The following is a 47698-nucleotide window of genomic DNA, read 5'->3' on the forward strand; positions in this document are numbered from 1 at the left end:
TGCAATCGCCGCCATAGCGGTCTGGGATGCAGCTACCGCTGCCATGTTGGCATAGTCTGCCGGCTTCAGACCGGCAGCGCCGACAGCATACTTTGCAGTTGCCATGTCGGATGCTGCGATTGCGTCCTTCGCTACCTGCGACTTCTCGATAGCCGCCATAGCGGTCGAGGACGAAACAACTGCGTTAAGCGCAGTGCTGTTCCCGATGATTGCCGTCATAGCGGTCGAGGACGACGCTACGGCCGTCATGTCGGCATAGCTGTCCGGGTTGAGGCCAGAAAGGACTGCCACGGCCTTGCCCATGACTGCGCTGGTCGCTCCCGTGAGGGTCGCCCAGGCTGTTTCATTGGCCTTGACGGCATCAACTGCAACCGCGCTCCCGTAGACAGCAGCCACGGCAACATAGGACGCAGCCACAGCCGCCATAGCGGTCTGGGACGATGCAATCGCCGCCATAGCGGTCTGGGACGATGCAATCGCCGCCATAGCGGTCTGAGATGCCGCTACTGCGGACATGGCAGCCGACGACGACGCAATCGCCGTCATGTCGGCATAGTCCGCCGGATTCAAACCGGCCAGCTTCGCCGCGGCCTTGCCCATAACTGCGCTGGACGCTCCCGTAAGGGTAGCCCAGGCTGTTTCATTTGCCTTGACAGTTTCAACCGCAACCGCGCTCTCGTAGACTGCGGCCACAGCCACATAGGACGAAGCTACCGCGTTCATCGCTACATGAGAAGTCACCACCGTATTGAACGCTGCGGTGTTTGCAATGACCGCCGTCATAGCAGTTTCGCTTGCAGCTACCGCGTTCATCGCAGCCTGAGAGGTTGCAACCACATTGAGCGCCGTCGCGTTGCTGACTACAGCCGCCATTGCAGTCTCACTTGCAGCCACGGCAGTCATCGCGGTTTCGCTTGCGGCAACAGCCGCAATGTCCGTGTAGGCAGCACAGCTCTGTCCTGCCAGAGTTGCGATCCATTTCCCGGCGCTTACCGTGCCGGCACCTGCGGCACGGGCCATAACCGGATCGTGCAGGATTTCCAGACAGCGAGCGCTGTCCGCATACATCGCGTCCTGGCTTTCCGCTCCCGCCTCGTAAATACTGCCCAGAAACGTCTGTACCGCATTTTCGATATACGGCGAGGCCGCAAGCAGCGCATACAGCTCCTGTGCGTTCTTGTCCGGTGTTTCCGGCTCGTAGCCGAGCACGACAGCAACGCCGCCTGCATTGCTCACAAACGCCTGTGCCTGTGCCCTGCTGGCAAGGATAGTGCGCAGGCGGTGTACGCCTTTTCGGTAGTTATCCTTAAACTCATGCGAGTAATAACTAAAATCCTGCTGAATCTTCTTGATCATTACTCGTCACCTCCAAACTCAATAGCGATATAATCCATTTCGATCTTCTTGTCCGTTGTAACTGTGCCGTATGTCGGCAGCGTGATTACCGGCAGCGTCACGCCAGAAACATAGGTGACCTTGCTGTGACTGGGCGAAGTGCCCGTATCTGAGCCGATATAGCCGGTAGCCGTTGTCACCGTGCCCTTCGTCGCACTGCCGCCCTGCAAACTCGGCTGACGCAGGCAATAGAGGAATCCTTCCGCAGTCACGCTCTTAATTTCGCAAAAGCCGTCAAATTCCTTCGGCGTCACCGTCAGGACCGGCACGCCCTCGAACGGATGGCGGAACTTGAACGTGTTCCAGCCCGCACCGGCATTGATAAAGCGGCCGGTCTCCATTGTGTAATCGTCCAGCTCATTGGTGCTGCGTGCCGGCTCTGCGGCCTCGATCATATCAAGCACATCCTGCGCCAGCCTGTCCGCCGTCACGGCCTGCAGCGCCAGCTTGATGGTGGTCACGCCGTAGTCCGGGATAACGCCCGCCGTTACATCGTCGATCTGTCTGCGGATTTCCTCGAGCGCGGCCTGTACCGTCCCGCTCGTCACGCCCTTGAACGGCGTAATGCCGACCCTGCCCGCGCCCTCGGCGGATTTTACAGCATTGATATACCGCACAAGGTTAGCCTGCAGCTGCTCGAGCGCCGCCTGCACGGTGTTTGCGTTCACGCCGTCAAACGGCGTCATGCCGACGTTTTTCGCGCCGTTCTCCTTTACCTCTCTGCGGTAGTCCTCAAGGTTCTTCTGGATACTCTGCAGCTGCTCCTGCACCGTGCCGCCGGTCACGTTGGTAAATGCATCGGCGCCGATCTGTCCGGCGCTGTTTGCGGCCTGCAGGCTCTCGATCAGCTTGTTAAGCCTCTCGATAATAAGCAGCGGCAGCAGATCGAAAACCTTCTTGTTTTCCTCGGCCGAGCCGGTCAGCGCGTCCGGCTGGCTCTGCACGCCGGTCTCTGCCGCTTTTTCGGCTGAAATTTTGCTTTCATCAAACGTCATGTCCTCACCTCACTGTCTCTTTGCGTACTTTGCAATAAAGTAACGGATGACCACTTCGTGTACGCCGAAGCCCTCGTCCACCGTGTCGGACTGCAGAATGACCTGAATCGCCTTCCAGCCCTTTCGTTTGAAAAGAAACGGGATAATAGAGTTGACCACCGTTCCGAACGGAAACCGTTCAAAGCTGATATAATGAAAATTCAGCCGATCCGCTGTCACGCGCTTCATGAGCGTTCCGTGGTCGGTTTCGAGTCTTACCCAAATTTCAACCGCACTGCGCGTGTACGCCTTGAGGTGTACGCCGCTGCCGCGCTTGGGCATGGTTTTCAGTATCATCGGCGTGTTCATCGTATCGAGCTTGGTAGCCCACTCGGTGTGGATGGCCGCGCCGTCATCCGAGAACGCGTTCATCATAATGTCATTGTTCTCGTCTACCAGATCGTCATTAAACCGGCAAACTCTGCCGTCCTCGGTGCCGAAATACAGCGCCTGTTCGTGTGAACAGAGCACCTTTGCGGGCACGTTCGTCCAGAAGTACCATTCATAGCCGTTGTCGCTTTTGTCCTGATTGCCGTCTGCCACATACGCACAGCCGTCTATCACAAGCACATACCAGCCGCGCCAGCAGGCGGCTACAGCGTCCGCAAGTCTGCGCTCCTTGCACAGCTTGGGGTTGACACGCCTCGACCGGCAGAATAACTGCCGCACCTGCATGTTGTTGTAATACGTCGTAGTCGGCGCATATACGCCGCGCGGACTGAGATACAGAGGATCATCATTCAGGTTTGCCGAGGAATACTTTGCAATCGCACCGTAACCCGGCACGCCCTCTTTCAGCGGAAAGGTTGCCACATCGTTCAGCATTGCGCCCGAGTGGTGCCAGATCGTGCCCTCCTGCCGGTTGTCCTTCTTGATGAGCAGTAATTCACCCTGTGCCTTGAGATAGCACATAATGGGGAAATCGCTCGAACCCACGACAGAATAGTTAATGTCGGGGAAATATGTCGGGTCGGACAGGCCGGAAAACCATTCCATAGCCGCGTGCTCCTTGTTGCCGGAAATAAAAACGCGGTTGCTGCTGCCATCCATGCCGTAAATCGCAAAGATGGTGCAGCCGAGCACCTTCTTCCGGTCCTCGGTGGTCTTGGCAAACTTCACTTCAAAATTGGAGATACCGGCGTTCTCCGGCGCGCTCGGTGCTGTCTCAAACGTCACCGTGCCCTTCTCCGCATCGTAGCTTTTCACAGTAATTGCACTGCCGTTTAGATAGGCCGCCGTCGGCGTGCAGTCCTTGTCAATGCCGGTCACGTCCAGCTGATAGGTCGTGCTCGAGCCGTCTCCGATAAAGCGGTTCTTACGCCACTTGCACAGCATATTAACGTTTTCGTAGGTCTCGCCGCCGCCTGCCGCCTTGCGCTGATAGCTAGTCAGGGGACAGTAGGCGTTATCGTCTGTCGCGTGTACGGCGGTTTTGCCGTCATAAACAACGTAGTGCTCGCCGGTCAGGATGAACAGCTTGCCGTGCATGTAAAAGCCCTGGCTGCGGCCGCCACTGTTCAGCTTGTCCAGCAGCTCCTTGCGGCTGTCCTTTACTTCCTTGTAGTCTGCATCGAGCTTTACGGCATACAGCTTGCTGCCCGCATGGACGATGAGCGTCAGATTTTCCTCGTCATTGTCGTTCTCATAGGGAAAAATACCGGCGACAGGAACAGCCTTGCCGTCCGCATCGGTAAACCGTAGCAGCGTGCGCCATCCATAGCGCCGCTCGGGGAAACCTCCCTCGTCTGCGATCACGTTCACCGCACGCGGCGAGCGTCCATCGTCGATCTGGGTCTCATCCGTGGAGTAGTCCAAACCCTTAAAGCGCTTATAATGCTTGGTGCCTTCCTCGGATTCCGTGAAATCCGGCACCGTAACCTTACGCGGCATAGCTTACTCCTCCCCGTAATCCGGCACAGCGGGCGCAGCGTCCTCGAGCGCCGAAACAAACTCATTCCGGAACATCACGCTTTCCGCCTTACGGTTCTCATCGTCGAACAGCAGTGCCGCAGCCAGTCCCCACGGCAGCGCAACGCGCGTGATCCGGTCGTCCCAGTCGAGCGCCGTGCTGTCTATCGTCGTGATCTCCGGCGCGCTTGTCAGCTCCTCGTCACCGCGCTGTGCGCGGATGGCATTCTCATACGGAAGCGCCTCCACAAGCAGGCTGTCCAGCAGCGGCGGCGAATAGCTGTCATAATCGACATCCGTGCCGGGTGCTTCAATAATTTTCGCCAGTGCCAGCGTGTAAATGCGTTTAATAGTCGTCGCCACGCTCTCACCTCCTAACAAACAGAGGGCGGGCAGCCGCCCGCCCTCCTGGGTCTTTACTTATCCGTAGCCTCCGCTACATCCGAAGTCAGCTTGCCGCCCTTGCCGAACGCAACGACCTTGATAGTCTCGCCCGCCTTGGTGGCAACCGTGCCGCCGGATGCGACCAGCATGCGGTTTGCGGAGAAGCGCGGGTCCGAGCCGTCCAGCGTGTACCAGATTTCGTCCGCATCTGCCGCCGTAACGGTCGCACTGTGCGAAGCGATCGCTACGGTGCACGCCTGCTGGCTTGCGGCCTTGGCCACAACGACAACCGAATCCGCACGGCTGGAAAGCACAAACAGATCGTAAATCTGACGGCCCTCAACCAGAGAACCGGAAACGCCGGGGGGATCGGTGTGGATTTTGGTATCGTCAATGGTATACGGGAACGCAAGCGCCTGCTCGTGAATCGCAAGCATATAAACGTCGGTCGGGAACAGTCGGTCGGGAACCTTTACAACAGTAAAGCCCGCAACCTGACCGACGACGCCTGTGGGCAGCTGCTTGCCCGCCAGATTGTCCAGCTTGACCCACTCGTCCGAGAGGATGATCTTCTTGTAGTCACTCAATCGGACAAAAAGGATACGGCCATCATCCGGTACATAGTGATCGTCCATATAGGCGGCAGCATCATAGACGGTGGAGATAATGTCGCTCTTGGTCGGTGCAGCAGAAACGCCCTGAATATGGCCGAATCGTGCAATGCGGCTGAAGCCGTACTTGTCGCCGGTCGGCACGCACTTCTCGGAGATCTGCTGGCGCAGGTACTGGCCGGCCTTGTTGCTGATAGCCTGCTGAGAGCCGTCGCCCTTGTCTACAATGGCGGTAAACGCCTTGTCCTGGGTGATGGTGTACTCGTTTACGATGTCCTGTACATCGTTCGGCACGCCGTAGCGGTCCTTGCCCTCTCGCTTGTAGTCGTTCAGCTCGCTGGTGAGGATCTGGTAAACCTTGCAGGTTTTCTTGCCGATCATGTCAACGTGCGCCTTGCAGTGCGGGCGCAGGAACGAGGTATGGGTATACAGCTTTTCTACAGCTTTTGAATACTGTTCAGTAAGATAAATAGGCATATTGTAAAATCACTCCTTTTACAGTCCCAGTAAGCCGCGCAGGAACGGGTCGCTCGTGTCGCCCTCATTGCCCTGCACACTTCCCGGGCTTGTCATTTTGTTCTGGTTGTTCTTCTTTTCGATCTGTACAGCCTGTGCATTCTGCTCAGCCTGATAGCGCCAGTGCGCGGCAACGGGCGTCATAGCTTCCTGCTGCACCAATTCAAGCACGCGTTTTGGCACTTCCTCGAAACTTTTCACGCCAGAGAGTGAAACATATTCTTCCCACGCGCGTGCATCGGCTTCTTCTCGTGCCTGTTCAACAGTCTGATCAATGCGCTGCTGCATGGCGGAAAGCTCCGCCCGCTGCTGTTCGGCGGCCTGTGCCGCGGCTGCACGCTGGGAAGCCATGCGGCCCTCGGCTATCGCCTTGAGCGCCGCATCCGGCGTTTCCGGAAACTCCGCGCGGCACTTCTCGATTTCAGCCGAGAGCAGCTGCTCATTGCGTGCGCCCTCCAGCTGTTCCAGATACTGCTGCCGGTTCATGCCAGCGGCCTCAGCGTACTGATCCAGTACACGCATTTCCCGCTCAGCCTTGCGGTCATAATTCATGCCCTTCTGGAGCAGTTCGACCGGGTTCGCGCCGAGCGCACCGGTCAGCGCCTGCACTGCGTCTGCCGGCAGCAGGATCTGCTGTCCGTTGTAGACGAGCGGCACGGTCTGCACCGGCTGTTCCACCGTCTCCGGCGGTACTTCGCCGCCCTCCGGCGGCTGATTCTCCGGTTCTTCCTGCTGCTCTTCGGCGCGCTGGTTTTCCGCGCCGTCCTGCACGGTCTCCTCTGCGCCCTCGGCGGCGGTCTGCTGGTTTTCCAGATCGTCATTGCCTTCAAGCGCCGCAAGGAAATCGTCGCCGTTAAAACCGTCCATGTGATTGCTGGTCTTCCAATTCATTTAGACAATCCTCCTATATGCAAAAGGCTTTCGTCTCATTGCCGTGTGTTTATCGTGTGTTCCTGCACTCCGGCGGACGCAGCACCATTCCGCTGGTACTGCACCCGCTTGTATCCTTGCACGCACGGGGAATGCGTAACCCGGACGCGGGATAATATGGCGAGAATCCCACGCCCGCCGCAGTGCAGGAAAATATCGTGTTCCGGCGCTCGGACGGACGCCCTCGACCCGAACGAGGGTGCCCGCCATCAGAAAGAAATAAGGGGAATCAATGGGGCGGGTGAGGTCAGCTCCCGCCCGTCCGAACGCCGGAACAGAAAAATCAATAATCAGGTTCGAGAATCGGAACGCCGTACTGCACAGCACATTCGCGCTCAATCATGCAGCCGCGTGCGTCCTTCCAACCCTTGGCGAAATAAACGAGATCCGCATCTGCCATAAGCCGGATAGACTCAGCCAGGAACCAAAGTGGCTTTGCGTCGTGCGGTGCATCCTTAAAAAAGGAGTCGATGATTTCGACAGGCTCACCGATATATTCAGTCGCTTCGCGGATAGCACGCTCACGTTCGCGTTCAATCTCATCGTTGGTCTTGTCCTTCATCGGCTGAGAAATAAATAACTTTTTCATGCCGTACCTCCCTCAAAACCGGAACGGTCTGTCCGTTCCCTTCTTGGTGAACTTCGCCTTCTGCGCGTCCAGTTCCTCCTGCATCGCCGCAAACATGCTTTGAACCTGCTTGTCGGTGTACTCATAGTCACCGGTCGCAAAATTGCCGATCAGACTGATAGCCTTGCACGCACGCGAAACGCGCGGCTCTGCCAACCTTACAAAGCGCTCCGCCTTGCTCTCATTGTTGTTATCCATTCATTAAACCTCCCTGCTGTAATGCCTGCTGCATGCTGGCCTGCTGCTGCACTCTCTTTGCAGCCTCGACCAGTCCTTCCTGATCCTTAACCGAGCCTTCCGGCATGCGGCTGAGGAACTCAACCATATTCGGCATAACGCCTGCCGTCTGCAGATTGTTAAGCGTAGATACCTGCAGAATCCTCGACCAGTAGCTTGCCTCACCAATGTGAATATTGAGATCCAGCGCCTCCACCGGCAGGCTTGAGAAGTCATACATCTCCACAAGCGTCTGCTCCTGCGTCTCGCCGGTCTCGTCTGTCATCTCGTCAGTGATCTTGACCTGACGCATGCCGTAATAGGCATGCATCATGTCGATGAGGACCCGTTCATAGTCCTCAACAAACTGATAATATGCGATCTTGGTCAGCGCGAGCGGCGCGGCGTTCGCGGTCTGCACCGCAACGATTGCACTGCTGTTCTCCGGATTCTTGACGTTGCCGAGCGCGGCATCATTCGCACCGGCAACATTTTTCAGTGCGTCCGTCATGCTGGACGTAATGCCGGTTGCCTCTGTGGGAATGGGCATCGAGCCCGCAACGCCGGTCAAAGCGTCCTTCACATCGCCTGTCACGCCGATAGACGTCGCGTCCGGGTCCCATCCCTTGGGGAACTTATTGCGGTTGTAAACCAGTTTGGGCATGGCGTTGTTCCGCAGCATGAGCGCAAGCGCCGTCCACTGCTTATTGATCTCAATCTGCGTGTTGATGAGCGGTTTGATCTCCATCACGCCGTGATAGCAGTTCTTCCGCGGCTTCCAGCTCATGTACGCGACGGGATAGAGTGTCATTTCCGTCGCCACATCCTGCTCGATCATCACGCGCCCGCAGGAGCGGCAGTAGTGCACGCGGCCGTCTTCGGATTTCCAAAACCGCACAAGCTCATTGCCGAGACTGTCGCTATTGTTCTGCTCATCATCGCCCTTGTACAGTCCGTCGGACTCGCCCTCTATACTCTCCCGCTCGGCACAGCCGAGCCGCTTCGCGTCCTTGCGGATTTCAGAGACCGGTCTGCGGCGCACAATAATAAGGTACGGCTGCTCCTGCACGTTCGCATTAGATGGATTTCCGAACAGAATATTCGTGTTCATCACCTGTTCGGCGCAGATTTCTCCCTGCACACCGCCCAAACCGGACTGCTTGCAGGCGTCAAAGTAAAAATACAGCGCCGCGTCACCATCTACGCAGGCGTCACGCAGGACCATGTGGTGCTTACTTTTCAGTTTTGTTCGCTCAACCACACGATCAATGCTCTGCTCAAGGATTTTCGCCGCATACTCGGCCTGCTCATCCGGAAGGAACGGCTCAACCTCCTGATCCACATCGTTCGAGACGATCTGCGCCACCTTGTAATGTACGATAGGGTCGAGAACGTTCATCGTGATCGGCCGCAGGTTCTTGCTTTTCAGTCCTTCCCACTGCTTGCCCTCGACGAAGTTCTCGCACTGCTTGACGTTCTCGTACAGCCCGATACCGGTGTTGTACTGCACACCTTTTTCGTATTCGGCCTGTATCCTGTCAGCCGTGAGCGTGATTTTCTGCTCATTCATCGCTCAAATCCTCCTGCCCGTGGGCGGTGCCGTCATAGCGGAGCAAATTGTTGAACTCACGCATAATGCGGCCCTCGGCACTCAGCCTGTAAGCCTGTTCCTTGAGGAATTCCTCTTTCCAGTGCTCTGCGGTCTCCCGCTCGGTGATGAGCGCCTCGTTCAGCTTGCGGCGCTCCTGCTTGAGGCCGTCTACCTCGTTGCGGGCGCTCCACATCGCGCTGATTGCCGCGTCGTGTGCATCCTTGGTGGAATCGAGTTCTTCCTGCAGCTCCTTCGCAGCTTTGCGTCCGGTCTGCAGCTCCTGCCGCAACCGGCAGGCCGTGTCCTCACTCTCCCGCAGGGCGGTCTCCACCTTGGTAATGCGGTCCGCAAGCTGCGTGCGCGCCGCCTCCTCAGTGTGCAGGCGTTCCTCCATCGTCCGCGCAGTCAGCTGAAAGGATTCCGCTTCCACAGTTTTTTGCCGCAAATCCTCGCCCAAGCGCTTGGCGTTTCGGGTCTGCACAGCAGCCAGAAAAGCACACATCGCCGCAACGGCGCTAATAGCTAAATACATTTCCCATTTCCTCCTCAGTAGTCAGTTCGTTGTACTCTCTGGGTTCGCTTGCCGCGATCGGACGGCCGGCCACAAAGTACCGCAGCATGTCAGCCGGGTGGGTGTACTCGTGCGGATCGTTTGCCACATCATCCGGGTGCTTCTCATCGTGCAGCAGCATCGGCAGGCTCTTGATGGTCTGCGTGCAGTTGGAGCAGATCATCAAACTCGGCTTGCCCGTGTCCCGTCGTACTTTCAGATATTCTTTCAGATCGAGCCATCCGAGCACGCGGTCGTTTTTCGCCTTTTCCAGATACACACCGCATTCTGCAAAGCGGTCTGCCGCGCTGCGTCCGGTGTCCTGCCGCCGGTTCCAGAGGTCAGGCGGTGCAAAGGTGATCGCATCGCGTTCCAACTCGTCCGAGCGCTCCAGGATGGCGTTAGCCGCGTCAGATAATATAAGTCCATCGTGTCCTTCTCCCAAATCCTTGCCCTCGCAGAATTCCTTGTACAGATACGCAGTGCCGTTCTCATCCACGGCAAACCAGCCGACGGCCAGCATATCAAAGCCGTAGTCGAGCGCCTTGTACCGCGTCCAGTGCTCCGGAATTGGGAACGCCTCGCAGACGTGCGTCTCGCGCCGGAACTCGGGGAAATACTGTCCCTCGAATACGTCCCAATCGCCGTACAGCATCGCCCGCTTGCGGTCCTCGGGCAGATTTTCGAGCGACTGCACATAGTTAGGTGAGTTTTTGACAAGCCACGGATTGTCATAGACCGTGGCCTGAATGAACTTGTAGTCCTCTGCTCGTTCCTGCTTGACATAATCTCGATCGATAAACAACCGCTTAAACCAGGCATGCCCAACGCCGCCGGGGTTGCAAGTCAGGTACATTCTCGGCGGGAAGAACTCCCGCATCTGACCGGATGAGCGGTTGCTCTCGGTCATTGTTGTAAAAACGTTCTCAGGAAAAAGCGTGCACTCCTCCAGAAAAATAACGTCATAAGCCTGTCCTTGGTACTGGAGTAAGTCGCTGTCGTTCCGGCAGTAACCAAACTTGAGCCGTGAGCCGTTTGGAAACTCAAACGCCTTGTCCGCGCTCTTGTACTCCGCAATGCCTTTAAGCTCCCGCATAGCCGGAATAATGTGGTTTTCCCGCAACTCCGGGTACGTCCGGCGCATAAACAGAATCTGAATGCCGTCATACCTCAAACACAGCATATTGGCCTTGAGTCGTGCGACAAAGCTCTTGCCGCCACCTCGTGAGCCGCCATAAGCCGTGTAATGAGACCGGCTTTTCATAAACTCAACCTGTTTCGGATAGGGTTTTGGAATCACAAAGCTGTTCATTCTGCCAGTTCCTCCGCACCATCCACAAACGTGATCTGCACACCGGTGCCGTCCTTCTCGCCGAGGTGCTGCTCCAGCGTTTCCTGTCTTGCCGCAACATCCTTCATGGTTCCGGCCAGCTCGCGCAGGCCGACGCCGGTGTAATCGCTTACAACGTTTCTTAGACTTGCCACCTCGGCCTCGCTCAGCGCAATCACGCCGTCCTTGGCCGCTTTTTCAAGCACTGCCAGTCCGTCATTGATGGTCCGGGTGTCCTTTGCGGCGGCCTGGGCCTTGCGGTCGAGCGCGCGCAGAACCTTGTCCCCGATCTTCTCGCACCGGGCAATCTGCTTGCGGCGTATCTCCCGCCGTGCAGCCACACCGTCCTCGTCACTCTCGTTCTGGGTGTGCACCCAGTCGGCAAGCGTCGATTTGGGAATGCGCATCCGGCACGCAGCGTTTGTGATCGAAACGCCGCTCGCCACGAGCGCAAGCGCCTCGTCTTTAATTTTTTGATCGTACTTGCTCCCGCGCTGCTGCATCCAATCACCTCCCGCGCGTGTCTTGTTTTCTGGATTTAAGTATAATCGGGAATTTCGGACAAAACGGACAACTTTGTTCTGACAGCAAAAAAGCGCCCAGACGAGCCTCACAGCCCGCCCAAGCGCTTGTGTTTTCAGTCATTCTGTTTTGCAATGAATTCCCGCTCGTACTCCTTCAGCAGCCGATCCAGTGTCGGCCTGCTGATCCCGTTTTCCCGTGCGATCGTTGCCTTGCTCTTGTGCCGTGTTACCCAGTTGTGATATGCACCAGCAATATCTGCAATCTCCGTCTTTTTCCTGCCCTTGTACTTGCCCTCGCGCTTTGCAATCTCGATTCCCTCCCGCTGACGTTCCAGCATGTTTTCCCGCTCAAACTGATTGATGATTGCAATAAAGCCGATCATCGCACGCCCCATAGGGGTCATGGTGTCAAAGCCCTCCTTGTTGCTTTTCAGATGGATGCCGCGTTCCTGTAAATCCTTGGTCAACGTCATCAGGTCAGCAACGCTTCGGCTGATACGGGAAAAGTCGTGGATGTAGATTGTATCGCCCTCTCGGGCATAGTCCAGCATTTCCCGCAGCTTCGGGCGGTTCATATCCTTGCCGCTCACCTTCTCGATAAACCACTTGTCAATGTCATACTGCTTCAAGGCTTCCACCTGCCGCGCCTCGTTCTGTTCCTCAGTCGATACGCGCACATACGCTAATTTTGCTCCGTTTGCCATGTTATCCACTCCTTGTTGATGTTTTGTAAAGTTGTATTCTTGACTTTGCTTTACAACTGTAAAACAAAGCGGAAAACCATGTTATTTTTACGTTTTTCGGTGCTCCTGCACACCTGCCCATTTGGGCATGTTCTATTTTTACACCGCAGGGCACAGCAAAGCGGACGGGTGACACATCGTCAGTCCATCCGCATATATCGTTCGACCAACTTCCTCGGACCGCTCTCATCTGCATACCCCATCCGCCGGGCGCACTCGCTCCAGCTTTTGCCGTCCAGATACCGTAGCCGCAGGGCGCGCCGGGTCATGGAGTCTGAAACGTTGTCGATCCACTGCCGCACCGTGTCGCGCTCATCCTGGCACTCGGCCTCAATGGCCTGCAGCCGATCCCGTGCCGCGTCCAGTGCATCCCGACCAAACAGACAGCCAACGCCGTAAGTCTCCTCGATCCGCTTGTGGTGCCGCGCCTCCCGTGCAAACCGTTCTCTTTCTTCTTCCAGTTCACAGACCAGACTTTCAATCTGCCGCAATCTGTCTTTTGTCACCAGATACACCTCCTGCCGCATCGGCCTCCCGCCTTGCGCTCGTCACTGTTACGCGCTTCCGCGCGCTCCGTCCTTTGAGAGAGTACAAACAGTAATGTGATTACACTCTGTATTCATTTGTCCGAACCTCTCCGATAAACCGCAGGGGAATTGTTAGACCCCCTACAAGGCTGTCAGGCGGACCCGGCCGCCGATATCTTAAACTTTTCTTTGCCGTCTCCTGCGCAGCCGTTCCCACGGATCGGGAGCAGCCTTGCGCCGCTGTGCCGCCCACCACGCGCTAAACGCCGCCTGGTTGTAAATGCGGCCGACCATAACCTCATAGCGGCCGAACTCGTTCGCATTCTGTACATGCTCGATGATTTTCACGCCGGGCGGCACTTCGGCCTCCTCCTCCTCGCCCAGTCTGAGCCGCACCGGCTCGGCGGGCGGCGTGAGATTGCGGCTTGTGGAGTATCGTCGCGCACCTTTGCCCTTGTGACAATCCTCCTTGAGCAGATAGATGGCGGTGTCCTCGAAAAAGTCCGCGCCCTCGCGCAGCGTCCGCACATCGGCCAGACCGGAAGCCCAGCAATCACGCACCACCTCGGCCAGCTGCACGCCGTGCGCGCCGCTGAGGATCAGGTGGTGATGCAGCCGCACCGGCTCACCGTCCATGTCATGTTCTTCCGTTACCGCTATGTATTTGTAGGTGAGGCCAATCTTGGCATACGCCTTTTTCATCTTCGCATGGAATTTCTCCAAAGCCCGCGCTCTGGACGCCTCCGGCGCATACGTCAAGCAAACAAACAGATCCCGACCGCTCACAAAATTCGCGTTGATCAGTTGCATCAGCCGCCACTTGCGCTGTCGCCGGTTGATCTCCTGCTTGGCCTTCTCGGTTGTCCGCCGTCTGCCCGCCCTCTGCCTGGGCGACATGCCCGGCATCGTGCCCATGGAATAAAGGCACATCTGATAGAGCGCACCATTGCACTCCTGTTTTTGATAAATCATAAATCACCTCTTGCGGCCGACTCCTGCATCTGCGCCGCAACATATTGCACAAAAATATTATATGTTTTTCGTCACTTGACTTTGCGCAAACTCTATATATCTATTGACTTTGCGCAAACTCTATGCTATAATAAAGACAGTTAAAGAGATCAACAAAAAACCTGAAAGGGGTTATCAATATGGCAATCGCTAACGCAACCTGCAAATGTGCAACCTGTGGCAAGGAATTTGTTATCCGTGCCAATAAGCGCAATACCGAGATCGCCCGCAATTTCGAGCAGTGGGCCGTCGCCAATATCACCGAGTGTGACGAGTGCCGCCACAAGCGCGAAACTGCAGCAGCCGCAGCAGCTACCGCTTACATGCCGGAGCTGACCGGTTCCCCAAAGCAGATCAGCTGGGCAATCAGCATCCGCGCTGATTTTGTTCACCAGATCGAGCATTCAACCGATCTCGACAAGACATGGAAAGCCGCATTTGATGTTATCGCAGCACACAAAACCGAGGCAAAGTGGTGGATCGAGCACCGCGGCATGAGCGCAAACCTTCTTTGCACCTCTACCGTTAAGGATGAGCCGGAACTGCTTGAGGAGATCAAAGCATCTGTTGAGTCCAAGCCGCAGCCCGCAGAGGCGCCGGCCGAAGAACCCGAGCCGCAGCACACTGCAGCAGAAATCCATGAATACCTGTTAAACCGCTATCCGCAAACTCACGACGATCACCTTGAATTTATCGTGCATATCGACCGCGCAGGCCGATTGACCAATGTTCCGTCATTGGAAACCTCATATTTCACTGCAGCCTTGCCTTACGAGGCGCTCGGCCTCAACCCGGACTGCCGGCCGGATCAGCTTACCGCAGCAATAACAGCTGACCCAAAACACGAGTTCGAGCGTATTTGCAATCTTATCGCTAACAATATCAGCCACGCCAGCCGAAAGGAGTAACACCATGAAAAAGATCATCAACAACCGCGTTTACGACACATCCACCGCAAAACGCTGCTCCGATCCTGTCGATATCGGCAGCATCGAAGAATACGATTTCTACGCCTTGACCCTGTACCAAAAGCGTAACGGCGAATTCTTCCTGTTCCGCGACGTATTCCGCGGTCCGCTGGACGATGGCATTGTTCCGCTGTCCTACGAGGACGCGCGGCAGTGGGCTGAAAGCAACGTTTCCGCCAACAAATACGAGGAGCTTTTCGGCACCGTATCCGAGGATGACAGCCGCGCAGCTATCAATCTTTCGCTTCCCTGCTCGCTCATCGAGCAGGCCCGCCGTATCGCGGCCGCACAGAATATCAGCCTCAGCGCCTATGTCGAGACGCTGCTCACAAATGCACTCAAGGAGGACTGAAAAATGAAAACAGAGCTTTACCGCAGCTTTGAAGGAAAGCTGGACGTCGGCAACGAAGAAGGCTATATCATCTATAATATCGGCGGCGGCCGCCTGCAGATCGAACGTTACAACGTATGGACACACGGCCCGCAGGAGCCGTTCCGCATTCCGTCAAAACTCCTGCCGCCGGAGGACTACGGAAACGAAGCAAAGATCGCCGAACTTTGCGTAGACGCATGGTATGGACGCCGTGCCGGTACTGAGATTTACTTCCGTAATCGCTGGTATTCTGATGAAGCGATCGAGAAGATCCAAGCGCTGCACGAAGATAACGTCTGGCAGAAATACGTCTGATATGTCAAAGCCATACTACAAATTGTGGGCGGCCAGCATCACCTTTGAGGGCCGCACCTACCACCTCGGCCGCTACGCAAGCATCGCGGAGGCAGTCGCCGCCCGCGAAAAAAAGGAAAAAGAGCTGTTTGACCCTATCCTCATATCCCACGGCCGAAAAACAAAGGAGGAGCCTTAATGATTGCGGAAAATCAAACACCTCTGCCTCTTGTCCGCGAATGGACGAACCTGATCCCGAACCTGTGGGAGGATTTCGCCGAGCTGGCGAAACGTGTCCCCCAAGTCGAGCCGGAATTGGCCGATGATGCCGAATTGGCCGCCGCGCTGAGCATCGTCCAAAAGCGGTCCGCACCGAATGTACCTGCATTTGCAAAAGTAAATGCAGCCTACGAGCTGCACGCGCTGGCGATCTGGCGGACACACAAGATCGTGTATGCCTACGACAGCGCCCTCGCGGCCGAGCTGATCGAGCAGGCCGATGCATGGAGCGATGCGGACGAGCTTCCGGTCGAGGCGCTGCTGCACCCGCCCTACAAGCTGCCGTTCATCTCCTCGCCGGGCATGATAAGCGAGGATTTTATCGGATTTTTTCCGTATATCACGCGCGACGTCGATACCAGAGAGGCGATTTTGTGCCTGACATGGGTATTCACCGCGCGGGATTCGGTGACGCAGATGCTCAAGCTGTCGGGCAAAACCATCGGCGACTGCATCCGTCGGACCATCCGCCGAGCAAATGCAGCCAAGCACGATAAGGATGCACGGCTCAATTTTGACCGCAAGAGTATCATGCGCGGTCTGAATTTGTACCTGTATATCTGCTCACAAAACGCAGATATAAGCGCTGCGCCGGAGCCCAGCTACCGGCCGCGCACAGCGGGCGCGCCAATCCGTGATAAGTTCCGCGAGATTCAGTCCTATCCAACAGGGCTTGTAATCGGCTCCGCACTCCGGCGAGCGCGGACTGAATCGAAACACCAAGCCGCCGCACATACACGGCAAGCAGGAGGCCATGTCCGCGTACATACCCGGCGCGGGCACTGGCACCACTACTGGTGCGGACCGAAGTCCGAGCCTGACAAACGGCGGCTCGTCCTAAAATGGACACACCCGATCTTAGTCGGGAGTAAATCCGATCCGGATGTCACGACAATCCATCCCGTCAAGTAACCCCAAAGCCAGCCCTCACGGGCTGGCTTTACTCTTCATCCTCCAGACCTTCCGCGCCTCCGCGACAAAGAACTTGCGATAGTCGCACTCATACGCGCCAAAGCCAAAGGCGACCACCGCCGCCGTCATGCAGGTAAGGAGTTCCGCCGCCGTCAGCCCGTTGCTGACGGCGTTTTTGATAAAATCCCGCATCTCCTCGCCCTCGCGCACGATCTCCTCGGCGCTGTCCACCGGCCGGATGAGCATCCCCTTGTACCGCCAGCACATCCAGCCGAGCAGCCGCCGCCGGGTGCGGAATTTCTCGTTTTTCCCGCGGTTCGCCAGCCGCCGTTCGCGTTCGCTCAGGCGCGCGTGCGCCTCATGCAGATCGTCCGGCAGCCGGTCGCCGTATATGCCCAGCCGCCGGAGCTGATCCAGATAGTCGCGGTGCTCTATCAGCATCGTGCTGAGCGCTCTTTCCGCGCGCCGGGACTGCCGCTCGATGTACTTGCGCCACTGCCGGATTTCGATTTCGCATTCCTGCACGATGTCGGACCAATCAACCGAAAACGCTAGCGCACTTGCAAATGCCGCGCTGGCCTTGTCCGGCCGAGCCGCACCGGCAGATTTCAAGGTGCGATACTCAAACGCCGCCGCCAGCCCAAGGTTTTCCCGCCGGAACAGCCGGATGTCGGCCTTGTCCAGCCCGCGGAACAGCTTGTCCGGCGTTTTCGCCCGCAGATTAACGAGCATCCTAAACCGATGTCCCCAACCGTGCTCGCGCTCCCGCAGCCAGTGTCCGAGTCCCATCTTCCACAGGTATTCCGCCGCCGGATACTTGCAGTACAGCGCCAGATAATTCGGCAGATCCTGCAAAGCCGCGTAGGCATGCTCAAGCTGACTGTATTGCAGACACGTTCCGCGCAGCTCCTGCTCACTCGGCAGCGCCCAGACGTTCGCCCGGCGGTTTCCGGCGAAGGTCGTCCAGCCCACGAAATTGCAGTTTGTCAGCAGCTTCCAGCCGTCACCGAAGCATAACGACTGTTTCCAGATCCACTTGCGCGCGCCGCCCTCGAAGAACACATACCGGGCGTACTCATTTGCCGCGTACTTGCAATCGAGAAAATCCGGATTCATCCGCACCTGCAAGCTGGTCATCCAGACCTCACCGCGCTGTCCGCGCTGAAAAAAGTGGAACGCGAACGAGCAGCCCGCCAGTGCCTTGCGCCTGTCGTTTGCCGGCCAGCGCGAAGCATGGATATACCTGCCGCAGCGCGGGCATATCCTCCATTTGCTGGCCGGTCCGGCGGAATGCGGCTCGGTAAACCGCTCCCGGCAGGCCGTGCAGAAGCATTCATACCGCTTGGTGTAGCTGTCCGGCCCAAAGTAATCCTGCTCATCCCCGGCGTAAAACCGGAAAAAAAGAAATTCCTCGTGCTGCACATTCTCGGCGATCAGCTGCTGCAGCTCCCAGCCGTCGATCGGCGGAATGTCGTTGACCTCAAACACGATTCCCGCCTCCTTACAGCAGATTCATAAGATCCAGTTCTTCCGGTTCAGCCGTAAGCGCTTGGGGTTCCGTCTCCATCGGCTCTGCCGCAGGCTGAACGCCATCCAACGGCACCTTATAGAAGTCCGCAACAACCTGAATAACCGGATTCTCCGGGTCAAAGCGATTGCACACACAACACCACGAGTAGTTCTTCTGGTGCTTTTTCGCATACTCATAAAGCGCGCTGAAGCACTTGTCGAAGCTCATCTCCGGATTATCGAGGTCAGCCGCGATCACCTCGGCGGCGTGCACGTCCGCCTGGGCGATCATCAGTACAACTTCGCCCATCTGGCGGGCGTTGCCCTCGGCGGCCTGCACCGCCTCACGGATTTTCTGCAGGCTCATTTAGTACCCCTCCCTCGCAAACTTATTTTGCACGGCATGATCGCTCTTGCCGAGCGCCGCGCCGATCTCCTTGTACAGATAGCCGCGCTTGCGCATAGCTACCGCCTTCTGAAATTCCTCATACGTCCAGTGAACCGACTTATGCAGCTTCTTCTTCCGGCAGCCCAGCTCCTCCAGTACGTTTGAGATCGTATCGCAAGCACGTCCGGTCTCCCTTGAAATAGCGCGAATAGGCATGCCTGCTTGATACATTTTCACAAGCTGCTGTTTTTCCTCGTCCGTCACGCGCGGCTGCCACCGACCCTCCTGCTTGATTTCCTCCGGCACATAAATGGCTGTCGGCACCTCGCTGCACAGCCCGCGCGCATCGTCCTGCGGCGTAAATACGCATTCGCGCGTGTAGTATGTGCAGTGGTCGAACAGACTGTAATGCTCGGTTTCCCGCAGCTCAAACCGGCCCTGCGGGTGTCTCCAGATAACCCGCGTCTTTTCTTTTTTTCGCATATTGTTCCTCCTGGCGCGCCTTGAAAATGGCGCTTTCAATTTCTTTCTTTTTTTCCCATACGTCCGGCAGCTCGGCAAACGGCTGACAGATCGGGTACGCCCTTCCCTCGTCACCGTAGGTGCCGACAAGGTGATACTCCACCTCGCCGAACAGGGTGCGCTGAACCTCAACGCGCACCCTGTCGATCCGCACCCGCGGCAGCTCGGTCAGCTGAGAATACGGTTTGATCTCCAATCCGCTAAATCTCTGCATGGCCGCCCTCCTGTTTTTTAGCCTCCTGCCGAGCCTGCCACCGTTCGAGCAGTAGCGCCTCGAACTCGGCCGTTCCTTGCGCAGGCTCCGGTCGCGCTGCGACCCTTTTGGCTTTCTCAGCCTTCCGCTTTGCTTTTTCGACGGCCTTCACATACCGCATACAGCGTTCCACCCGGTCATGCGGCATCTGGAACTTCTGCCGGTTTTTCTTCCAGTCAGCCATCAGCGAATCTGCCTCATCAGGTCGGCGCGGTATGCAATGTGCGCCGCTTTGTCCATGGAGACGCGAGCCGCTCTGCGGGCCTTATCCTCCTGCACGGCCTTCCGGCGCTTTTCACGCTGCAGATCGGCATAGCAGATTGCCATGCAAACCAGCATCGCCGTTCCGAGCACCGCCGCCTGCATTCGGCTGCAGGCACCCGCGATCTGCATGTACATCACGCCGCCGAACACCGCCGCCGACAGGCTCATCATAAACTTACTTGCCTTCATCTTTCTTCCTCCGTTCCTGATTCATCAGTAATTCCCACGCCGTTTTCTGCAGGCGCTCAATGCGCCGCTGCATTTCCTCCGGCGGAACGTCACGGTAGCAGTCGTCGTCTATGCAAACCGTACCGTTCGGATAATGATATTCAGCCACGATTGCCACCGTAACCACCCCTTTCTAAAGCCTATGCTTACACCGGCTTGTCTGTTGCCGTCCGCGCCGCTTCTGCCTCTAAATCGAACTTTTGTGCTTTCTCAAGCTCAATGCGGGCAGCGATCCGCAGGCTCTCCGGCGCTTCCGGGTCAGCCATGATCTGCTCTGCCGTCATGGCGAGATATTCATTGTAAGGTTTCATGCAGGTTTCACCTCGATCTTTTCCGCAATATCAATAAATCCCTCTGCAACGTCCAGCGCCTCCTGCCTGCCGTCGCAGAAAAACTGCCGCCATCGGTTCTCACCGACCAGGCGCTTCTCCAAAACCCAAACTTCATACTTCATGGTGTGCTCCTTGTATTTCCGTCCCTCCCGCGCTATACTGAAAAGCAAAAGGAGGTGTTTTCATGGATTTTCGTTCAAAACAGGTGGATTGCCCTCTGTATCATTGCGCTCAGACGGTGTACACATATCTGTTGCCTTTTCCCGATGGCTCTCTGCGGTATGTGTGCAACGGCTGTGAGCAATGTGCGGATTGTGCTGCATGCAATGCTTGTATAAAGGCCACGCAGGACGCGTATGCAAATCAAGAATCATAGCCGCCTCATTCTCGCTGAGCGTTACCACACCCGTCTGATAGACGTGCGCGAGCATTCTGTCGCAGGCTTCCGCGATCTGTTCCCGCAGCATTTCATCAATACCCAGTGTATAAAATCCTCTTAGCAGAAGATTTTCAATGTGGAACAACAACGCCGCGTCCCATTCGCGGACAAGCGGCTTTGAAAGCAGCTGTTCGCGTCTCTCGGCTTGCATAACCTTGCGAACCTGCTTCCGGATTCGTTCCGGTGTAGACCACCCGCCGGAATACGGCGCCAAGCTGTAAGAAGTCCCGTCCCGCGGGGCTTCTTTGTTTTTCTCGGTGTCCATCTTCTCATTCCTTTCAGTAATGTTTTTATTGACTACGGTTAAGGAATATGTAACAATAGAATTGTATCCTTGCACGTCTCAAGAGGTGGAGCCCTAAAGAATATGGCGAAATTCTATGAAAGGAGATCGCGCATGGATTACAAAATCTATGACAGGCTGCAGGCTGAGCTCGGCTGTATCGGTGATGAATTTTCTCGAAACTGTTCCGCAATTCTTGAAAAGTCGGCCGCAGACGAGCAGAGCAAGCAGCTTGTCGAGGAAATCTGTGCCGCTAACACCAGTGCGCTGAACGAACTCGCAAAGTCTATTTCAGATGCACTCATCGCAGCAGCAAGATAACCGTTTCGCAAAGGCCATCAGCTTCCGCTGGTGGTCTTTGTTTTTTTCGTACAGAAGAAATCGAAAGGCACGCTCAGTGCTTCGCAGATTGCCTCATAGTCCTCCACCGATATACGGTTTCTACCGTGTAATAAGTTGTAGAGCTTCTGTTTAGTCCAACCGCACTTGTCAGCGATAAAAGTCTGCTTAATGCCATTCTGTTCAATGTAGTCGGAAATCTTTTCGTAAAAAGCCATCTAACGTCCCTCACCCCTTCCCTTCCGCCTGCTCGGCGTCCAGACCTCTGCGAATCATCACACGCAAAATCTCAGAGAACGAGCATTTGCAATATTTTTCACTCTTCCGCAATTCGTAAACTGCATTTTCCAGTTCCGGCGGAAGGCTGATTGTCTTTCTCGGCATCTCAGTCATTTGTACCTCTCCTTTCAAGTGGTGAACCTGTGATTTATGATGCTATTATAGTTCACCACCTCGGAACTGTCAATAGGAATTTTGAAAAAACTTGACACCGGTTCACCACTGCTGTATGATAAGACCAACGGAGGTGACATACAATGCCAACAGATAAACCACGGTTTACAATCACCGTAGACCCTGCTCTAATGCAGGAAATCGAAGATTATCGGTACAACCATCGTATCAAAAACCAAACACAAGCTGTCATATCTCTCATGCAGCGCGGCTTGCAGGAAATCATGGAAACAGAGTTCAGCCAACCGCAGCAACCGGTCGAGCAATATTCCGCCGACGAACAACAGCTCATCGACGACTACCGCTCCCTGAACGAGCAGGGACAGGAATATATCCGTCAGACCATGTATATGGCAAAACAAACGCATAAAAAAATGCCTGACCTTTCCGATCTGGAAAAGCAGGCATGAATAAAGGGCAAATATATGAAATATCTTACCAAACGGATAATTTGCGCCGCTGGTTGTCTCTTAATGCTCACGTCTGTTGCCTCGGCCCATCCGGGGCAAACAGATGCAGACGGCGGCCACTGGGATAATGATACTGGCGAATATCACTACCACCACGGATATCCGGCCCATCAGCATACAAACGGAATCTGTCCATATGATTATGATGACCAAACCGGTAGGAATTCCGGTACAAGTGGTTCATCGGCAACAGACACTATTTCGCAAGATACAACTTCCGACCAAGTAGACGATGTAGATTGGCGTGATCCCAGTTGGGAATGGGTTCCCGATTCATACAAATCCTCGCAAAATTTTTCAAATTCCGGCAGCTGTCCACAAGCAGGTCACATTATACCTCGCCAATATTATTATGATGCAGACGGTAGAATGTACACACCATATCAGGATCAGGCGGTTCCGCACGCTGATGGTGAAACCGATAACAGCTATTTCATGCAAGCCGGTTCTTACAATGATCCAGAGAACAAACCAAGGTTCGACTATTTCACTCTGGACGAAATTGTATATATGTTTGGTTTGCAGGAACAAAGTCTGCAATTCCAACAAGGTGCCTACTTCGGATTAAACGAAGCTACTGTATGGTCAGATTTTAACGACACCGACAGCGCCGAAGATCATAGCAGTGATTATGACGATGGGTATTATCAAGGCTATCGAGATGGATTTTTCGCCGACCGTTCCGCTCCGAACAGCGATATCATCGACAAAAGTGAGCTCGGCGGAGCGGATACCCGAGATGAAGAAGAAGCGCCTGCCGTTTCCACAAGCAAAACAACAGAAAGCGGCTGGACGAAATACTATCCCTGCATTATCGGCATTCTCGCCTGCTTGTGTATCCTGTTCTTTGTTTTGATGTGTATAGCTTCTTCCAATTACCAAAAAGCAAACGAATCGCTTACAAAGCGTTACTACGTTTTACGCGATATCGGTCAAATCATCAAAAACAGACCCTCAAAAATGATAACAGAGGATGAAATAAATGAAATCCTGCGCAAACACCAGTAAGGAGCTGATTGCATGAGTCCATTTGTCAAGGAAACCCTCACCGGCTTGCTCTGTATCGCCTTGCTTGTAGTCTGGGTGATTATCCATGTCACCCATGACCTGAATGACTGGAATAATAAATGGAAGTGATCAAATGTCCACCGAGTATGCCATCTATCTCCGCAAATCCCGTGCCGACCTCGAAGCCGAGGCGCACGGCGAGGGCGATACCCTCGCCCGGCACGAGCATATTCTCATGGAGCTTGCCAAGTCCCGTGCCCTGCCGATCGGCGCAATTTACCGTGAGATCGTCTCCGGTGAGCGCATTGCGAACCGTCCCGTCATGCAGCAGCTTCTCTCCGAGGTGGAGGATGGCCGCTGGAAGGGCGTCCTCGTAACCGAAACCTCGCGTCTTGCGCGCGGCGATACCATAGATCAGGGTATCGTCGCCCAAGCGTTTAAGTTTTCGGGCACGCTCATCGTCACGCCGTCCAAAACCTACGACCCCACGCAGGAAGCGGACGAGGAATGGATGGAGTTCGGCCTGTTCATGTCGCGGCAGGAGTACCGCATGATCCGCCGCCGTCAGCTGGCCGGAACGAGAGCCTCCAAGAAGGAAGGCCACTACGTTCCCGGACGTCCGCCTTACGGCTATGAACGCTACAAACTGGACGGCCGCGGCTGGTCCCTTCGACCGGTTGAGCCGCAGGCCGGTGTGATCCGCACCATCTACGATATGTATCTTTCCGGCAAAGGCTTTTCCGAAATCGCAAACGAACTGAACGCTATGAAGATCCGCACACCGCTCGATAAAAAATGGGTGCCCGCGACTACCCGTGCCATCCTGCAGAACCCGCACTATGCCGGTTTTATCCCCAGTGCCATGAAGGTCAACACAAAAATCGTGCAAAAAGGCAAATTGATAACCAAGCGACCGGTCAATAAAAACTGTGAGCTGTACGAAGGAATACACGAAGCGATCATCCCGCGGGACGTCTGGTACAGCGTCCAACAGCGCATGAAAGACACCGTTACGCCGCGTGTACCGCGCAAATACCAGCAGATGAATCCGCTGGCCGGACTGGTCTACTGCGACCAATGCGGTAAACTGATGTCTCGCCATCCATACCGCCGTGAAGATAAAGTCCGGTTTGGCTGTGAAAATCCATCCTGCTCTACCGTCTCCAGTCTGTTTGAAGATGTGGAAAGCCTTGTCCTGCAGTCTCTCCGCGAATTCCTTCACAAGATCGAACTCAGCTCTCCTGCCCTTCTGGACACGAAAAGCGAAGAAATCGCACTGCAGAACATCGAGAAGCAGCTTACCGATATAAACCACCGTCTGCAGCGTACCTATGAACTGCTCGAAGATGGTGTTTACAGTAAAGAAACGTTCCTGCAGCGTCAATCCGCAATCAGCCAGGATCAGACCGCACTGCTAAACACAAAGCACGAGATCGAGCGCAAACTCCATAATAAACAGACAGACATTGAAGCGCAGAAGAACTCCGCGCCACTCATCCGTCATGTGCTGGACGTATACCCCACACTGGAAGATCCAAAAGAACAAAATCTTCTCTTAAAGCAGGTAATCCGCCGGATAGACTACCATAAAACCGTCCGTGTCTACGGCAAAGCCAAAAGCGACCTCCATCTGACAATCCACCCCAAAATTGCTATACCTCAAACCTCTAACATTTAAGTTATTGCTGCTGCGCGCTGCATGAAGTACCCCGTTCAATCTGCTCGTGCTTCGGCGGTGACGATCTCGTGCTCAGCAACGATGGCTATCAGCTGTTCGTAACCCTCGGTCAGTTCTCGATCATCCGGCTCGAGCGCGACATCCAGCTGCTCATGCCCGCTTACGACGTATGTCTGCCGCGGCGCGACTGCTCGAACAGCGGTGTCGGCGGTGAGCAGGACCCGTGCGAGATCTTCTCGAGCTTCGACTTCCCCATCGACGCCTTTTTCCCGCCGCAGAGCGACAAGGCAGGCTGTCTGTTCACCGGCAGTGCCGGCGTAAATGACAATCGCAGCGGCTGCGGCTGCGGCAATAACAATTCCTGCAGCGGCAATAATTCCTGCAGATAATCTATCTACCCGTTTACACGCAGCCGGCTGGGAGTATTTGCTCCCAGCCGGCTGTAAATTCGCCGTTCTGTATGACGGCAAGCCGATGGTTTTCGACTGTCCGTTAAAAATGAAGCCGTCGGCAAATTCGATCTATGACCTGAAGGATGCCACTGCTTCATTCTTCATTCCCGTTAAGAATACAGACGGCGGCTTCCTGATCGACAGCTTTGCAACCGGTATCTGATCACTGCCGCACAAACCGTTCGATCTGCTGAAAAAGTTTCTCTATTGGCGCAAAAAAGTCCCTCATCGACTGATGAGGGACTTTTTGCTTGTGCAGTTTTTTGGTTCTGAGACTTCGCTTAGTACGCGATGCCCCAGACAACCATCTTGTTTGCAGGCTTGCCGCAGACCGGACAGGTATCTGCGATGTGCTCCTGCTCGAACGGCATGCAGCGGCTCGGCATACCGGTCTCTTCCTTGACCTTCTCCTCGCAGGCGAGGTCGCCGCACCACATGGACTTGATAAAGCCGGTGTGCTCAGCAAGGATGGACTTCATCTCGTCAAGAGACTTTGCGGTATAGGTATGCGCCTCGCGGTTTGCGAGCGCCTTCTCATACAGCGACTTCTGGATATCCTCCAACAGTGCCGGAATGGTCTTTTCGAGATCCTCGAACTTAACAACGGTCTTTTCGCGGGTGTCGCGGCGAACCAGTACGCACTGACCCTCAGCGATATCGCGCGGACCAACCTCCAGACGAAGCGGAATGCCCTTCATCTCGTACTCGGCGAACTTCCAGCCCGGGGTATTGTCGCTCAGGTCGATCTTGGCACGGATGCCCGCTGCCTTGACCTGCTCGTACAGCTCGGTTGCCTTCTCCTTAACGCCCTCCTTGTGAGCCGCAACCGGAATAACAACCAGCTGGGTCGGAGCGATACGCGGCGGCAGAACCAAGCCCTCGTTATCACCGTGCGTCATGATGATTGCGCCGATGATACGGGTGGAAACGCCCCAGGAGGTCTGATACATATACTGCAGGGTGTTGTTCTTATCGGTGTACTGCATGCCGAATGCGCGTGCAAAGCCGTCACCGAAGTAGTGCGAGGTACCGGACTGCAGAGCCTTGCAGTCGTGCATCATGGCCTCGATGGTGTAGGTGTTCTCTGCACCGGCAAAGCGCTCCTTCTCGGTCTTTTCGCCCTTAACGACCGGAATGGCCAGCCATTCCTCGAAGAACTTCGCGTAGATGTTCAGCATACGCAGAGTCTCTTCCATAGCCTCCTCGGCGGTAGCATGAACGGTATGACCCTCCTGCCACCAGAACTCACGGCTGCGCAGGAACGGACGGGTGGTCTTTTCCCAACGGACAACCGAGCACCACTGGTTGTACAGCTTCGGCAGGTCGCGCCAGGATCGAACGATCTTTGCGTAATGCTCGCAGAACAGCGTCTCCGAAGTCGGACGAACGCACAGACGCTCCTCCAGCTTGTCGTTGCCGCCGTGCGTTACCCATGCACACTCCGGCGCGAAGCCCTCAACGTGGTCGGCTTCCTTCTGCAGCAGGCTTTCCGGAATGAAGATCGGCATTGCTACATTCTCGTGACCGGTCTCCTTGAACATGCCGTCCAGCGTGTGCTGGATGTTCTCCCACAGCGCCTGTGCGTACGGGCGCATGATGATACAGCCCTTTACGGACGAATAATCGGCCATTTCAGCCTTTTTAACAATATCTGTGTACCACTGCGCGAAGTCCACGTCCATAGACGTGATCTCGCTGACCAGCTTTTTCTTTTCTGCCATTATTCTTCACCTTTCTGGTTCGCAATAATCTTATCTATTTTCTCTTGTTCGTTTTCCAGCGCATCGTTGCCCCAGATGTAGAATACATCATCGGTTGCAGACCGGACGGTAATTCTTCCGTCTTTCAACAGGCAGGTATAGTGTCCGCTTCTATGGCCCTCTGTCGGAATAGCGATTGCGAAGCGAACAACACCGCTTTTGACCGTCTTTACCTCGTCGATCAGAATGTCATCGAGTGTTGTAAGCGTGGTCTGCGTTCCGTCCGGCGCGATACGCACGAGCATATCACCCGCCATGTATCCGATACCATCCGAATAGTATTCCGTCCGCTCAGACTTATCGCAGGAAACAGCATAATAGGCCCCATCGGCATCCTGCTTTACGCTGATGACCGGAGAGTCTGTCACCTGCACCAAACGGCCGTTTTCTTCGCGGTACAGCCCGGCTGTGCCCCAGAACAGCGCACCGTCACTGCCGAATATCTGCGGTGCAAAATGCTTGCGCACCTCGGCATCATCCGACTGATACGCATTGGAGATGGTATAGCCGTCTGTCTTTTGACCGTCCCAGTTATACGCCGTCAGCACGGTTTCGTCCGCCGTACATTTCTGCGTAATAATCATGCCGTCCTCGGTCAGTTGGCAGATGCCTGCCGCCACGCCCAACGGCTCCACGCCTGTTTCCGTGAGCTTATAACCGGTCGTCTCGTCCGTGCAGATGATGCAGCCGCGTGCGCTCTGATAAACAGTGCGTGCTGCCTGCTGCTGTGCTTCGGTCAGGGTCAGTTCGGTTTTGACCGTATCGCCGTGCACTGAGCACAGCGAATACGTTTCCGTTTTCCGGTCGTACACCAGCAGATAATCGGTTTCTCCGGCACGGCCGAGATATTCCACAGAGCTTTCCTGCGGCAGCGAGAGCACTTGCGTCAGTTTCATCGTCTTGCTGTCCATGCGGTACAGGATAAAATCCGACTGCTCCATATCGCTCTGCGCATAACGGTCTGTACCGCTGACAGGCTGCACTCCGTCAATCGGACACTGCGCCACTGTCACATCTGCGATCTGGCAGACGAACGGCGAAGCAATCAGGTTCCATTTGCCATCGTACCGGTAATCATTGCTGTAATCACGCGGCAGAACGTCCCATGCCGCATTTTTGAACTGTTCCGCCGTGAAAACGCCGTCGTCGATCAGCTTTTCCGCCACACTGCGGTCGCTTTCATCGCCATTTTTCGCATAGTTCGTACTGAGCAGCCGCGCCGAGAGCGAAACCGCATCTCCACGGATAAATCCCTCCTCGTCCGTCTGCCGTACCTCATCGTTATCGACAAAAGCCGTACCCTGATAGCTGTCCGCATCTAAATGTGCCCGGGTCAGAAAAATGCAATACTGGCCGCAGGTGACATTGCGCTGCGAGCCGTACAGTGTCGCGGAAACGCCCTTGGTCAAACCATTCTGATACAGCCAGCCGACGTATTTGTCCGCCCACTGCGGCACATCGGTAAACGGATGCTTCCAGTTTCCTGCCAGCGCGGTCTTTTCTGCGCCAAGCAGACGGGTCAGCATCACCGAGGCCTCTGCGCGGGTCATGGATTTCTCCAGCGCAAAGCCCTTGTCAGTGCCTTTAAACAGCCCGAGATCGTAAAGCATCTGCGCCTGCGCTTCGGTATCGCCGGGATAGTTGTTGTTGATCGTACCAACCTGTGCCGCACCGGCGGCACAAGTCATCAGACCTGCCATCAGACACGCGGAAACAAATTTTTTCATGCCGCACCCTCCCTGCATACATGACAAAACTCTATGTACCTTTATTCTATTGTGACGGAGAACGGAATACTGCTTCCGCTCTCCGTTTTGCTGCTTACTTCAGCTTATTCTCAACCTCATATGCGAGCTTCTCGATAAACTCGCCGGTCTCCATAGCGGTGGTCTCGCCGGTCTTGCGGGTACGAACCGAGATAACACCCTTTTCCTCGTCCTTGTCGCCAATGACGATCATATACGGAACCTTGTGAACCTGTGCTTCACGGATCTTATAGCCAATCTTCTCGTTACGCTCGTCCATGGTTACGCGGAAGCCCTTATCGGTCAGCTGCTTAACAACCTCCTGTGCGCACGGAATATTGCGATCGGTCATCGGCATAACGCGAACCTGCTCCGGTGCGAGCCAGGTCGGGAATGCGCCTGCAAAATGCTCGGTGATAACGCCGATGAAGCGCTCAATAGAGCCGAGGACAACGCGGTGGATCATAACCGGACGGTGCTTCTCGCCGTCTGCACCGGTGTACTCAAGCTCGAAACGCTCCGGCAGCTGCATATCCAGCTGGATGGTGCCGCACTGCCAGGTACGGCCGATGGAGTCTGCCAGATGGAAGTCCAGCTTCGGGCCGTAGAACGCGCCGTCGCCCTCGTTGACAACGTAGTCCTTGCCGATCTCGGTGATGGCCTCTGCGAGGGTCTTTTCAGCGAACTGCCAGTCCTTCAGTTCGCCCATGTGGTCCTCCGGCATGGTGGACAGCTCGATCTGATAGGTCAGGCCGAAGGTGGAATACACCTCATCGAACAGACGAACAACGTTCTTGATCTCGTCCTTCATCTGGTCCCATGTCATGAAGATGTGCGCGTCATCCTGCGTGAAGCAGCGCACACGGAACAGACCGTGCAGTGCGCCGGACAGCTCGTGGCGGTGTACCAGACCCAGTTCGCCGACACGCAGCGGCAGCTCCTTGTAGGAGTGCGGCTGAGCCTTGTAGACCAGCATACCGCCCGGGCAGTTCATCGGCTTGATTGCGTAATCCTCGTCATCGATGACGGTGGTGTACATATTCTGCTTGTAGTGATCCCAGTGACCCGAACGCTCCCACAGCTTGCGGTTGAGGATCATCGGGGTGGAAACCTCAACGTAGCCGTAGCGCTTGTGTACCTCGCGCCAGTAGTCGATCAGGGTGTTCTTGAGGGTCATGCCGTTCGGCAGGAAGAACGGGAAGCCGGGGCCCTCCTCGGTCAGCATGAACAGGCCGAGCTCCTTGCCCAGCTTGCGGTGATCGCGCTTCTTCGCCTCTTCCAGCATATTAAGGTACTGGTCGAGTTCGTCCTTCTTCGGGAATGCGGTGCCGTAAATACGCTGCAGCATCTTCTTGGAGGAATCGCCGCGCCAGTAAGCGCCGGTAACGTTCATCAGCTTGATGCCGTTGCCCTTTACGCGGCCGGTGGAGTCCAGATGCGGGCCTGCGCACAGGTCGGTGAACTCGCCCTGCTTGTAGAAGGAAATGGTAGCGTCTTCCGGCAGATCGTTAATCAGCTCTACCTTGTACGGCTCCTCGCGCTCTTCCATGAACTTGATGGCCTCTGCGCGCGGCAGCTCGAAGCGCTCGAGCTTCTCCTTCTCCTTGCAGATCTTGCGCATCTCTGCCTCGAGGGCATCGAGGTGCTCCTGCGTGAAGGAGAACGGCGCATCAAAATCGTAGTAGAAGCCGTTGTCGATGGAGGGGCCGATGGCCAGCTTGACCTCCGGATACAGGCGCTTGACCGCCTGCGCGAGAATGTGCGATACCGTGTGACGGTAGGTGTCGCGGTATTCCTTGTTTTCAAACGTGTACTTGTTTTCTTCGGACACTTTTATTCAGACCTTTCTTGTAAAATCATAACGAGTGGAGTAATTGATAATGGAGAATGGGAAATGAAGGTATCCGTCCACGGGACGGAATTTTATGACGCGCTTTGCGCGTAACCACAATTCTCAACTCTCCATTTTCAATTTTTCATTACTGCAGAGTAACAAAAAAGCGCTCACCCCTGTATCTCTCAGGGGTGAGCGCTTGCCCACGGTTCCACCCTGCTTGCAGCCCTTGCAGGACTGCCGCTCGGAGTTCTTAACGCGAACGACACGGCACAGCATACTGCGGTTTTCCGCTGTGCGGCTCGGGAATCGGTACTGTTTTCTCCGCATTGCGTGTGCTTGCAGCCGTGGCGCACGCTCTCTGCCAAATGCTTTTCGGAAAACAGGATTTCCGTCATTGCCTATAACTTAATAAATACAGATTTATTATAACGCTCATATCCGCGCTTTGTCAACCGATTTCGCACGAAAAATGAAGAATTGAAAAATGCAGGATACCATCATCCTCTATTTTTCATTCACCATTACTGTGCCTTTGCCTTGGTAATCTTATCTGCAGCAAGCAAAATGCCCAGCTTGCCGGATTCATATGTCAGGCCGCCCTGCATATAGCAGACATACGGCTCACGCATCGGTGCATCGGCGGAAAGCTCAATGGACGCGCCCTGCACGAACGCGCCTGCAGCCATGATAACCTGATCGTCGTAACCCGGCATTGCCCACGGCTCCGGCGTTACATAGGAATCGACAGGCGCACCGGCCTGAATGCCCTCGCAGAAACGGCGCAGCGGGTCAGGTGCACCGAACGCGATGGTCTGGATGATGTCGTAACGCGGCTCCTCTGCCTTCGGGCTTACCTCGTAACCGAGCTTTTCCATGACCTTTGCGCAGAACATCGCGGTCTTGATGGCCTGCATGGTGACATGCGGCGCCATGAACAGGCCCTGATACAGCAGGCGGTTCTGACCCATCGTACAGCCGCATTCGCCGCCGATGCCGGGTGCGGTCAGCTTGTAGGAGGCGTTCTCGACCAGATCGGCGCGGCCTGCAATATAGCCGCCGGTCGGGGCCAGACCTCCGCCCGGGTTCTTGATGAGCGAGCCTGCGATGATGTCCGCACCGACCTGCGTCGGCTCGATCTCCTCGGTGAATTCGCCGTAGCAGTTATCGACCATGATGGCCGCAGTCGTATTGACCTCACGCACGGTCTTGCAGATTTCGCCGATTTCCTCGACGGAAAGCGTCTTGCGGACGCCGTAGCCGCGGCTGCGCTGAATGAATACCAGCTTGATATTCTCATCTGCCGCCGCTGCCTTGATGGCAGGCAGGTCAGGCTCGCCGTTCTTGAGGTCAACCTGCTTATAGCCGATGCCGTAGCTTTTCATACTGCCGCAGTAATCGCCGGTGATCGTGTTCTGCAGCGTGTCATACGCCGGTCCGGTAACGGACAGCACGGTGTCGCCGGTCTTGACGGCGGAAAACATCGCGCAGGACAGCGCGTGTGTGCCGTTTACAAAGCCGATACGCACGAGTGCTGCCTCGGTGCCGAAAATATCGGCGTAGATCTTGTCGAGCGTGTCACGGCCGTAGTCGTCGTAGCCGTAGCCGGTCGTACCGGCAAACAGGTTGTCGGATACACGGTTCTTCGCAAATGCCGCCAGCACCTTCTCGGTGTTGCGGTCACAGATCTCCTCGAGGCGCTCAAAATACGGACGGATCTCGCGTTCAGCCTCACGGCCGAGCGCACGAATCTCCGGTGAAATCTTAATATATTCAGACATTTATGTGTAATCTCCTTCTATCAGAGTGGAGAGTGGAGAGTTAAGAGTGAAGATAACGAAACGGTTTCGCTGTCTCTCCACTCTGCAATCTCCACTCTCCACTTTTTCTATATAACGCTTTCGCCGTCCGGCAGCGTAAACAATTCACTGTCCGGCGTTTCCGTGCTGATTTCGCTGACGGTGACCTTGCGCGTCAGCGTATCGCCGTCATAAAACGACGCCTGCGCCAGCAGACCGCTGACCGTTGAAATGCCATATACACAGCGATAGCCATCCTGCTCAAATGTAACGGCAATACACGGTTCACCGTTAATGTCCTGCCGACCGGCAGCAGTCAGCTGTACTTCGTCAGCCAGAACATCCTCGTAAGTCGGCAGCATAGCAGCTGCATCATCGGTAAAATCGCCGGCTTTGCCCTGATATGCAATGCTGTCCCCTGCATTCCACGCATACACCTTGCTGTCCGGAACGCGAATCAGCGTAGACTGCACCTGATTGTCACTGCCGAGTGTATCCGTGCGCATAACATTATCCCGCGCATAGCGATGGCAGTACAGAGTCGCCGAGCCGCCATCATAGTAGATCGTGTTCTCGATCCTGCTGCTGTATGCCGCCGGACGTGCGAGCGTCGCAATGACAGTCTTGGCGTTATTGACATCAATGGTAATATCATCCACGCTCTGCCCGGTGAGCAGCGCACTGCCTGCACCAACCGTTGGCGAATCGTCCTCACTGCCGGGCAGGATAATGCCGGTGCTGCTGCCATGCATCCAGCCGGAGGACAGCACAAAGCTGAGCACCACCAACAGCACGAGCACGGTAGCGCCCGCAGCCGCAATCTTCGGCGTAGTGTCCGGCAGATAGTGTTTCGGTGTGTGCTTCTCTTTTTTTACGGGTTTCACGGGTTAAACGGAGCCGGACCGTCCTCGCGCAGACCAAAATACTGCTCGATCGCCTGCACGATACGCTGCGAGGTCTTTCCGTCGCCGTACGGATTGACAGCGTGCGCCATTTTTGCGTAAGCGTCCTTATCGTCGAACAGCTCGCGCGCGAGCTTAACGATATTGGCCTGCTCCACGCCTGCCAGCTTGACCGTACCGGCCTCGATGGCCTCCGGACGTTCGGTCTCGCGGCGCAGTACCAGAACCGGCTTGCCGAGGCTGGGCGCCTCCTCCTGCAGTCCGCCGGAGTCGGTCATGATGAGATAGCAGCGTGCCATCAGGTTATGCATCTCGTCCACGGCCAGCGGATGGATGAGGTGAATGCGGTTATTGCCGCCGAGGAATTTCTCCGCAGTCTCGCGGACATACGGGCTGAGGTGCACCGGATAAACGAAGTGTACATCCGGATATGCTTCGCTCAGCTCGGCAATGGCGCGGCAAATGTTCTCCATCGGCTCGCCGTAGTTCTCGCGGCGGTGCGCGGTAACGAGGACAACGCGGTTGTTCTCAAAATCCAGCGTCTTGAGCTGCTCATCACGGAACTCGAAATCCGGCTTTACGGTCATGTGGATCGCGTCAACAACCGTGTTGCCCATGACAAACACGCCGTCTGTGATACCTTCCTTCGCAAGATTATCACGGTTGCGCGGAGTCGGCGCAAAGTGCAGCGTTGCAATCTGACCGGTCAGCTTACGGTTCATTTCCTCCGGGAACGGGCTGTACTTATCATAGGTACGCAGACCGGCCTCTACATGACCGACCGGCACCTTGTGGTAGAATGCCGCAAGCGCACCGGCAAAGGTAGTCGAGGTATCACCGTGGACGAGCACGATATCCGGCTGTGCCTTTTCGAGCACCTCATCCAGACCGTACAGGCTCTTCTCGGTGATGGTCGCCAGCGTCTGACGCGGCTGCATGATGTTCAGGTCATAATCCGGCTTGATGTCGAAAATATCGAGCACCTGATCGAGCATCTCGCGGTGCTGCGCAGTGACGCACACAATGGATTCGGTGTTTTCATTCTGCTCGAGCGCGTGCACCAGCGGCGCCATCTTAATGGCCTCCGGGCGGGTGCCGAAAACCGTCATTACCTTGATTTTATTCATCGTCTTTATCCTCCTTGTTTTCGGATGCGTGTTTGCTCCAGTGTTCCGCACCGTAAATGATGCATGCACCTACCAGAATTGCAGCCAGAACCGCCAGCAGCAGCACGATCGCCTTAACCTCGCCGGACGAGGTGAGCACCACGGCGGTAAGACCGAGCGTTGCGCTGATAGCGTACAGAATAGCAACCGCCTGCTTCTGGTTGAAGCCCATGTCGATCAGCTTGTGATGCACATGGCCGCGGTCCGGACTCATCGGACTTCTGCCTGCCGCCACACGGCGGATGATGGCATTGGCTGTATCAAAAATCGGCAGGCCGAGAATCAGGAACGGCACCGCAAACGAGATGACTGCGTAGAATTTGAACAGACCCATGATGGACACGGTTGCCAGCATGTAACCGAGGAAGGTCGAGCCGGTGTCGCCCATGAAGATCTTAGCCGGGTTGAGGTTGTACGGCATAAAGCCGATGCACGCGCCGGCGAGCGCCGCCATCGTGATGGCAATCGGCATGTTGCCGGTCAGCAGCGCAACAGCAAGCATGGTAATCGCCGCAATGGACGAAACACCGACCGCAAGTCCGTCCAGACCGTCAATCAGGTTTACCGCATTCGTGATGCCGACAATCCAGATAATCGTGACCGGCACTGCCAGAATGCCGAGATGGACAAACGGCGTATCCGACAGCGGATTCAGATTGGTGAACAGACCAATCTGCAGATCGCCGATGCAGACCGGAATGGCTGCCGCCACAATCTGCACCACGAATTTGAGCTTGGCGCCGAGCGCCAGCACATCATCGAAAATGCCGAGTGCGACAATGATGGCCGCTCCGAGCAGGACGCACAGCATGGTCTCATCAAGCTGCCCGAAAATCAGAATCGAACACAGGAAGCCGCCGTAAATGGCCAGACCGCCCAGCCGCGGGATCGGCTTTTTGTGCATACGGCGTGCATCCTTCGGCACGTCGATCGCGCCGACCTTGTGTGCAAAGTTCTTGACCGGCGGTGTGAAAAAATAGCTCAGCACGGCAGCTACGGCAAACGCTGCAATGATCGTGCCGATGACAATATATTCAGACATGGTTTACTCCCTTTTGGCTCAGCGTGCGACAAAGCCTACCTTTCGATAAACCTTATCCAGCGTTTTGCGCGCCAGATAAGAGGCCTTCTGTGCGCCCTCCTTGTAGACCTGCTCCAGATAATCCTTGTTGTTCAGCAGATCGGTGGTCTTTTCACGAATCGGACGCAGCAGCTCGACAACGGCCTCGCCGACTGCGGGCTTGAACTCACCGTAACCCTTGCCGTCAAACTCGGCTGCCGCCTGTTCGATGGTCTTGCCGGTCGCCAGTGCGTAAATCTGCAGCAGGTTGGAAACACCCGGCTTGTTCTGCGGGTCAAAGATGATGCGGGAATCCGAGTCGGTAACCGCACGCTTGAACTTGCGCATAATATCCTCCGGCTTGTCCATCAGCAGGATATAGCCGTTCGGGTTCGGGTCGGACTTGCTCATTTTGCTGTTCGGGTCAACCAGGCTGGTAATCTTGGCACCCTCGCCAACCTTCGGGTAGTAGCCCTCCGGAATGGTAAAGGTGTTCGGATGCAGATTGTTGAAGCGGTTTGCAATGTCGCGGCAGATCTCGATGTGCTGGCTCTGGTCCACGCCAACCGGAACAAGATCGGTCTGGTACAGCAGAATGTCTGCCGCCATCAGAACCGGATAGGTGAACAGACCAACATTGATGTTGTCCGCATGCTTGGCGGATTTGTCCTTGAACTGGGTCATGCGGGAAGCCTCGCCGAACATGGTGAAGCAGTTGAGCACCCACGCCAGCTCCGCATGCGCGGGCACATGGCTCTGGATGAACAGAATGCTCTTTTCCGGGTCCAAACCGCAGGCAATGTACTGCGCGATCAGTTCAAGCGTTGCACGGCGGAGCGCCGCAGGCTCCTGCCGGACCGTGATGGCGTGCTGATCGACCACGCAGTAAATGCAGTTGTACTGCTCCTGCAGGATTGGGAAATTGCGGATAGCACCCAAATAGTTACCCAGCGTCAGCTTGCCGGACGGCTGCACGCCGGAGAAAATCGTTTTCTTCTGGTTATCGCTCATGTATATACTTCCCTTGCTTAGAATTTTTCGGTTCAATTCACCCCGAAAGGTTTCCATACTTAATTGTAATGATACCACAATTTATCATACGTTGCAACCATTCATAAAAAGGCAGGAGATAAGAGGCAGGAGAAACCATGCCGTATAGGCGAACCGTGTTCGCCTGTTCAAGCGATTTGCAAGGGGGGTAACGAAAAAGGGCGCACAATGTGCGCCCCTACGGTAAGCCGGCACGCAGGAAACTCCTGCCTCCTAACTCCTCATTGATTGTTTACTCCGGTCTTTCTTTGGCCTTCCGCAAAATGGCCCACTCGCTGACCTTGAACGGGAACGCAAAGTGTACGCGCATCTGCGGCACGTTGAACAGCTCGCGCTCAGTGCCCTCGTCATCGGTGACGTTCTCTGCGCGGAACACATACGGCGCCTGACCCGGCTGGATCAGCTCCAGCTCTTCCCCATCGAAAAAGCGGTTCTTGAGTGCGAACACGGCTTTGCCGCTGTCGTCACACTCGACCGGCATGCCGACAACCTCGTACTCGCGGATATACTGGCTGTCGCCGTAATGCTGTCCGTTTTCCTGATTGCCGAAGTAGAAGCCGGTGTAATACTCGCGGTGGCTGACCTTATTGACCTCATCACGGCAGAACTGCGGCAGAACAAAGTTTTCCGGGTCCTTTTTATAGGTGTCGATCGCGGCACGGTATGCACCGGTGACGCAGGCTGCATAGTACGCAGTTTTGTTGCGGCCCTCAATCTTGAACGAGGTAATACCGGCCTTGATCAGCTCCGGAACGTGCTCGATCATGCACATATCCTTGGAGTTATACAGGTAGGTGCCGCGTCCGTCCTCCTCGACCGGGAAGAACTGCCCCGGACGCTTCTCCTCCATCAGAGAGTAATTCCAGCGGCACGGCTGTGCACATGCGCCGTGGTTGGCGTCGCGGCCGGTCATGTACTGCGAGATCAGGCAGCGGCCGGAGTACGAAATACACATGGCACCATGAACAAAGGCCTCAATCTCGAGTTCCTTCGGGGTTTTTGCACGGATTTCGGTGATCTCCTCAAGGGAAAGCTCGCGCGCGAGCACGATACGCTCGGCGCCTTCATCCGCCCAGTAATTTGCCGCCTCGTGGTTAAGGATGCTGGTCTGGGTCGAGATGTGCACCGGAACCTTGGGCGCGTATCTGCGCGCCATGCGCAGCACGCCTACGTCCGCGATGATGAGTGCGTCCGCACCTGCGTCCTGCAGCAGCTCCAGATAGGCCGGAAGCGCCGGAAGGTCGCGGTTGGACGGCATAATATTGACTGTAATGTAGCACTTGACGCCGTGCGCGTGCGCGTAGGCAATGCCCTCGCGCAGCGCATTATCGTCAAAGTTGGTTGCAGCAGCACGCATGCCGAAGCGCGTTCCGGCCATATAGACCGCATCCGCGCCGTAGGCAATGCCAAACCGCATTTTGTCCAGATCGCCTGCGGGCGACAGTAATTCAGGTGTGTTATTCACCGGTTGCCTCCGTTGTCGTCGTGTCTGCCGAAGCGCTTGCAGCCTGCGCCTGTGCCTGATTGGAAGCCTCGATGTTGCGCTCGTGCTCCTCATAGCTGCTTGCAAACAGGTGCGAGCCGTCCGGCATAGCAACGTAATAGTAGTAATTGTTGTCCTCCGGATGGCTTGCTGCGTACAGCGAAGCATAACCCGGGTTGCAGATCGGTCCGGGCGGCAGACCCTCGTGGTTGTAAAGGTTGTACTCGGAATCCGATTTGAGATCCTCGTCACTCAGCTTGCCGCCGGTGCGTCCCAGACCATACAGAACGGACGCGTCCACCTGCAGATACGGGAACTCGGAGGAATTGTTCAGACGGTTGTAGATAACGCCCGCAATGCGTGCGCGCTCATCGTCACGCTGTGCCTCACGCTCGATGAGAGAGGCGATCGTGACAATATCGTGCATCGAGCGGCCGAGATTCTCCGCGCCGGACTTGATGTCCGCATCGTACTTGTTGCCAAAGTTGTTGAGCATCTTGTTGATGGTATCGACTACCGCAGCGTTGCCCTTGTATACCTCATAGGTATCCGGGAACAGATAGCCTTCCAGCCAGCCTTCCGCGGCCGGTTTTTCATCCTCAAGGAAATCGTGCTTGAAGGAATATTCATTCAGCACCTCATCCAGTGCATCCTCGGTGCAGATATGGTTGTCCAGCAGCACCTGACGGATCTGCGAGATGGAATAACCCTCCGGGATGGTAATCTGCACGGTCTCTGTGCTTGCAGTGTTGGTCAGCGCGTCTACGATCTGACCGTAGTCCATCGACGGGTTCAGCTGATACGCGCCTGCCAGAACCGAGGTATCGGTCTGGTGCTTGAGCTTCAGATACAGCTTGAACACCGAATGATAATTGATAACGCCCTGGTCGTCCAGTTCCTTGGAGAGCGAGGATACCGAGGTGTTCTCCGAAACCGTGATCTCCTTGACCGCATCTGCCTTGACAAAGGCAAAAATGTCGTTTGCCATGAACAGCGCTGCAATCGACAGCACCAGCGAAACGCCGACTACTGCGATCATGTACACCATCGAGCCTGCACAGCCTGCGTTCATCCGGCGGCGGCTTCGGCGGCGTTTGGGCTGCTTCTGCGGCGGCTGCGGCTCCCGATCGTCATCGAAATGCTCCGGCGTGAACTGCTCAGGCACCGGGGGTTCCGAGCCCGGCAGCGGTACACGCCGCGTTTCATCGTTGTTAAAATGATTATCCATAATTCACCTCTCTGCGGGTCAGCCTCAGCCGATCCAGTAATTCAGAATGATTTTACCGGCAAATGCCAGCACGAACACAATAAATCCGGGCTCTTTCACCAGCAGCCACAGGTCGTACCAGCCGGCGCTGACCTCAAAGCGCGGAATGGAACCGCGCGCCAGCATTTTTCCCAGCGTGTCCAGCGTTAAGAACGCAAACAGCAGGAAAAAGAGCACAGTCAGCGGCAGCAGGATGTTCCAAATGCCAAACGGTGCATAGGTATCTGCCATCCACTGCATCAACACGGTGACAAAAGCCGCCGCAGCATGGGAAAGCACCGCCGCCCATACGGTATCAAACACATAGGTCAGATAGGTAAACGCCAGACCGGCGCAGAAGCCTGCCGCCAGATCAAGCGGGTTGCCATGCAGCAGTGCGAACACGATGCCGCCGAACAGCAGGCATGCCGAGGTACCGACTTCTTCACCGTATACGCTGAACAGCGCACCGCGTAAATAGATCTCCTCGACCATAGCTGCTATCACAACGCCGATCAGCAGCCGCCATGCAAACGACATACCGCCGAGCGGCATCGGCAGGGATGCAATCGTCAGCCGGAGACCGGTATGTGCCAGCAAACGGTATTCCAGCATGTTCAGGCTGAGGGCGGCAAATGCGGTCGCCGCGCCCATAAACAGGATGAGCAGCCAGCCGCCCTTACGCGGCATTTTGAATGAAAGCCGCTGCTTAAAGCGCTCCCGATCCATACCGGGCAGCGCCATTGCAAGCGCCAAACCGAAGCACACGATCTCACCGAGCGCCATCAGCGACGGCGGCAGATTAAAGTGCGTGATCAGCTTTTCCATGCCTGTCAGCAGGCAGAAGCACACAAACAGGCTGAGACCCGGCAGCAGTGTGCGTTTATCTTGATTCATCGGTGCGCAGCACCTCTCTTTCGGTGATAATATAATGACAGCGGCGGTCAAAAGCCTCGTGCGGCAGGGTTTCGCTCATGCGCTGCGATGCACACAGCGCCGCACAGACCGCGTTTGTCCGGCTGAGGAACCGATCATAATAGCCGCCGCCGTAGCCGAGACGGTACCCTTTTCTGTCGCACGAGAGCGCAGGCGCAAGAATCAGGTCGATGTTCTCCGGTGCAATCTCGGGCGCCGTGTCGGACGGCTCCAGGATACCGTAGTGACCGGTCTGCAGCTCGGAGAGCGCGGTGATTTTCCGCGCGGTCATGCTGCCTCCCTTGCCGCACAGCGGCACGCAGACCGTCCTGCCGGACGCAAGCGCGTTTTCGAGCACCATACGGGTATCAATCTCCTCAGCAGTCGAAACATAGCAGAAAATGCAGTTTGCCTGCTGATAGAACTCACTTTGCAGAATGTTCTGTGCAATACCGCGATCAATCGCCTGCTTTTCCTCAGCGGACAGGCTTGCCCGTTCCGCAAGATAGCGCCCCCGCAGCGTTTTCTTATCCGTACACATGATGTACGACCGACTCTGCGATCTCGTCCGCCTTGGCCTTGCCGCACAGCGCGGTAATCAGCTCGCACGCGAAATCCAGTGCGCCGCCTACACCGCAGCCGGTGATGATCTTCCCGTCGGTGACGGCGTTTTTCTTTTCCGGGGTCGAACCCTTCATGCCGTCCTCCATGCCCGGATAGCAAGTGGCTTTCTTGCCCTCGAGCAGACCCATGCCGCCCAGAATGATGGACGGAGCCGCGCAGATTGCCGCAACGTACTTGCCTGCATCTGCCATCGTGCGAACCGCATCGGTAACGCGCTTGTCCGCGTACAGATTGGTCGTGCCCGGCATGCCGCCCGGCAGAACGAGCATATCGGCCTTTGCAAGGTCAAGCTCGTCCATGGACAGGTCGGTTACGACATTGATGCCGCGTGCACCGCACACGGTTGCACCGGTCACACCGACCAGCCTGGTCTCCACGCCTGCGCGGCGCAGAAGATCGACCGGAGTCAACGCCTCGACTTCCTCGAAGCCCTCTGCCAGTAATACATATACCATGTTTGTCACACCTTTCAGTTGAGCATTAAATTCATATATCCAGCGGTTTCATCCGCTTTCTCATGCCATTTGCATACACCGAGTGCTATTTCGCTGCCGGTTTCCGTAACGGCGAGCATATCGCGCCGCAGTACGTCCAGCAGCCCCTGCAGCTGCGCGTCATCTGCGCCGAGCAGCTCCTGCGCATTGTCCTCCCAGCAGAACGCATAGCCGGTGAGCGTTTCATCCTCGAACCAGCCATACACGCCCGCGCCGAGCGTGTCGAACAGCGCAAGCTGCGCGTTCCAGTACGCTGTGTCCCGCTCGATGCGGCATTTCGGCACCAGCTTGTCATACAGCGCCGCCAGTGCAGGCACATCCGCCGAGGTCAGCCGTCGAGGTGCTTCGCGCTCCCCTGCCGTGCAGGTAATCTCCCGGCGGGAAATATGGAAGAACGGCTCGTAGCCGAACGGTTTGTAAAAATCAAACAGCCACTTTTCTGCCGGAATGAGCACGGACGCAATGCGCCCCGCTTCCCTGTCCAGCTCGAACGAGCGCTCGAGCAGCCGCGCCATATACCCCTTGCGGCGGTGCGCCGGGTCGGTACACGCACCGTAGATATACGTCACCTCGCGGGAGAGGCCCCCCACCGTCATGCGGTACGGGAGCATCTGCGCCATCGCCACGAGCGTTTCACCCTCGAGATACAGCAGCGTATATTTCTCTTTATAAAAGTGCGCGAAGAAATAGTCGTTGAAGCCGCCCTCATCCGGAAAACAGGTTTCCCAAAGGGCACGAACGGCAGGAAAATCGCCCTTTTCTGCAAATCGCATCATTTCTGATTACTCCTTAGGTACAGCCATATACTTCACGCCGCGCATCACCGGATAATAGGACTTCTTCGCCTTGCGCAGACCCTCGAGTCCCAGATCCTCCTCGCGGTTGACGTATTCCACATCATTGCAGTTGCGCTGTACGAACTGCTGGTTGATCATCTGGTACGCGCCCTGAATCGTGTGGTCGGCCTTTTCGATCTGCACAACGTACATATCCGGCGTAGCCTTGCAGCCGAATGTGAACGCGATAACCTCGCCGTCCAAGCGAAGCAGTCCGCCGCGCAGATTCAGGTAGTCGAAGTTGTGGAGCGCCTGCACGATCGCGCAGGTCTCGCCCTCAAAATCGCGCTCGCGTGCACAGCCGTTCAGGTTGCACCAGTGGATGTGGAACGCGAATGCGTCCTTGATGTTATCCCGGGTCATGTCCTCGTAGCTCCACCGCCCCTCATAGGCAGTCTTGAAGCGGTTGACGAGGTTGCGCTTGCTCTGCAGCTTTTTGCCGGACAGCGTGCGCAGCTTTTCCGCGAGGTAGATATAATCGTCACCGTCCTCGCTGTCATGCGAGAACGTGAACTTGCCCGGACGAACGGCTTCGATACGCTCAATCATCGGCTCAGCGACCGAGACGATGACGAACGGAAGACCGCGTTCAGCGGCATCCTGCTCGAGCGCATCCAGCGCAGCGCCGAGGTCGCCCTGACCGACAGGCGCAAGATAGCAGTCGTGTCCGCCGTCCAGCGGAGACATTTTCACCAGCATAAAGCCGTCTTTGAAGCAGATCTGCGTATTGTAGTGGCTGCGCCACATGAAAAGATCAACAAAGCAGCGCTCACACAGATGATAGTTGTAATGCGAGCCGCAGTGCTCGACCATTGGTTTATCCTCTAAAGTAATTTCTCTAAACGGTAACATATAATTCCTTTCGCAAGATTGATTTGAGGGTTACTTGCCCTCGCGCAGCGTCTGATAGTGCGCGCGCACCTCTGCAGCCTTGCCGCAGGACATTTTGCCCTCTGTGCAGACACCGTCCACGCAGGCCGGTCCGCAGTGACCAAACAGCGTCGGCGCAACAGCGTATACCAGCTTGTACATCTCCTCGGCAAGCGCACGGATCTCCCACTGAGCGCGATTGCAGCAGCGCAGGCGGAAAAAGTTCTTGAGGCTGCGGGCGTTCGCCGTCATGACGATGCGGGTCGCGCAGGCGTTCGGCAGAACGTAGCGTGCGTCCTCGATGGCGTGCTTTTCAGCCTTGCTGCGGGCGGTCTTCTCCGGAACGCCCTGCTCGAGCAGCTCCTTGAGGTAGCCTTCCATCAGCACGGCCGTCAATTCCTCGTAGGTACGCTGGTCGTCCTCCATCGCCTGAATGAATTTTGCCCGGGCAGCCGGAATTTTATCAATCTCCGGCGGAACAACATACTCGAAGCCCTTTTCACGCACATAGCGCTGGCTCTGCACCGAGAACGATGCAATGCGATGGCGCGTGATCTGCGCCAGCAGAGAACGCGATACACCCTCAATTGCAAAGGTGAACGACACATGCTCGATCGGGCTTTCGTGGCCGATCTCGGAAAGCATGTTGACAAAGCTCTCGGTCTTTTCCTCGGTCAGACCATCCAGCACGCTGTCAACGTCCGTGGAGGAATAGCAGTTCTTTGCTGCAGCCGCGACCAGCTTTTCCGGGTCCGGCGTGTAAGCAAGCAGTTTTACTTTCATTCTTGTCACTTCCCCTTTCTGCCAAACAGCCGCTCCTTGATAACGATGAGCAGAAATTTCGGCAGCTTCATCATACGGCCGATACGGCTGGGCTGCTTGAGCAGACGGTAAAACCACTCCAGACCCAGCTTGATGAAAATATCCGGCGCGCGCTTGGCAACGCCTGCAAACACATCCAGCGAGCCGCCGAGACCGCAGAACAGTGTACTGTGGATATCGTCCATGTTGTCCGCGATAAATTTCTCCTGCTTGGGCGCACCCAGACAGACGAACACAACATCCGCACCGCCTGCGGCGTTGATGCTGTCAACAACCTCCTGCGGATCGGAGAAATAGCCGTCATGCGTGCCGGCGAGCACCAGTCCCGGATACTTTGCACACAGGTTCGCACCTGCTTTTTCGGCAACACCGGGCTTCGCACCCAGCAGATACAGGCGCATGTTCTCCTTGGCCATCGCGGCAACAAGGCTCTCGGCAAATTCAATGCCGGCCACCTTGCCCTGCAGCTTTTCACCGAGGATCTTCGCAGCATAGATGATGCCAATGCCGTCCGGCAGGACAAGCGTCGCATGGTTGACAACGCCCATGAATTTTTCGTCATGGCGGCAGAGATCGACGATCTCCGGATTCGGGGTAACAACGTAGCCCTTCTGCCGGGAACGGATCTTGCTCATTGCAAGCTCAACAGCCTGCTGCTTGGTAACAGCGTGAAATTGCACGCCCAGAATAGAAGCAGTATTCATCTTCGTATCTCCCATATTTTCCAGCCTTTTATTTGGCGATGAACATTCCTAATCTATTGTATTATACAGCAGCAAACTAAAATCTGCAAGCCCAGCTTGCAGAGAGTGAGGAGTAGATAGCGATAAACGTATCATGCAGGGCGGACTGACCCCGGCCCGCCGCCTGTAAGTATATGCAGATCGTTGCGAATGGCGGCATGAGGTCATACCGCCCTACAATATGCCTGGCAAACATCGTTCTCGTTCCGCATAAGCTGATACAGAGGGAGGTGAACCCATGGAAGAACTAACGCAGTATATCAAGGCGGATTTCGCGGTTCTGGTAGCGGTTTTGTACTGCATCGGACGCGGACTCAAAGCAATACAGCGGTTTCCCAATCAATTTATCCCTCTGGCACTCACGTTCTGCGGGATCGGACTGGCTTGTCTGTCAGTCGCATCGCGCTATGCCAGCTACGGCAACTGGGCAGCCGCTCTGTTTGAAGGTGTGGTACAGGGTGTCCTGTGTACAGGCATGTCGGTCTATCTGAACGAAGTCATAGCACACTGCAGTTCAAACAAAGGAAACGACCCGCCGAAATAACACGCGAACACAAAAAGAAGAACAAAGTGTTCCAACGGTCTCAACGGCTTCGGTTTTCCGAAGCCGTTTTCGTTTATCCTTACTTGCATCAGCAGGCAATTTGCGGTACAATACCCATATAAACTCTGTCCCCTGCTTTGGGACACCAAGGAGAGAGACACGCCTTGTACGATTTACAAACTCTGATTTTTTACGCCAAGGAGAAAAACACCTCCGATGTGCATTTAACCGTTGGTCTCCCGCCGATGCTGCGTATCGACGGTGAGCTGCGTACCCACGGTGACGTACCTCTGACCGAGCAGGATGTACAGGATGCGGCACAGCAGCTTGCGGATGAGCATCAGCTGCACGAGCTGAAAACCATCGGCGAGTCCGACTTTGCGGTGACGTTTGCCGATTCCGTGCGTATGCGCTGCAATCTGTTTCGCCAGCAGCACCACACGGCGCTGGCGCTGCGTCTGCTGCCGATGGAAATCCCGACTGCGGAACAGCTTCGCCTGCCGGATATCATTGTACAGCAGGCCGAAAAGCCGCGCGGACTGGTTATCGTGACCGGACCGACCGGCTCCGGTAAAAGTTCCACGCTGGCGGCACTGATCGACCACGTCAACCGCACCGCGGCACGCCATATCATCACGCTTGAAAACCCGATCGAGTATGTACACCCGCGCATTCGCTCAATGATCAACCAGCGTGAAATCGGTGCGGATACGGACAGCTTCGCAAGCGGCCTGCGAGCAGCTCTGCGGCAGGACCCGGACGTTATTCTCGTCGGTGAGATGCGCGATCTGGAGACCATTTCGACCGCTATCACGGCTGCCGAGACCGGTCACCTTGTATTCGGCACACTGCACACCAAGGGAGCTGCCGGTACGATCGACCGTATCGTGGACGTATTCCCGCCGGAGCAGCAGGAGCAGATTCGCATTCAGCTTGCCGAGGTGCTCGAGTGCATTGTCTGCCAGACGCTCGTACCGCGCACCATGGGTGGCCGCGTAGCCGCATTTGAGATTCTGACCGGCACTTCTGCCGTGCGCAACCTGATCCGCCAGAACAAATCGTATCAGCTGATCAGCACCATGCAGACCAGCCGCAATCAGGGCATGATGCTGATGGACGATTCGCTCGGTGAACTCGTCCGCAGCGGCGAGGTCCGCCTCGACGATGCCGCCGCAAAGGCAGCCGATCCGGAAGCGTTTCCGCAGTCTGTCTTCCGATAAGACAGCAAATCCCGCGTTGAATTTCACGCGGGATTTTTATGGCAATACCGCATAAAGGAGCCGCGGCTTTCGCCTTATGCTTGCTTTGCGCCTGCTTTTCGCGCAGGCTGCCGCAGATTCACTCTTACGTTAATTCTCCATTCTCAATTTTCCGCAACTCTACGGAGCGTTCATTGTATTCTCCTCCGTTTTCCGTATAATAGAACGCAAGGGAGGTGATCCGAATGGATCAGGTAAAAACCGGCAGACTAATCCGTACAATACGGACAAAACTGGGACTGACACAGCTTACGCTGGCTGAACAGCTTGGCGTCAGCGACAAGGCTGTATCCAAATGGGAGCGCGGAGTTTCCCATAGTTAAAGATACCACACCAAATATGATGAACCCACGCTTATACACTACCAGCTATAATAAACCGCAAGGACAGCAATTTGATGATACTGCTGTCCTTTCTTTTATAAAATTGCAGTACACATAAAAAAGCTGTAATATGATAAATATATTTGTCCTTGTAACAATTCTCGGACATTTGCCTGTTATACTATCTGCAAAAAGCAAAGGAAGTGAGGATATGAAGCAGATTTTAATTGTCGAGGACGACAGTTTTTTGAATAAGATGTTAGCCTATAACCTGACCGCAGACGGCTACGGCGTGACTTCTACTCTAAATGCCAGAACCGCAGCCGAAGCCATCCGCCAGCGGGAATTTGATTTAGTGCTGTTGGACATTAACCTGCCAGATGGGAACGGTTTTGAGCTGTGCAAGCTGATAAAGCCCCAGCACCCGGACACCATCGTAATATTCCTGACCGCCAACGATCAGGAGAGCGACCAGATACGGGGCTATGAGGTGGGCGCGGTGGACTACATCACAAAGCCCTTTGTGATCGGGGCCTTGCAGCGAAAAATCAAAGCCATGTTCGCTATGCTGGAACACCACAAACCGGCCAAGGACATTTACGACGACGGGCGGCTGTTCCTGGACTTCTCGGAGCAGACGGCTTCCCTAAACGGCAAGCCCCTGACCCTATCCCCGATGGAGTATAAAATGCTGAACCTGTTCCGCAAAAATCCCCGGCAAGTGCTGACCCGTGGGCAGCTTTTGGAAAAGCTGTGGGATATAGACGAGAGGTTTGTAGACGAACACACCCTGACAACCTCCATCAGCCGGATTCGCAGCAAGATTGAATCTGACGGCGGCGCACCCTACATCAAGACTGTTTACGGCATGGGCTATCAAT

59 protein-coding genes are annotated in these 47698 nt (G+C 55.8%); 15 read left to right on the forward strand and 44 right to left on the reverse strand.

What is annotated here, in order from left to right; all coding sequences use genetic code 11:
• The 15 genes from DWZ82_RS13265 to DWZ82_RS13335 form a co-directional block, all read right to left on the reverse strand.
• A partial coding sequence (locus DWZ82_RS13265) for a hypothetical protein (protein ID WP_199667505.1) occupies positions 1 to 1356 on the reverse strand: 1356 nt, incomplete at its 3' end.
• Positions 1356 to 2390, reverse strand: a complete 1035-nt coding sequence (locus tag DWZ82_RS13270) for a hypothetical protein (protein ID WP_118481197.1) — start codon at positions 2388 to 2390, stop codon at positions 1356 to 1358. The genes DWZ82_RS13270 and DWZ82_RS13265, both read right to left, overlap by 1 nt.
• 9 nt (positions 2391 to 2399) lie before the next feature.
• Entirely contained in the window at positions 2400 to 4319 is a 1920-nt protein-coding gene (locus tag DWZ82_RS13275; protein WP_118481198.1) for a hypothetical protein, read from the reverse strand.
• Positions 4320 to 4322: 3 nt separating this feature from the next.
• Positions 4323 to 4700, reverse strand: a complete 378-nt coding sequence (locus tag DWZ82_RS13280) for a hypothetical protein (RefSeq protein ID WP_118481199.1) — start codon at positions 4698 to 4700, stop codon at positions 4323 to 4325.
• A gap of 53 nt (positions 4701 to 4753) precedes the next feature.
• Complete coding sequence (locus DWZ82_RS13285; protein WP_118481200.1) at positions 4754 to 5809, reverse strand: chitobiase/beta-hexosaminidase C-terminal domain-containing protein; 1056 nt, start codon at positions 5807 to 5809, stop codon at positions 4754 to 4756.
• Between the two features lie 18 nt (positions 5810 to 5827).
• The gene (locus DWZ82_RS13290; protein WP_118481201.1) at positions 5828 to 6739 is read right to left on the reverse strand and encodes a hypothetical protein; all 912 of its coding nucleotides are present in this window, start codon (positions 6737 to 6739) and stop codon (positions 5828 to 5830) included.
• Between the two features lie 322 nt (positions 6740 to 7061).
• On the reverse strand, positions 7062 to 7367 hold the full coding sequence (locus tag DWZ82_RS13295) for a hypothetical protein (RefSeq protein WP_118481202.1): 306 nt from the start codon (positions 7365 to 7367) through the stop codon (positions 7062 to 7064).
• A gap of 12 nt (positions 7368 to 7379) precedes the next feature.
• Positions 7380 to 7604 carry a hypothetical protein gene (locus DWZ82_RS13300; protein ID WP_118481203.1) on the reverse strand — a complete coding sequence of 75 codons (225 nt, stop codon included), beginning with the start codon at positions 7602 to 7604 and terminating at the stop codon, positions 7380 to 7382.
• Positions 7597 to 9192 (reverse strand): portal protein, encoded by a 1596-nt coding sequence (locus tag DWZ82_RS13305; RefSeq protein ID WP_118481204.1) that lies wholly within the window; start codon positions 9190 to 9192, stop codon positions 7597 to 7599. Before DWZ82_RS13305 ends, DWZ82_RS13300 begins: the two co-directional genes overlap by 8 nt.
• Positions 9185 to 9745, reverse strand: a complete 561-nt coding sequence (locus tag DWZ82_RS13310) for a hypothetical protein (protein WP_118481205.1) — start codon at positions 9743 to 9745, stop codon at positions 9185 to 9187. Before DWZ82_RS13310 ends, DWZ82_RS13305 begins: the two co-directional genes overlap by 8 nt.
• Positions 9729 to 11075, reverse strand: a complete 1347-nt coding sequence (locus tag DWZ82_RS13315) for a phage terminase large subunit (protein WP_118481206.1) — start codon at positions 11073 to 11075, stop codon at positions 9729 to 9731. Before DWZ82_RS13315 ends, DWZ82_RS13310 begins: the two co-directional genes overlap by 17 nt.
• Positions 11072 to 11596, reverse strand: coding sequence for a helix-turn-helix domain-containing protein (locus tag DWZ82_RS13320; protein ID WP_118481207.1), 525 nt, complete (start codon positions 11594 to 11596; stop codon positions 11072 to 11074). Before DWZ82_RS13320 ends, DWZ82_RS13315 begins: the two co-directional genes overlap by 4 nt.
• Positions 11597 to 11730: 134 nt before the next feature.
• Positions 11731 to 12321, reverse strand: coding sequence for a recombinase family protein (locus DWZ82_RS13325; RefSeq protein WP_118481208.1), 591 nt, complete (start codon positions 12319 to 12321; stop codon positions 11731 to 11733).
• A gap of 179 nt (positions 12322 to 12500) precedes the next feature.
• Positions 12501 to 12866 carry a hypothetical protein gene (locus DWZ82_RS13330; RefSeq protein WP_147356943.1) on the reverse strand — a complete coding sequence of 122 codons (366 nt, stop codon included), beginning with the start codon at positions 12864 to 12866 and terminating at the stop codon, positions 12501 to 12503.
• Positions 12867 to 13064: 198 nt separating this feature from the next.
• A complete protein-coding gene (locus DWZ82_RS13335; protein ID WP_118481210.1) occupies positions 13065 to 13859 on the reverse strand; it encodes a rolling circle replication-associated protein in 795 nt (264 codons plus the stop codon).
• Between the two features lie 179 nt (positions 13860 to 14038).
• Between DWZ82_RS13335 and DWZ82_RS13340 the strand changes: the two genes are divergently transcribed.
• From DWZ82_RS13340 to DWZ82_RS13355, 5 genes are read left to right on the forward strand one after another with little or no spacing between them, the layout of a single operon-like run.
• Entirely contained in the window at positions 14039 to 14806 is a 768-nt protein-coding gene (locus DWZ82_RS13340; RefSeq protein WP_118481211.1) for a hypothetical protein, read from the forward strand.
• 4 nt (positions 14807 to 14810) lie between these two features.
• Positions 14811 to 15218 (forward strand): hypothetical protein, encoded by a 408-nt coding sequence (locus tag DWZ82_RS13345; RefSeq protein WP_118481212.1) that lies wholly within the window; start codon positions 14811 to 14813, stop codon positions 15216 to 15218.
• Positions 15219 to 15221: 3 nt separating this feature from the next.
• Entirely contained in the window at positions 15222 to 15554 is a 333-nt protein-coding gene (locus DWZ82_RS13350; protein ID WP_118481213.1) for a hypothetical protein, read from the forward strand.
• Position 15555: 1 nt separating this feature from the next.
• The gene (locus DWZ82_RS15225) at positions 15556 to 15732 is read left to right on the forward strand and encodes a hypothetical protein (RefSeq protein WP_158575258.1); all 177 of its coding nucleotides are present in this window, start codon (positions 15556 to 15558) and stop codon (positions 15730 to 15732) included.
• Positions 15732 to 16724, forward strand: a complete 993-nt coding sequence (locus tag DWZ82_RS13355; protein ID WP_118481214.1) for an AcrVA2 family anti-CRISPR protein — start codon at positions 15732 to 15734, stop codon at positions 16722 to 16724. The genes DWZ82_RS15225 and DWZ82_RS13355 overlap by 1 nt, the downstream gene beginning before the upstream one ends.
• Positions 16725 to 16739: 15 nt before the next feature.
• Here DWZ82_RS13355 and DWZ82_RS13360 read toward each other — a convergent pair whose 3' ends face one another.
• Genes DWZ82_RS13360 through DWZ82_RS13390 form a run of 10 tightly spaced genes read right to left on the reverse strand, consistent with a single transcriptional unit; the run spans position 16740 to position 20924 of the window.
• Positions 16740 to 18212, reverse strand: a complete 1473-nt coding sequence (locus DWZ82_RS13360; protein ID WP_118481215.1) for a PcfJ domain-containing protein — start codon at positions 18210 to 18212, stop codon at positions 16740 to 16742.
• Positions 18213 to 18225: 13 nt separating this feature from the next.
• Positions 18226 to 18600 carry a hypothetical protein gene (locus tag DWZ82_RS13365; RefSeq protein ID WP_118481216.1) on the reverse strand — a complete coding sequence of 125 codons (375 nt, stop codon included), beginning with the start codon at positions 18598 to 18600 and terminating at the stop codon, positions 18226 to 18228.
• A complete protein-coding gene (locus DWZ82_RS13370) occupies positions 18601 to 19104 on the reverse strand; it encodes a helix-turn-helix domain-containing protein (protein ID WP_118481217.1) in 504 nt (167 codons plus the stop codon).
• Positions 19049 to 19357, reverse strand: a complete 309-nt coding sequence (locus DWZ82_RS13375; RefSeq protein ID WP_118481218.1) for a hypothetical protein — start codon at positions 19355 to 19357, stop codon at positions 19049 to 19051. The genes DWZ82_RS13370 and DWZ82_RS13375 overlap by 56 nt, the downstream gene beginning before the upstream one ends.
• Complete coding sequence (locus tag DWZ82_RS13380; protein WP_118481219.1) at positions 19344 to 19580, reverse strand: hypothetical protein; 237 nt, start codon at positions 19578 to 19580, stop codon at positions 19344 to 19346. The genes DWZ82_RS13375 and DWZ82_RS13380 overlap by 14 nt, the downstream gene beginning before the upstream one ends.
• On the reverse strand, positions 19580 to 19849 hold the full coding sequence (locus tag DWZ82_RS13385; protein WP_118481220.1) for a hypothetical protein: 270 nt from the start codon (positions 19847 to 19849) through the stop codon (positions 19580 to 19582). The genes DWZ82_RS13380 and DWZ82_RS13385 overlap by 1 nt, the downstream gene beginning before the upstream one ends.
• Positions 19836 to 20006 carry a hypothetical protein gene (locus tag DWZ82_RS15230; protein WP_158575260.1) on the reverse strand — a complete coding sequence of 57 codons (171 nt, stop codon included), beginning with the start codon at positions 20004 to 20006 and terminating at the stop codon, positions 19836 to 19838. Before DWZ82_RS15230 ends, DWZ82_RS13385 begins: the two co-directional genes overlap by 14 nt.
• A gap of 28 nt (positions 20007 to 20034) precedes the next feature.
• Complete coding sequence (locus DWZ82_RS15235) at positions 20035 to 20199, reverse strand: hypothetical protein (RefSeq protein WP_158575262.1); 165 nt, start codon at positions 20197 to 20199, stop codon at positions 20035 to 20037.
• Positions 20196 to 20342, reverse strand: a complete 147-nt coding sequence (locus tag DWZ82_RS15240; RefSeq protein WP_158575264.1) for a hypothetical protein — start codon at positions 20340 to 20342, stop codon at positions 20196 to 20198. The genes DWZ82_RS15235 and DWZ82_RS15240 overlap by 4 nt, the downstream gene beginning before the upstream one ends.
• A gap of 60 nt (positions 20343 to 20402) precedes the next feature.
• Positions 20403 to 20924: a hypothetical protein gene (locus DWZ82_RS13390; RefSeq protein ID WP_118481221.1), complete on the reverse strand. Its 522-nt coding sequence runs from the start codon at positions 20922 to 20924 to the stop codon at positions 20403 to 20405.
• Positions 20925 to 21056: 132 nt separating this feature from the next.
• Between DWZ82_RS13390 and DWZ82_RS13395 the strand changes: the two genes are divergently transcribed.
• Positions 21057 to 21263 carry a hypothetical protein gene (locus DWZ82_RS13395; protein WP_118481222.1) on the forward strand — a complete coding sequence of 69 codons (207 nt, stop codon included), beginning with the start codon at positions 21057 to 21059 and terminating at the stop codon, positions 21261 to 21263.
• 17 nt (positions 21264 to 21280) lie between these two features.
• Here DWZ82_RS13395 and DWZ82_RS13400 read toward each other — a convergent pair whose 3' ends face one another.
• Positions 21281 to 21499 (reverse strand): helix-turn-helix domain-containing protein, encoded by a 219-nt coding sequence (locus tag DWZ82_RS13400; RefSeq protein ID WP_118481223.1) that lies wholly within the window; start codon positions 21497 to 21499, stop codon positions 21281 to 21283.
• Between the two features lie 10 nt (positions 21500 to 21509).
• Positions 21510 to 21674: a hypothetical protein gene (locus tag DWZ82_RS15245; RefSeq protein WP_158575266.1), complete on the reverse strand. Its 165-nt coding sequence runs from the start codon at positions 21672 to 21674 to the stop codon at positions 21510 to 21512.
• Positions 21675 to 21817: 143 nt separating this feature from the next.
• Here DWZ82_RS15245 and DWZ82_RS13405 point away from each other — a divergent pair, with 143 nt between their 5' ends.
• The 5 genes from DWZ82_RS13405 (at position 21818) to DWZ82_RS13425 (ending at position 25505) form a co-directional block, all read left to right on the forward strand.
• On the forward strand, positions 21818 to 22144 hold the full coding sequence (locus DWZ82_RS13405; protein ID WP_118481224.1) for a hypothetical protein: 327 nt from the start codon (positions 21818 to 21820) through the stop codon (positions 22142 to 22144).
• 15 nt (positions 22145 to 22159) lie between these two features.
• Positions 22160 to 23212, forward strand: a complete 1053-nt coding sequence (locus tag DWZ82_RS13410; RefSeq protein WP_118481225.1) for a YHYH domain-containing protein — start codon at positions 22160 to 22162, stop codon at positions 23210 to 23212.
• A gap of 133 nt (positions 23213 to 23345) precedes the next feature.
• Positions 23346 to 24890 carry a recombinase family protein gene (locus DWZ82_RS13415; protein ID WP_158575268.1) on the forward strand — a complete coding sequence of 515 codons (1545 nt, stop codon included), beginning with the start codon at positions 23346 to 23348 and terminating at the stop codon, positions 24888 to 24890.
• A 68-nt stretch (positions 24891 to 24958) separates the two neighbouring features.
• Entirely contained in the window at positions 24959 to 25279 is a 321-nt protein-coding gene (locus DWZ82_RS13420) for a hypothetical protein (RefSeq protein ID WP_118481227.1), read from the forward strand.
• A gap of 37 nt (positions 25280 to 25316) precedes the next feature.
• A complete protein-coding gene (locus tag DWZ82_RS13425; RefSeq protein ID WP_118481228.1) occupies positions 25317 to 25505 on the forward strand; it encodes a hypothetical protein in 189 nt (62 codons plus the stop codon).
• Positions 25506 to 25623: 118 nt separating this feature from the next.
• Here DWZ82_RS13425 and proS read toward each other — a convergent pair whose 3' ends face one another.
• The 17 genes from proS to DWZ82_RS13510 all read right to left on the reverse strand — a co-directional run bounded on the left by proS (position 25624) and on the right by DWZ82_RS13510 (position 44652).
• Entirely contained in the window at positions 25624 to 27063 is a 1440-nt protein-coding gene (gene proS / locus DWZ82_RS13430) for a proline--tRNA ligase (RefSeq protein ID WP_110436840.1), read from the reverse strand.
• Positions 27063 to 28829, reverse strand: coding sequence for an S-layer homology domain-containing protein (locus tag DWZ82_RS13435; protein ID WP_158575270.1), 1767 nt, complete (start codon positions 28827 to 28829; stop codon positions 27063 to 27065). Before DWZ82_RS13435 ends, proS begins: the two co-directional genes overlap by 1 nt.
• A gap of 94 nt (positions 28830 to 28923) precedes the next feature.
• Entirely contained in the window at positions 28924 to 30678 is a 1755-nt protein-coding gene (thrS, locus tag DWZ82_RS13440) for a threonine--tRNA ligase (RefSeq protein WP_118481230.1), read from the reverse strand.
• Between the two features lie 527 nt (positions 30679 to 31205).
• On the reverse strand, positions 31206 to 32462 hold the full coding sequence (locus DWZ82_RS13445) for a methionine gamma-lyase family protein (RefSeq protein WP_118481231.1): 1257 nt from the start codon (positions 32460 to 32462) through the stop codon (positions 31206 to 31208).
• Positions 32463 to 32569: 107 nt separating this feature from the next.
• A complete protein-coding gene (locus DWZ82_RS13450; RefSeq protein ID WP_118481232.1) occupies positions 32570 to 33364 on the reverse strand; it encodes a hypothetical protein in 795 nt (264 codons plus the stop codon).
• A complete protein-coding gene (gene wecB / locus DWZ82_RS13455) occupies positions 33361 to 34509 on the reverse strand; it encodes a non-hydrolyzing UDP-N-acetylglucosamine 2-epimerase (RefSeq protein ID WP_118481233.1) in 1149 nt (382 codons plus the stop codon). Before wecB ends, DWZ82_RS13450 begins: the two co-directional genes overlap by 4 nt.
• Positions 34502 to 35590 (reverse strand): MraY family glycosyltransferase, encoded by a 1089-nt coding sequence (locus DWZ82_RS13460; RefSeq protein WP_117491700.1) that lies wholly within the window; start codon positions 35588 to 35590, stop codon positions 34502 to 34504. Before DWZ82_RS13460 ends, wecB begins: the two co-directional genes overlap by 8 nt.
• 18 nt (positions 35591 to 35608) lie before the next feature.
• Positions 35609 to 36619 carry a tryptophan--tRNA ligase gene (gene trpS / locus DWZ82_RS13465; RefSeq protein ID WP_110436847.1) on the reverse strand — a complete coding sequence of 337 codons (1011 nt, stop codon included), beginning with the start codon at positions 36617 to 36619 and terminating at the stop codon, positions 35609 to 35611.
• A gap of 271 nt (positions 36620 to 36890) precedes the next feature.
• A complete protein-coding gene (locus DWZ82_RS13470) occupies positions 36891 to 38123 on the reverse strand; it encodes a peptidase U32 family protein (RefSeq protein WP_243022956.1) in 1233 nt (410 codons plus the stop codon).
• Positions 38116 to 39369 (reverse strand): endolytic transglycosylase MltG, encoded by a 1254-nt coding sequence (gene mltG / locus DWZ82_RS13475; protein ID WP_118481235.1) that lies wholly within the window; start codon positions 39367 to 39369, stop codon positions 38116 to 38118. Before mltG ends, DWZ82_RS13470 begins: the two co-directional genes overlap by 8 nt.
• Before the next feature lie 24 nt (positions 39370 to 39393).
• Positions 39394 to 40284: a CPBP family intramembrane glutamic endopeptidase gene (locus DWZ82_RS13480; RefSeq protein ID WP_118481236.1), complete on the reverse strand. Its 891-nt coding sequence runs from the start codon at positions 40282 to 40284 to the stop codon at positions 39394 to 39396.
• Entirely contained in the window at positions 40271 to 40843 is a 573-nt protein-coding gene (locus DWZ82_RS13485; protein ID WP_118481237.1) for a 5-formyltetrahydrofolate cyclo-ligase, read from the reverse strand. Before DWZ82_RS13485 ends, DWZ82_RS13480 begins: the two co-directional genes overlap by 14 nt.
• Positions 40830 to 41381: a DJ-1 family glyoxalase III gene (locus tag DWZ82_RS13490; protein ID WP_118481238.1), complete on the reverse strand. Its 552-nt coding sequence runs from the start codon at positions 41379 to 41381 to the stop codon at positions 40830 to 40832. Before DWZ82_RS13490 ends, DWZ82_RS13485 begins: the two co-directional genes overlap by 14 nt.
• 14 nt (positions 41382 to 41395) lie before the next feature.
• Entirely contained in the window at positions 41396 to 42196 is an 801-nt protein-coding gene (locus DWZ82_RS13495) for a GNAT family N-acetyltransferase (protein WP_118481239.1), read from the reverse strand.
• A 6-nt stretch (positions 42197 to 42202) separates the two neighbouring features.
• A complete protein-coding gene (locus DWZ82_RS13500) occupies positions 42203 to 43069 on the reverse strand; it encodes a DUF2156 domain-containing protein (protein WP_158575272.1) in 867 nt (288 codons plus the stop codon).
• A gap of 69 nt (positions 43070 to 43138) precedes the next feature.
• A complete protein-coding gene (gene thyX, locus DWZ82_RS13505; RefSeq protein ID WP_118481241.1) occupies positions 43139 to 43909 on the reverse strand; it encodes an FAD-dependent thymidylate synthase in 771 nt (256 codons plus the stop codon).
• A gap of 5 nt (positions 43910 to 43914) precedes the next feature.
• A complete protein-coding gene (locus DWZ82_RS13510; RefSeq protein WP_117751751.1) occupies positions 43915 to 44652 on the reverse strand; it encodes a WecB/TagA/CpsF family glycosyltransferase in 738 nt (245 codons plus the stop codon).
• A 277-nt stretch (positions 44653 to 44929) separates the two neighbouring features.
• On the opposite strand from DWZ82_RS13510, the gene DWZ82_RS13515 reads away from it, so the two are divergent.
• From DWZ82_RS13515 to DWZ82_RS13530, 4 genes are all read left to right on the forward strand, one after another.
• On the forward strand, positions 44930 to 45235 hold the full coding sequence (locus DWZ82_RS13515) for a phage holin family protein (protein WP_118481242.1): 306 nt from the start codon (positions 44930 to 44932) through the stop codon (positions 45233 to 45235).
• A 164-nt stretch (positions 45236 to 45399) separates the two neighbouring features.
• Positions 45400 to 46455, forward strand: coding sequence for a type IV pilus twitching motility protein PilT (locus tag DWZ82_RS13520; RefSeq protein ID WP_118481243.1), 1056 nt, complete (start codon positions 45400 to 45402; stop codon positions 46453 to 46455).
• A gap of 224 nt (positions 46456 to 46679) precedes the next feature.
• On the forward strand, positions 46680 to 46817 hold the full coding sequence (locus DWZ82_RS13525) for a helix-turn-helix domain-containing protein (RefSeq protein WP_118481244.1): 138 nt from the start codon (positions 46680 to 46682) through the stop codon (positions 46815 to 46817).
• A 211-nt stretch (positions 46818 to 47028) separates the two neighbouring features.
• A partial coding sequence (locus tag DWZ82_RS13530; RefSeq protein WP_147356944.1) for a response regulator transcription factor occupies positions 47029 to 47698 on the forward strand: 670 nt, incomplete at its 3' end.

Source organism: Butyricicoccus sp. AF35-5AC (genome assembly GCF_003477715.1).
Taxonomy (GTDB): domain Bacteria; phylum Bacillota; class Clostridia; order Oscillospirales; family Butyricicoccaceae; genus Agathobaculum; species Agathobaculum butyriciproducens.

Bases quoted from the DNA above. Each gene is read 5' to 3' on its own strand.
- DWZ82_RS13495 (WP_118481239.1), bottom strand. From the start codon at position 42,196: ATGATGCGATTTGCAGAAAAGGGCGATTTTCCTGCCGTTCGTGCCCTT.
- DWZ82_RS13375 (WP_118481218.1), bottom strand. From the start codon at position 19,357: ATGCAGAGATTTAGCGGATTGGAGATCAAACCGTATTCTCAGCTGACC.
- DWZ82_RS13380 (WP_118481219.1), bottom strand. From the start codon at position 19,580: ATGGCTGACTGGAAGAAAAACCGGCAGAAGTTCCAGATGCCGCATGAC.
- DWZ82_RS15235 (WP_158575262.1), bottom strand. From the start codon at position 20,199: ATGAAACCTTACAATGAATATCTCGCCATGACGGCAGAGCAGATCATG.
- DWZ82_RS13395 (WP_118481222.1), top strand. From the start codon at position 21,057: ATGGATTACAAAATCTATGACAGGCTGCAGGCTGAGCTCGGCTGTATC.
- proS (WP_110436840.1), bottom strand. From the start codon at position 27,063: ATGGCAGAAAAGAAAAAGCTGGTCAGCGAGATCACGTCTATGGACGTG.
- DWZ82_RS13290 (WP_118481201.1), bottom strand. From the start codon at position 6,739: ATGAATTGGAAGACCAGCAATCACATGGACGGTTTTAACGGCGACGAT.
- DWZ82_RS13390 (WP_118481221.1), bottom strand. From the start codon at position 20,924: ATGGACACCGAGAAAAACAAAGAAGCCCCGCGGGACGGGACTTCTTAC.
- DWZ82_RS13460 (WP_117491700.1), bottom strand. From the start codon at position 35,590: ATGTCTGAATATATTGTCATCGGCACGATCATTGCAGCGTTTGCCGTA.
- trpS (WP_110436847.1), bottom strand. From the start codon at position 36,619: ATGAGCGATAACCAGAAGAAAACGATTTTCTCCGGCGTGCAGCCGTCC.
- DWZ82_RS15225 (WP_158575258.1), top strand. From the start codon at position 15,556: ATGTCAAAGCCATACTACAAATTGTGGGCGGCCAGCATCACCTTTGAG.
- DWZ82_RS13275 (WP_118481198.1), bottom strand. From the start codon at position 4,319: ATGCCGCGTAAGGTTACGGTGCCGGATTTCACGGAATCCGAGGAAGGC.
- DWZ82_RS15245 (WP_158575266.1), bottom strand. From the start codon at position 21,674: ATGACTGAGATGCCGAGAAAGACAATCAGCCTTCCGCCGGAACTGGAA.
- DWZ82_RS13510 (WP_117751751.1), bottom strand. From the start codon at position 44,652: ATGAATACTGCTTCTATTCTGGGCGTGCAATTTCACGCTGTTACCAAG.
- wecB (WP_118481233.1), bottom strand. From the start codon at position 34,509: ATGAATAAAATCAAGGTAATGACGGTTTTCGGCACCCGCCCGGAGGCC.
- DWZ82_RS13315 (WP_118481206.1), bottom strand. From the start codon at position 11,075: ATGAACAGCTTTGTGATTCCAAAACCCTATCCGAAACAGGTTGAGTTT.
- DWZ82_RS13500 (WP_158575272.1), bottom strand. From the start codon at position 43,069: ATGGTCGAGCACTGCGGCTCGCATTACAACTATCATCTGTGTGAGCGC.
- DWZ82_RS13335 (WP_118481210.1), bottom strand. From the start codon at position 13,859: ATGATTTATCAAAAACAGGAGTGCAATGGTGCGCTCTATCAGATGTGC.
- DWZ82_RS13445 (WP_118481231.1), bottom strand. From the start codon at position 32,462: ATGTCTGAATATATTAAGATTTCACCGGAGATTCGTGCGCTCGGCCGT.
- DWZ82_RS13345 (WP_118481212.1), top strand. From the start codon at position 14,811: ATGAAAAAGATCATCAACAACCGCGTTTACGACACATCCACCGCAAAA.
- DWZ82_RS13480 (WP_118481236.1), bottom strand. From the start codon at position 40,284: ATGAATCAAGATAAACGCACACTGCTGCCGGGTCTCAGCCTGTTTGTG.
- DWZ82_RS13370 (WP_118481217.1), bottom strand. From the start codon at position 19,104: ATGCGAAAAAAAGAAAAGACGCGGGTTATCTGGAGACACCCGCAGGGC.
- DWZ82_RS13340 (WP_118481211.1), top strand. From the start codon at position 14,039: ATGGCAATCGCTAACGCAACCTGCAAATGTGCAACCTGTGGCAAGGAA.
- DWZ82_RS13435 (WP_158575270.1), bottom strand. From the start codon at position 28,829: ATGAAAAAATTTGTTTCCGCGTGTCTGATGGCAGGTCTGATGACTTGT.
- DWZ82_RS13295 (WP_118481202.1), bottom strand. From the start codon at position 7,367: ATGAAAAAGTTATTTATTTCTCAGCCGATGAAGGACAAGACCAACGAT.
- DWZ82_RS13365 (WP_118481216.1), bottom strand. From the start codon at position 18,600: ATGAGCCTGCAGAAAATCCGTGAGGCGGTGCAGGCCGCCGAGGGCAAC.
- DWZ82_RS13355 (WP_118481214.1), top strand. From the start codon at position 15,732: ATGATTGCGGAAAATCAAACACCTCTGCCTCTTGTCCGCGAATGGACG.
- DWZ82_RS13320 (WP_118481207.1), bottom strand. From the start codon at position 11,596: ATGCAGCAGCGCGGGAGCAAGTACGATCAAAAAATTAAAGACGAGGCG.
- DWZ82_RS13310 (WP_118481205.1), bottom strand. From the start codon at position 9,745: ATGTATTTAGCTATTAGCGCCGTTGCGGCGATGTGTGCTTTTCTGGCT.
- DWZ82_RS13385 (WP_118481220.1), bottom strand. From the start codon at position 19,849: ATGAAGGCAAGTAAGTTTATGATGAGCCTGTCGGCGGCGGTGTTCGGC.
- DWZ82_RS13350 (WP_118481213.1), top strand. From the start codon at position 15,222: ATGAAAACAGAGCTTTACCGCAGCTTTGAAGGAAAGCTGGACGTCGGC.
- DWZ82_RS13270 (WP_118481197.1), bottom strand. From the start codon at position 2,390: ATGACGTTTGATGAAAGCAAAATTTCAGCCGAAAAAGCGGCAGAGACC.
- DWZ82_RS13305 (WP_118481204.1), bottom strand. From the start codon at position 9,192: ATGAATGAGCAGAAAATCACGCTCACGGCTGACAGGATACAGGCCGAA.
- DWZ82_RS13285 (WP_118481200.1), bottom strand. From the start codon at position 5,809: ATGCCTATTTATCTTACTGAACAGTATTCAAAAGCTGTAGAAAAGCTG.
- DWZ82_RS13325 (WP_118481208.1), bottom strand. From the start codon at position 12,321: ATGGCAAACGGAGCAAAATTAGCGTATGTGCGCGTATCGACTGAGGAA.
- DWZ82_RS13410 (WP_118481225.1), top strand. From the start codon at position 22,160: ATGAAATATCTTACCAAACGGATAATTTGCGCCGCTGGTTGTCTCTTA.
- DWZ82_RS13400 (WP_118481223.1), bottom strand. From the start codon at position 21,499: ATGGCTTTTTACGAAAAGATTTCCGACTACATTGAACAGAATGGCATT.
- DWZ82_RS13515 (WP_118481242.1), top strand. From the start codon at position 44,930: ATGGAAGAACTAACGCAGTATATCAAGGCGGATTTCGCGGTTCTGGTA.
- DWZ82_RS13490 (WP_118481238.1), bottom strand. From the start codon at position 41,381: ATGGTATATGTATTACTGGCAGAGGGCTTCGAGGAAGTCGAGGCGTTG.
- DWZ82_RS15240 (WP_158575264.1), bottom strand. From the start codon at position 20,342: ATGAAGTATGAAGTTTGGGTTTTGGAGAAGCGCCTGGTCGGTGAGAAC.
- DWZ82_RS13405 (WP_118481224.1), top strand. From the start codon at position 21,818: ATGCCAACAGATAAACCACGGTTTACAATCACCGTAGACCCTGCTCTA.
- mltG (WP_118481235.1), bottom strand. From the start codon at position 39,369: ATGGATAATCATTTTAACAACGATGAAACGCGGCGTGTACCGCTGCCG.
- DWZ82_RS13525 (WP_118481244.1), top strand. From the start codon at position 46,680: ATGGATCAGGTAAAAACCGGCAGACTAATCCGTACAATACGGACAAAA.
- DWZ82_RS13485 (WP_118481237.1), bottom strand. From the start codon at position 40,843: ATGTGTACGGATAAGAAAACGCTGCGGGGGCGCTATCTTGCGGAACGG.
- DWZ82_RS13415 (WP_158575268.1), top strand. From the start codon at position 23,346: ATGTCCACCGAGTATGCCATCTATCTCCGCAAATCCCGTGCCGACCTC.
- thyX (WP_118481241.1), bottom strand. From the start codon at position 43,909: ATGAAAGTAAAACTGCTTGCTTACACGCCGGACCCGGAAAAGCTGGTC.
- DWZ82_RS13300 (WP_118481203.1), bottom strand. From the start codon at position 7,604: ATGGATAACAACAATGAGAGCAAGGCGGAGCGCTTTGTAAGGTTGGCA.